General features: G+C 62.2%; 54 protein-coding genes, 1 other RNA gene and 2 pseudogenes (1 of these 57 only partly in view). 10 read left to right on the forward strand and 47 right to left on the reverse strand.

Translation table 11 applies throughout. The annotated features are described in order from the left end of the window. Nucleotides 1-633 precede the first annotated feature (633 nt). Complete coding sequence (locus HNP49_RS05675; RefSeq protein WP_184681409.1) at nt 634-861, forward strand: hypothetical protein; 228 nt, start codon at nt 634-636, stop codon at nt 859-861. Between the two features lie 171 nt (nt 862-1032). Here HNP49_RS05675 and HNP49_RS05680 read toward each other — a convergent pair whose 3' ends face one another. Then, nucleotides 1033-1758: an RNA methyltransferase gene (locus HNP49_RS05680; RefSeq protein ID WP_184681411.1), complete on the reverse strand. Its 726-nt coding sequence runs from the start codon at nt 1756-1758 to the stop codon at nt 1033-1035. Nucleotides 1759-1769: 11 nt separating this feature from the next. Further along, nucleotides 1770-3389: an NAD(P)/FAD-dependent oxidoreductase gene (locus HNP49_RS05685; RefSeq protein WP_184681412.1), complete on the reverse strand. Its 1620-nt coding sequence runs from the start codon at nt 3387-3389 to the stop codon at nt 1770-1772. 247 nt (nt 3390-3636) lie between these two features. Between HNP49_RS05685 and rlmE the strand changes: the two genes are divergently transcribed. Then, the gene (gene rlmE, locus HNP49_RS05690; RefSeq protein WP_184681413.1) at nt 3637-4257 is read left to right on the forward strand and encodes a 23S rRNA (uridine(2552)-2'-O)-methyltransferase RlmE; all 621 of its coding nucleotides are present in this window, start codon (nt 3637-3639) and stop codon (nt 4255-4257) included. Between the two features lie 31 nt (nt 4258-4288). On the opposite strand, the gene HNP49_RS05695 is transcribed toward rlmE, so the two are convergent. Next, nucleotides 4289-4789, reverse strand: a complete 501-nt coding sequence (locus HNP49_RS05695; RefSeq protein WP_184681414.1) for a hypothetical protein — start codon at nt 4787-4789, stop codon at nt 4289-4291. Between the two features lie 319 nt (nt 4790-5108). On the opposite strand from HNP49_RS05695, the gene HNP49_RS05700 reads away from it, so the two are divergent. After that, entirely contained in the window at nt 5109-5435 is a 327-nt protein-coding gene (locus tag HNP49_RS05700; RefSeq protein WP_184681415.1) for a hypothetical protein, read from the forward strand. Nucleotides 5436-5701: 266 nt separating this feature from the next. Here HNP49_RS05700 and HNP49_RS05705 read toward each other — a convergent pair whose 3' ends face one another. The 7 genes and pseudogenes from HNP49_RS05705 to HNP49_RS05735 all read right to left on the reverse strand — a co-directional run. Further along, nucleotides 5702-7537, reverse strand: a complete 1836-nt coding sequence (locus HNP49_RS05705; protein ID WP_184681416.1) for an amidohydrolase — start codon at nt 7535-7537, stop codon at nt 5702-5704. A gap of 150 nt (nt 7538-7687) precedes the next feature. Then, complete coding sequence (locus tag HNP49_RS05710) at nt 7688-8962, reverse strand: OmpP1/FadL family transporter (RefSeq protein ID WP_184682497.1); 1275 nt, start codon at nt 8960-8962, stop codon at nt 7688-7690. A 121-nt stretch (nt 8963-9083) separates the two neighbouring features. Next, entirely contained in the window at nt 9084-11072 is a 1989-nt protein-coding gene (locus HNP49_RS05715) for an amidohydrolase (protein ID WP_221445121.1), read from the reverse strand. A gap of 137 nt (nt 11073-11209) precedes the next feature. After that, entirely contained in the window at nt 11210-12310 is a 1101-nt protein-coding gene (locus tag HNP49_RS05720; protein WP_184681417.1) for an FUSC family protein, read from the reverse strand. Next, nucleotides 12303-13322, reverse strand: a complete 1020-nt coding sequence (gene mdtN, locus HNP49_RS05725; RefSeq protein WP_184681419.1) for a multidrug transporter subunit MdtN — start codon at nt 13320-13322, stop codon at nt 12303-12305. The genes HNP49_RS05720 and mdtN overlap by 8 nt, the downstream gene beginning before the upstream one ends. After that, on the reverse strand, nt 13319-13621 hold the full coding sequence (locus tag HNP49_RS05730; RefSeq protein WP_311772072.1) for a YtcA family lipoprotein: 303 nt from the start codon (nt 13619-13621) through the stop codon (nt 13319-13321). Before HNP49_RS05730 ends, mdtN begins: the two co-directional genes overlap by 4 nt. A gap of 420 nt (nt 13622-14041) precedes the next feature. Then, nucleotides 14042-14263: pseudogene (locus tag HNP49_RS05735) on the reverse strand (transposase); the annotation flags it as partial. Between the two features lie 260 nt (nt 14264-14523). Here HNP49_RS05735 and HNP49_RS05740 point away from each other — a divergent pair. Next, the gene (locus HNP49_RS05740) at nt 14524-15702 is read left to right on the forward strand and encodes a GGDEF domain-containing protein (protein WP_184681425.1); all 1179 of its coding nucleotides are present in this window, start codon (nt 14524-14526) and stop codon (nt 15700-15702) included. Nucleotides 15703-15904: 202 nt separating this feature from the next. Here the strand turns inward: HNP49_RS05740 and HNP49_RS05745 are convergent, their stop codons facing one another. The 12 genes from HNP49_RS05745 to dnaX all read right to left on the reverse strand — a co-directional run bounded on the left by HNP49_RS05745 (nt 15905) and on the right by dnaX (nt 27595). Further along, entirely contained in the window at nt 15905-16120 is a 216-nt protein-coding gene (locus HNP49_RS05745; protein ID WP_184681427.1) for a molybdopterin-binding protein, read from the reverse strand. A gap of 40 nt (nt 16121-16160) precedes the next feature. Next, entirely contained in the window at nt 16161-16961 is an 801-nt protein-coding gene (ssuB, locus tag HNP49_RS05750) for an aliphatic sulfonates ABC transporter ATP-binding protein (RefSeq protein WP_184681428.1), read from the reverse strand. Then, nucleotides 16958-17752 (reverse strand): aliphatic sulfonate ABC transporter permease SsuC, encoded by a 795-nt coding sequence (gene ssuC, locus HNP49_RS05755; RefSeq protein WP_184681430.1) that lies wholly within the window; start codon nt 17750-17752, stop codon nt 16958-16960. Before ssuC ends, ssuB begins: the two co-directional genes overlap by 4 nt. 145 nt (nt 17753-17897) lie before the next feature. Then, nucleotides 17898-19046: an FMNH2-dependent alkanesulfonate monooxygenase gene (ssuD, locus tag HNP49_RS05760; protein ID WP_184681432.1), complete on the reverse strand. Its 1149-nt coding sequence runs from the start codon at nt 19044-19046 to the stop codon at nt 17898-17900. 52 nt (nt 19047-19098) lie between these two features. Further along, nucleotides 19099-20073 carry a sulfonate ABC transporter substrate-binding protein gene (locus HNP49_RS05765; protein WP_184681434.1) on the reverse strand — a complete coding sequence of 325 codons (975 nt, stop codon included), beginning with the start codon at nt 20071-20073 and terminating at the stop codon, nt 19099-19101. 82 nt (nt 20074-20155) lie between these two features. Then, the gene (gene ssuE, locus HNP49_RS05770; protein WP_184681436.1) at nt 20156-20743 is read right to left on the reverse strand and encodes an NADPH-dependent FMN reductase; all 588 of its coding nucleotides are present in this window, start codon (nt 20741-20743) and stop codon (nt 20156-20158) included. A 10-nt stretch (nt 20744-20753) separates the two neighbouring features. Continuing rightward, on the reverse strand, nt 20754-21392 hold the full coding sequence (locus HNP49_RS05775; protein ID WP_184681438.1) for a peroxiredoxin: 639 nt from the start codon (nt 21390-21392) through the stop codon (nt 20754-20756). 53 nt (nt 21393-21445) lie between these two features. Continuing rightward, a complete protein-coding gene (locus HNP49_RS05780; protein WP_184681440.1) occupies nt 21446-22771 on the reverse strand; it encodes an OprD family porin in 1326 nt (441 codons plus the stop codon). A gap of 289 nt (nt 22772-23060) precedes the next feature. After that, complete coding sequence (locus tag HNP49_RS05785; RefSeq protein WP_184681442.1) at nt 23061-24209, reverse strand: acyl-CoA dehydrogenase family protein; 1149 nt, start codon at nt 24207-24209, stop codon at nt 23061-23063. Between the two features lie 175 nt (nt 24210-24384). After that, nucleotides 24385-24984 carry a recombination mediator RecR gene (gene recR, locus HNP49_RS05790; RefSeq protein ID WP_184681444.1) on the reverse strand — a complete coding sequence of 200 codons (600 nt, stop codon included), beginning with the start codon at nt 24982-24984 and terminating at the stop codon, nt 24385-24387. A gap of 224 nt (nt 24985-25208) precedes the next feature. After that, nucleotides 25209-25535, reverse strand: a complete 327-nt coding sequence (locus HNP49_RS05795; protein ID WP_184681446.1) for a YbaB/EbfC family nucleoid-associated protein — start codon at nt 25533-25535, stop codon at nt 25209-25211. A gap of 26 nt (nt 25536-25561) precedes the next feature. Then, a complete protein-coding gene (gene dnaX / locus HNP49_RS05800) occupies nt 25562-27595 on the reverse strand; it encodes a DNA polymerase III subunit gamma/tau (RefSeq protein ID WP_184681448.1) in 2034 nt (677 codons plus the stop codon). 161 nt (nt 27596-27756) lie between these two features. Between dnaX and HNP49_RS05805 the strand changes: the two genes are divergently transcribed. Beyond that, complete coding sequence (locus HNP49_RS05805) at nt 27757-28437, forward strand: ABC transporter substrate-binding protein (RefSeq protein WP_184681449.1); 681 nt, start codon at nt 27757-27759, stop codon at nt 28435-28437. A 70-nt stretch (nt 28438-28507) separates the two neighbouring features. Here HNP49_RS05805 and ffs read toward each other — a convergent pair. The 3 genes and pseudogenes from ffs to HNP49_RS18955 form a co-directional block, all read right to left on the reverse strand. Further along, nucleotides 28508-28604, reverse strand: an RNA gene (ffs, locus tag HNP49_RS05810) — signal recognition particle sRNA small type. A 92-nt stretch (nt 28605-28696) separates the two neighbouring features. Continuing rightward, nucleotides 28697-29485, reverse strand: coding sequence for a methyl-accepting chemotaxis protein (locus tag HNP49_RS18950; RefSeq protein WP_409372532.1), 789 nt, complete (start codon nt 29483-29485; stop codon nt 28697-28699). Nucleotides 29486-29554: 69 nt separating this feature from the next. Beyond that, nucleotides 29555-30331, reverse strand: a pseudogene (locus HNP49_RS18955) (MCP four helix bundle domain-containing protein); the annotation flags it as partial. Between the two features lie 167 nt (nt 30332-30498). Here HNP49_RS18955 and HNP49_RS05820 point away from each other — a divergent pair. Continuing rightward, nucleotides 30499-30780 (forward strand): HU family DNA-binding protein, encoded by a 282-nt coding sequence (locus HNP49_RS05820; RefSeq protein WP_184681453.1) that lies wholly within the window; start codon nt 30499-30501, stop codon nt 30778-30780. A 45-nt stretch (nt 30781-30825) separates the two neighbouring features. On the opposite strand, the gene ligA is transcribed toward HNP49_RS05820, so the two are convergent. From ligA to HNP49_RS05840, 4 genes are all read right to left on the reverse strand, one after another. Further along, a complete protein-coding gene (ligA, locus tag HNP49_RS05825; protein ID WP_184681455.1) occupies nt 30826-33195 on the reverse strand; it encodes an NAD-dependent DNA ligase LigA in 2370 nt (789 codons plus the stop codon). A gap of 68 nt (nt 33196-33263) precedes the next feature. After that, the gene (gene zipA / locus HNP49_RS05830) at nt 33264-34061 is read right to left on the reverse strand and encodes a cell division protein ZipA (protein ID WP_184681457.1); all 798 of its coding nucleotides are present in this window, start codon (nt 34059-34061) and stop codon (nt 33264-33266) included. A gap of 170 nt (nt 34062-34231) precedes the next feature. After that, the gene (gene smc, locus HNP49_RS05835) at nt 34232-37720 is read right to left on the reverse strand and encodes a chromosome segregation protein SMC (RefSeq protein WP_184681459.1); all 3489 of its coding nucleotides are present in this window, start codon (nt 37718-37720) and stop codon (nt 34232-34234) included. Between the two features lie 7 nt (nt 37721-37727). Beyond that, nucleotides 37728-38387, reverse strand: a complete 660-nt coding sequence (locus HNP49_RS05840; RefSeq protein WP_184681461.1) for a GntR family transcriptional regulator — start codon at nt 38385-38387, stop codon at nt 37728-37730. Between the two features lie 170 nt (nt 38388-38557). Between HNP49_RS05840 and HNP49_RS05845 the strand changes: the two genes are divergently transcribed. Further along, a complete protein-coding gene (locus HNP49_RS05845) occupies nt 38558-39694 on the forward strand; it encodes an alkane 1-monooxygenase (RefSeq protein WP_184681462.1) in 1137 nt (378 codons plus the stop codon). A gap of 113 nt (nt 39695-39807) precedes the next feature. Next, entirely contained in the window at nt 39808-40635 is an 828-nt protein-coding gene (locus HNP49_RS05850) for an ion transporter (protein ID WP_184681464.1), read from the forward strand. Nucleotides 40636-40690: 55 nt separating this feature from the next. Here the strand turns inward: HNP49_RS05850 and ccmI are convergent, their stop codons facing one another. From ccmI to ccmA, 9 genes are read right to left on the reverse strand one after another with little or no spacing between them, the layout of a single operon-like run. After that, entirely contained in the window at nt 40691-41893 is a 1203-nt protein-coding gene (ccmI, locus tag HNP49_RS05855) for a c-type cytochrome biogenesis protein CcmI (protein WP_184681466.1), read from the reverse strand. After that, nucleotides 41893-42375 carry a cytochrome c-type biogenesis protein gene (locus HNP49_RS05860; RefSeq protein WP_184681468.1) on the reverse strand — a complete coding sequence of 161 codons (483 nt, stop codon included), beginning with the start codon at nt 42373-42375 and terminating at the stop codon, nt 41893-41895. Before HNP49_RS05860 ends, ccmI begins: the two co-directional genes overlap by 1 nt. After that, the gene (locus HNP49_RS05865; protein ID WP_184681470.1) at nt 42372-42911 is read right to left on the reverse strand and encodes a DsbE family thiol:disulfide interchange protein; all 540 of its coding nucleotides are present in this window, start codon (nt 42909-42911) and stop codon (nt 42372-42374) included. Before HNP49_RS05865 ends, HNP49_RS05860 begins: the two co-directional genes overlap by 4 nt. Beyond that, nucleotides 42908-44881 carry a heme lyase CcmF/NrfE family subunit gene (locus HNP49_RS05870; protein WP_184682501.1) on the reverse strand — a complete coding sequence of 658 codons (1974 nt, stop codon included), beginning with the start codon at nt 44879-44881 and terminating at the stop codon, nt 42908-42910. The genes HNP49_RS05865 and HNP49_RS05870 overlap by 4 nt, the downstream gene beginning before the upstream one ends. Nucleotides 44882-44896: 15 nt before the next feature. After that, nucleotides 44897-45367, reverse strand: a complete 471-nt coding sequence (gene ccmE / locus HNP49_RS05875) for a cytochrome c maturation protein CcmE (RefSeq protein WP_184681472.1) — start codon at nt 45365-45367, stop codon at nt 44897-44899. Next, on the reverse strand, nt 45364-45540 hold the full coding sequence (gene ccmD, locus HNP49_RS05880) for a heme exporter protein CcmD (RefSeq protein WP_095939129.1): 177 nt from the start codon (nt 45538-45540) through the stop codon (nt 45364-45366). Before ccmD ends, ccmE begins: the two co-directional genes overlap by 4 nt. After that, on the reverse strand, nt 45540-46298 hold the full coding sequence (locus tag HNP49_RS05885; protein WP_184681474.1) for a heme ABC transporter permease: 759 nt from the start codon (nt 46296-46298) through the stop codon (nt 45540-45542). The genes ccmD and HNP49_RS05885 overlap by 1 nt, the downstream gene beginning before the upstream one ends. A 16-nt stretch (nt 46299-46314) precedes the next feature. After that, nucleotides 46315-46986, reverse strand: a complete 672-nt coding sequence (gene ccmB, locus HNP49_RS05890; RefSeq protein ID WP_184681476.1) for a heme exporter protein CcmB — start codon at nt 46984-46986, stop codon at nt 46315-46317. Continuing rightward, nucleotides 46983-47627, reverse strand: coding sequence for a cytochrome c biogenesis heme-transporting ATPase CcmA (ccmA, locus tag HNP49_RS05895; RefSeq protein WP_311772073.1), 645 nt, complete (start codon nt 47625-47627; stop codon nt 46983-46985). Before ccmA ends, ccmB begins: the two co-directional genes overlap by 4 nt. Before the next feature lie 172 nt (nt 47628-47799). Between ccmA and HNP49_RS05900 the strand changes: the two genes are divergently transcribed. Together HNP49_RS05900 and HNP49_RS05905 are read left to right on the forward strand one after the other, a co-directional pair. Further along, entirely contained in the window at nt 47800-49353 is a 1554-nt protein-coding gene (locus HNP49_RS05900) for a flagellar hook-length control protein FliK (protein ID WP_184681481.1), read from the forward strand. Continuing rightward, on the forward strand, nt 49350-49688 hold the full coding sequence (locus HNP49_RS05905) for an EscU/YscU/HrcU family type III secretion system export apparatus switch protein (RefSeq protein WP_184681483.1): 339 nt from the start codon (nt 49350-49352) through the stop codon (nt 49686-49688). The genes HNP49_RS05900 and HNP49_RS05905 overlap by 4 nt, the downstream gene beginning before the upstream one ends. Here the strand turns inward: HNP49_RS05905 and HNP49_RS05910 are convergent. From HNP49_RS05910 to HNP49_RS05950, 9 genes are all read right to left on the reverse strand, one after another. Next, entirely contained in the window at nt 49648-50109 is a 462-nt protein-coding gene (locus tag HNP49_RS05910) for a rhodanese-like domain-containing protein (RefSeq protein WP_184681485.1), read from the reverse strand. The genes HNP49_RS05905 and HNP49_RS05910 overlap by 41 nt on opposite strands. Nucleotides 50110-50227: 118 nt before the next feature. Then, the gene (locus HNP49_RS05915) at nt 50228-50626 is read right to left on the reverse strand and encodes a DUF2802 domain-containing protein (protein ID WP_184681488.1); all 399 of its coding nucleotides are present in this window, start codon (nt 50624-50626) and stop codon (nt 50228-50230) included. Further along, a complete protein-coding gene (locus HNP49_RS05920) occupies nt 50626-51105 on the reverse strand; it encodes a chemotaxis protein CheW (protein WP_095939137.1) in 480 nt (159 codons plus the stop codon). The genes HNP49_RS05915 and HNP49_RS05920 overlap by 1 nt, the downstream gene beginning before the upstream one ends. A 91-nt stretch (nt 51106-51196) precedes the next feature. Beyond that, entirely contained in the window at nt 51197-52099 is a 903-nt protein-coding gene (locus HNP49_RS05925; RefSeq protein WP_184681491.1) for a CheW domain-containing protein, read from the reverse strand. Nucleotides 52100-52184: 85 nt separating this feature from the next. Next, a complete protein-coding gene (locus HNP49_RS05930) occupies nt 52185-52973 on the reverse strand; it encodes a ParA family protein (protein ID WP_184681494.1) in 789 nt (262 codons plus the stop codon). A gap of 49 nt (nt 52974-53022) precedes the next feature. Further along, complete coding sequence (motD, locus tag HNP49_RS05935; protein WP_184681496.1) at nt 53023-53895, reverse strand: flagellar motor protein MotD; 873 nt, start codon at nt 53893-53895, stop codon at nt 53023-53025. Nucleotides 53896-53899: 4 nt separating this feature from the next. Continuing rightward, nucleotides 53900-54640, reverse strand: a complete 741-nt coding sequence (locus HNP49_RS05940; RefSeq protein WP_184681498.1) for a flagellar motor protein — start codon at nt 54638-54640, stop codon at nt 53900-53902. Continuing rightward, nucleotides 54640-55731 (reverse strand): chemotaxis response regulator protein-glutamate methylesterase, encoded by a 1092-nt coding sequence (locus HNP49_RS05945; RefSeq protein ID WP_184681500.1) that lies wholly within the window; start codon nt 55729-55731, stop codon nt 54640-54642. The genes HNP49_RS05940 and HNP49_RS05945 overlap by 1 nt, the downstream gene beginning before the upstream one ends. 39 nt (nt 55732-55770) lie before the next feature. Further along, nucleotides 55771-55950 carry the end of a chemotaxis protein CheA gene (locus HNP49_RS05950; RefSeq protein WP_184681501.1) on the reverse strand. The gene runs 2061 nt beyond the window's last position, so 180 of the gene's 2241 nt are visible here — the last part of the coding sequence; its start codon lies beyond the right edge, outside the window; the stop codon is at nt 55771-55773.

The raw sequence follows: 55950 nt of genomic DNA on the forward strand, positions 1-55950 counted from the left end.
CCCAGCCCTCTATCCCGCAGCCGCATATAGTGCCGCAGCCCACGGCCCAGCCGAAGCCTGTGGGCACTGCGTATCAGGTGCCGCCGCTGCCCCAGCCCTCTATCCCGCAGCCGCATATAGTGCCGCAGCCCACGGCCCAGCCGAAGCCTGTGGGCACTGCGTATCAGGTGCCGCCGCTGCCCCAGCCTTCTATCCCGCTGCCGCATATAGCGCCGCAGCCCACGCCCCAGCCGAAGCCTGTGGGCACGGCGTATCAGGTGCCGCCGCTGCCCCAGCCCTCTATCCCGCAGCCGCATATAGTGTCGCAGCCCACGGCCCAGCCGAAGCCTGTGAGCACTGCGTATCAGGTGCCGCCGCTGCCCCAGCCCTCTATCCCGCAACCGCATATAGCGCAGAAACCCACGGCCCAGCCGAAGCCTGTAGGCAGTGCGTATCAAGTGCCGCCGCTGCCCCAGCCCTCTATCCCGCAACCGCATATAGCGCAGAAACCTACGCCCCAGTCGAAGCCTGTGGGCAGTGCGTATCAAGTGCCGCCACTTGCGACCGGCACACAACGTCCGGTTATGCAGCTCACAGGCAGCAGCCAGCGCCCACACCCGACACCCGACACCGGGCCAGCAGCACACCGGACACATGCTGGTCACCCACCAGCCCTTGCCGGCAGTGCCCGGTGCTCTGGCGGGCACTGCAGAGGGGCAATACGGGCTGGAGATGATCGAACCCGGCATCGAGAACCACCGCGTAGAGGTCTACCGCAGCGGGGATGTCCGTGAAACCACCTACCACGACAACATCCCAGTCGATACAGGCGGTTTCAACCTGACGGTTATTGGTACCCGCAACCCCGACTATATGCACTGATCCCAGTTACCTGCTTGCACAAAAAAGCCCGGCCAATGCCGGGCTTTTTCTTCTGAGCCACTCAGACCAGCTCGTCGAGACACTCGGCGACTATCGCCTAGCGGCCAACGCTTGAACATTCAACGGTCGACTCGCAGGGCCTTGCACCCGGCAGAGGGGCAAGCTGAGCCCTTAGCGGTTCAGCTCGTAGGCGCACATATTGACCGTGGTGGCCAGGTTCAGCGACTCGATTGCGCCGCAGCCGGCAATGGTGAACGGCCGGGCGCCCAGTGCGTTGAGCTGTTCACGCGGCACACCGCGCGCCTCATTGCCAAACAGGTAGCAATCGAAGGCCTTGAAGCTGGCCGACTGCACCGGCTCGCCCTGCATATCCAGGCAGGCGATTCGCGCAAAGCGGGTGCCCAGGGACTCCAGCTCCACGTCCAGCTCCAGCGGCGCATGGAAGATGGCGCCCATGCTGGAGCGCACCACCTTGGGGTTGTACGGATCGACGCTGGCGGGGCTGAGCAGGCAGCGGAAACCGCCGAACCAGGCCAGGGTGCGCAGGATGGTGCCGAGGTTGCCCGGGTCCTGGATTTCATGCAGGTAAATGGCACGCTCGCCCGGGGCCGCCGCCGGCGGCGTCAGCGCCGCCATCGGCACCACGGCCAGGATGCCCTGCGGGGTCTGGGTGTCGGCGATCTGCGCCATCTGCCGGTCGCTGATCACCTGGGTCTTGAACGGGCTTTGCCAGTGTTCGTAGGCCGCGGTGACATACAGCTGGCTGGCGAGCAGCGCGGGGTTGTGCAGCGCCGCCTTCTGCAGCTCCAGCAGCAGATGCTCGCCCTCCACCAGAAAATGACCGAACTCGGCCCGGTACTTTTTCTGCTGCAGCTTCTTGATGTCGTCGAGTTTCATCGCGGAGGCCCTCAGTGGCTCTGCTCGGCCAGGATCGACTTGGCCAGCGCCTCGGCGACCTTGATGCCGTCCACGCCCGCCGAGAGGATGCCGCCGGCATAGCCGGCGCCCTCGCCGGCCGGGTACAGGCCCTTGAGGTTGAGGCTCTGCAGAGTCTCGTGGTCGCGGGTGATACGCACCGGCGAGCTGGTACGGGTTTCGATGCCGGTGAGCACCGCGTCATCGCGGTCGAAGCCGCGAATCTGCTTGCCGAACACCGGCAGCGCCTCGCGGATGGCCTCGATCGCGTAGTCCGGCAGCGAGGGCGCCAGGTCGCCCAGGCGTATGCCGGGCTTGTAGGAAGGTTCCACCTCGCCCAGTTCGCTCGACGGTACGCCGCGAATGAAGTCGCCGACCAGCTGCGCCGGCGCACAGTAATCGCTGCCACCCAGTTCATAGGCGCGCGACTCCAGACGTTCCTGCAGCTCCACGCCAGCCAGCGGGCCGCCGGGGAAATCCTGCTCCGGGTGGATGCCGACGACGATGCCGGAGTTGGCATTGCGCTCGTTGCGCGAGTACTGGCTCATGCCGTTGGTCACCACGCGGCCCGGCTCGGACGTAGCCGCGACCACGGTGCCGCCCGGGCACATGCAGAAGCTGTAGACCGCGCGGCCGTTCTTGGCGTGGTGCACCAGCTTGTAGTCGGCGGCGCCCAGCTCCGGATGGCCGGCGTACTTGCCCAGGCGGGCCTGGTCGATCAGGCCTTGCGGGTGCTCGATGCGGAAACCCACGGCAAACGGCTTGGCTTCGATGAACACGCCCTGGCGGTGCAGCATGCGGAAGGTGTCGCGCGAGCTGTGACCCAGCGCCAGCACCACATGGCGGCTGCGCAGGGTTTCGCCGCTGGCCAGCACCACACCCTCCAGCTGGCCGTCGTCGATCAGCAGGTCGGTGACCTTGCTTTCGAAACGCACCTCGCCGCCCAGGGCGATGATCTCCTCGCGCATGGCCGCCACCACGCCGGTGAGGCGGAAGGTGCCGATGTGCGGCTTGCTGACGTACATGATTTCTTCCGGCGCGCCGGCGCGGACGAACTCGTGCATCACCTTGCGCGCGTAGAACTTCGGGTCCTTGATCTGGCTGTAGAGCTTGCCGTCGGAGAACAGGCCGGCCCCACCCTCGCCGAACTGCACGTTGGACTCCGGGGTCAGGACCTTCTTGCGCCACAGGGCCCAGGTGTCCTTGGTGCGGCTGCGTACATCCTTGCCGCGCTCCAGCACGATCGGCTTGAAGCCCATCTGCGCCAGCAGCAGTGCGGCGAACAGGCCGCAGGGGCCGAAGCCGACGACCAGCGGCCGCTCGCTCAGTTCGGCCGGCGCCTGGCCGACCGGGTAGTAGCGGGTGTCCGGGGCCGGGCGGATATGCGGGTCTGCGCCAAGGCGCGCGAGGATGGCCGCCTCGTCGCGGGCCTGCAGATCGATGATGTAGATGAACAGGATGACGCTGTTCTTCTTGCGCGCATCGTAGCTGCGCTTGAAGACGGTGAAGTTCAGCAGGTCGGCATCGGCAATGCACAGGCGGCGGACGATGGCCTGACGCAACTCATCGGCGGAATGATCAAGAGGCAGGGACAGTTCGTTGATGCGAATCATGGCGGTAATCCTGGCCGGTGACTCCGGCAAAGGAAGCAACAAAAGGAGGGAGTAAGGCGCAATTGTACCCGCCGCCACCGCCCCCTGTCAGGCCCGGCCTGCGCGCCCTCTGGCAGGCGCAGGCATGCCCGTCCGCCCCGTGGATTTAACCTACGGCCTGTTATCGGCCTATAATCGCCGCCACTTTGCGGCCAACCGCCCTCTCACTGGCCGCTCCTCACTTTGATTTACCCGGGTCAGCCCTCTCATGAAACGCTCCAAAAGCAGCAGCCGCTGGCTGAATGAACACGTCAACGATCCCTACGTCAAACGGGCGCAGAAGGACGGTTTGCGTTCCCGCTCCAGCTACAAACTGATGGAGCTGAACGAGAAGGACAAGCTGATCCGCCCCGGCATGCTGGTCATGGACCTGGGCTCGGCGCCCGGCGGATGGTCGCAGGTGGCCGGCAAGCTGGTGGGTGAAAAGGGCCGCGTGCTGGCCACTGACATTCTGCCGATGGATGGCCTGGACAACGTCGACTTCATCCAAGGCGACTTCACCGACAATGCCGTGTTCCAGCAACTGCTCGACAAGCTCGACGGCAGGCAACCCGACCTGATCGTCTCCGACATCGCCCCCAATATCAGCGGCGTGGCCGCCGCCGACCAGGCCGCCTCGATGTACCTGGTCGAACTCACCCTCGACATGGTGCGCCAGGTGCTCAAGCCCGGCGGCAACTATGCGGTCAAGGTATTCCAGGGCGAAGGCTCGGACGAGTTCCTCAAGGATGTGCGCAGTTCCTTCGAGAAAGTCTTCATCCGCAAACCGGAAGCCTCCCGCCCGCGCTCGCGCGAGGTGTATCTGGTGGCCAAGGGCTTCAAGGGCTAAGCCCCCGCGGTCAACGGAGGCTGCGCGTCCGTCACTGGCCCCGGGTGTTGGCAGCAGCGCCCGCGTATTTCTGCTGCAGGATCGTCGAGGCTTCGTTGTACGCTGCCTGAAACGCCTCGCTGCTGACCCAGCGCACGGCCGCATCCTCGTCTTCGCCGTGGAAGATGCCGCGGTAGACGATCAGCAGGCCCATCATGAAGTCGAGGGCAGCCTCCTCGGCTTCCTCTGCGACCACCAGCTCCAGCACCGGGTACTGCAGAAAGATCAGGCACATCGCCAGCAGGCTGATGCCTTCCCCCACCTTCATCGCCTGAAACAGATCTTCGAAGTGCGCCGGGTCGAATCCGTTTTCTTCGATGTCCTGGAAATCGAAGGTGCTGAGATCGATTTCGACATCATCGAACGGCTCGTTGACCAGCGGGTTGGCCAGGAGAGGATGAATGACATTGGCCTTGGCAGGGCCTGGACGGCCCGGCCTGGCCTGGGCAGTGGCCCGCCTGGCGTTTCTGCGTGGTTTACCCGGTGAAGCCATGAGGAGGTTCCTTATGTTCGGCCGCCATGTGCATGGCTGGAGGAGTCGGGCACAAATTGTATTCAGTCCTGAGCGGGAGCGATGACCGGGGAAGCAGATTTTCCGTGTTAAAGGCCACAGCGAGAACCAGGCAAGCCCGACAACAAGCGGCCTTTGGCAGCAGGCAGGGACCTCATTCCATGCCGACGCAATTAGGTAAATCGCCATGAATTTCAAAAAATGAAATAGTCAAATAACAATCAGGGATATTCTTTCAAAAAGCTATTGTTGAGAGACTTTCCTCAACGCCGGAAACGGCACTCAACCTGAGGATCTCGTCATGCAAAACACTACTCGCCAAAACCGTTTCATCTCTGTCGTCCTGCTCGGCAGCCTGATCACCCTTGGCAGCGCTTCGTCCTACGCCGCCGACGGCAGTGACCGCCTGAAGCTCAAAGCCGCTCCAGTTGCCAGCAAACTGCAGCGTCTGGCCGAAGATGGCAGCGAGCGGTCGCGTCAGCGACAGCAACACAGCGACAGCCAGAGCCATGAAAATGTGCGACTGGCGGAAGACGGCAGCGAACGCAGTCACCTCCACTGGCTCAAGCGTCAACTGGATGTGGCTGAAGATGGTGCCGATCGTTTGCTGGCATCACGCAAAGCGTGACCCTTGCTCTCCTGCTGCCAGCCCCTGAGCGTACCTCGCTCGGGGGCTTCTTATTGAATGGCGCGCAGCTACGGCAAACAACTCCGTCTGCCCCCGACTTGATCGATAGCCATCAGAAGTCATAGGCAGAAACCGGCCGACTGCGGTCGTTCGTGAGAGGCGGCCACCTGCCAAAAGCAGCCATTGAGCGCAGCTACAAAATCTGGGGCGACTCAAACCGCAGCATACAGCCCGCCTATCAGGCGTCTTTCAGCGGGCGGCATATGTCAGTGATGAGCATGCACCAGTCCGGCGTGACCAAGCGCTCGGCTTGCGACGGCGAAACAGGCATCGGAAGCCGCACAGCTTTCCAGCGCCCCCCCTTGCGCCACGGCCTTATCGCGACGATAGACGCTCTTACCTTCCTTGATGGTCTCAAGCACCTTGATATCTGCAATCTTCAGTGGTTCAACGGTCAGCGGATTGGCATCAAGAACCACAAAGTCGGCTAGCTTGCCAACCTCCAGAGAGCCCTTCTCTTTTTCCTCGAAGTGCTGATAGGCCGACCAGAGGGTATGGGCTTTCAGCGCCACCAGAGGTGTAGTCCGATGCTCCGGGCCGAGCACCTGGCCACTGCGGGTCACGCGATTGACCGTGGATGAAATAACCCGCATCGCATCAGGCATCGCAACCGGTGCGTCATGGTGGGACGTGAAGATCATGTTGCGCTCGATCGCCCACCCGGTCGGGGAGATGTTGGTCGCACGATCTGCGCCCAGCACGGAGTCCCGATGCCAGTCCCCCCAGTAGAAGGTGTGCATCGGAAAGAACGACGGAATGATGCCCAGCGCCTTGAACTGCTCGACCTGGTCAAGGCGGGAAGTCTGCGCATGGATCGCAACCGGACGGCGATCCGCCATGCCGTATTTCTTTTCGGCCGCACGCACGGCATTGAGGTATTGATCGATGGCCGCATCGCCATTCACATGCGCCAGAACCTGCCAGTTGTTCTTGAACGCCTGATCGACGAAACCGTTGACCTGCTGATCAGTGAACGCCGAATAGCCGTGATAATCCGCCGGTTGCCCAGCCGGGACCTTGAAATAAGGCTTGGTGAGCCAGGCCGTCTTGCCCTGCGGCGAGCCGTCCAGCGTGAGCTTGATACCGCCAATGCGGAAGTGATCCGAATAGCTGCGTGACAGCCACGGAGCCTTCATCGCGTCGATGCCCACGGTGATGTCGGGATAGGCCACAACATCGATATCCAGCTTTCCGCTTTTGGCCACGGCTTCCATGGTGGCGACTGAATCAAGCGAGCCTTTGCCTTCCTGTGCGGTGGTATAGCCAAAGCTTTTGTACAGGCTGACACCAGCACTGAAGAGCGCCTTGTTGGCATCGGGACTGAGCTTGCTCATCAGGCCGAAGAGCTGGGCAAAAAAGGCATTCTCTTCCAGTACGCCATCCGGTTCCTGAGTGCCTTGCTTGCGACGAATGACGCCGCCTGGCGGGTTTTTCGTGTCCGCCTTGAGACCAAGGATCTCCAGCGCTTTGCTGTTCATTACGCCCAGATGACCCGACTGGTGCACGATCACCACGGGGAGTTCAGTCGATACCAGATCGAGATCGTCCCGGGTTGGATGGCGCTGCTCCTTGAGTTGGGCGTCGTCGTAACCGAAGCCAACAATCCAGCCGTATTTGCCCGTCAGCTTCAGATTCTGCTCGGTCCAGGCCTTCAGCGCGGCCTGCAATTCGGGGATGTTGTTCACGCCGCCGTCGGGGCGCGGCAACAGATTGGCAGAGACCGCCTGAAGGCCGGTGTTGAACACATGGCCATGCGGATCAATAAAGCCAGGCGCCAGTGTGCTGCCTGCCAGATCAGTAACCCGGGTGCTTTCGCCCTTCAGCTTCATCACTTCGTCGCGATAGCCGACCGCAAGGATGCGACCATCTTTGACCGCAATCGCCTCGGCTTCAGGCTGAAGCTCGTTGACGGTGACAATGTCCCCGCCTGTATAGATAGCGTCGGCGGTGATCTTCGCGCCGGACTCGGACTGCGCGTTGACAGCTTGTGTCACGGCGAGGGTCAGTAATGCACATCCAATCGATCTGGCTTTCAGCTTCATTTTGAAATCTCGTGCATCGTGATGAAAGTTAGGAGTTCAGCAGTTTTCGCCGGGTGTCGCCTGCGTGCTGTAATGCAGTGACGCCCCTCAGGCTGATAACTATTTAAATGCTGGCAGCGCAGCCTAAATACTTGCCTGTTTCAGGACTGCTCAAAAATGCCATGTGGCACCGCCGCCGATGATGTGCAGCAGACTGTTTTTGTATTCACCGGAAAGCGTTTGGCCAGACAGTTCTTTGCTTTGCTGCACAGGCATATCGCCCATCCAAACCAGGGTGTACGCCATGTGCAGATCCAGCCCAGCATCCACTTGATAATTGAAGCCAGTAGCCAGACGCCAGTTCTCGGCCATCGGGTTGTCCACGGTGCGGTGCTTATCCTCCACCGCCGAGCTGTCATAGGCCACGCCCATGTTCCAGCGCAGCTTGGGATTGAGCTGATGCTGCGCGCCGAGGGACAGGTGCCAGGTGTCTTGGTACTGGCGGTCGGCTACGGTGGATGTAGTGATCAAATTGCTGTCGATCTCAACGCCGATCCTGCCGAACTCGCTCCAGTCCTGCCAGCCGAGGCTGCCAAGCAGTTTCCAGTCGCCGTTCAACTGATGGGCCAGGCTGGCAGTCAGGGTCTGCGGCACGGTCATGTCGGCGTCAATTCTGTCAGATGTAAACTCACTCAAAGCCATTTCGAGCAGCGGATTACTGACATCATTCAGCTCCGGAGAATCAGAAAAATCCAAGTCCACAGCACTGGTGTACGCAAGTCCAAGTTTGGTTTGCGCGTTCAGTTGGTAGAGCAGACCGAGATTGGCACCTACCCCCCAATCGCTATCCCGGTACTCCAATTGACCATCCTGATCAGCATTGCCGACGCCCGGTAGATTGTTATTGATCGCCGAATCGCTCTTGAAAAATCCATACATGAAGCGTGGCCCCACACCGACGGTAAGGTCATTGGTCAGCTGATAGGCATAGCTCGGTTGCAATGAAATACCAATCACCGTGCTGTTCTGGGCAAAGTAACGGCCCTCCCAGTCATCGTCGTAATCGAGTGCCAGGCCGAAGTTGCCATACAGGGCAAAGCCGATGCTGGAACGATCATCCAGCTCATGGCTGATGAACAGGCTGCTACCTGGCAATGCCACCAGCGGATTGCCCCCTTCATTGCCGCTGTAGCTGTTGCTGCTGTCCCGGGAGAAGCCGAGGTCACCTAGAATCAGCTGGCCGTTGGCATTGATTTGAGTGCCCTGTAGTTCGGCCAGACCGGCAGGGTTGGTCATTTGCACGCTGGGGTCAGTTGCAAGGGCGGCCGCACCGGCGTTGGCCAGCCCCATCCCTTCCTGGCCTGCCTCATACAGGCTGATACCACCCGCCATACTGGCCAGGGGAAACAGCAGCGCAGAGCAGGCAAATAATGAGCGTGAAAACATCAAGGAGCCTCTAGATCGGCAGGTGTTATTCAAGAAGTCGGGATCATAGCGGCGAGTAACTGTTGTGCAGCTGGGCATTAGCCCAGCCTCTTATCGAAGAAAACGAGCGGTAACGCAGCATTTACTGCGTCAGCCCATTACCCGTCACAAAGGATGGCGACACCTGGGCCATACGCATCATCCCGAGGGTGCCATGGTTGTTGCAGCTCTCAGCCTCGGCCTTCAGTTTGGCCAGTGCCTGCGCATCCAGCGGCACCAGAGCCGCCAGGGCGGCACGCTGCTCATCGTTCAACTCCAACCCCGGCTTGGCCGCTGCATACTGACGCACCTCAAGCCCGGGCTGCTGCTGGATATCGCTGACCGGCTGCACGCGGCCACCGAGCACGGTGCCCCACACCTTGATGTCCTTCAGGGCCATGGGCTCAACGCTGTAGGGGTCCGCCTCCAGCACGGTAAAGTCGGCGAACTTGCCGGCCTGGATGCTGCCAATGCGCTCTTCCTCACCGAGTGTGTAGGCCGCATCGATGGTGATCATCTTCAGCGCCTGCTCGACCGTCACTCGCTCATCCGGGGCCAGCACCTTGCCGCTCAGGCCAATCCGGTTGGCCGCGATCCAGGCCCACTCCAGTGGCCGCGGTGGCCCCATGGGGGTATCGGAGTGCAGGCTGACCACGTTGCCGGCATCCAGCAGGGTCTTCAGCCGGGCGGCGGTATGGGCACGGTCGGTTCCGAGCATCGGCGCGTTGTACTCACCGCGGTAATGCACATAGTAGGGATTGACCGAGGCCACGCCGCCCAGTGCCTTGAGCCGGCGGGCCATTTCCGGGGTGGTCAGGCCGAAGTGCTCGACCGTGAAACGGTGATCGAAGCGCGGGTACTGCGCTTGCATCGCCGCCAGGGCATCGAGCGTGGACTGATTGCCCGCGTTGCCGTTGCTATGGATATGCACCTGCATGCCTGCCTTCCACCACGGCAGCATGTTGCGCACGATTTCTTCACCCGGCTGCTGGATGTAAACGCCTTTGCGGCCATCAATGTAGCCAGGCTGATCGACCATCATGCCCAGGCCAATGAAGGAGTCATCGCTGAAGAATTTAACCCCCTTGAACATCAGGGTGTCGGTGGACTTGGCCTCCAGTGATTTGACGAACTCGACGGCCTCGGCCTTTTTCGCCGCCATCACCGTTGCACCGTCGCTCACGGTCACCAGTCGCGTGCGCGTCTGCGGGTCATTGAAGACCTTGTCCAGCAGTACCTGCTCCAGCTCCAGGTTGAAGGTGCCCATCACCAGTTCCGACTGAGTGGTGATGCCGCCCTTGAGGCTCAGATCGAGCATCGAGCGCACTCGGGGAATCGAGCTCTCCAGTTTCAGGTAAGGCGCCAACACTTTTTGCATCACCATCAGGCCCGCGGTGACACCAAGAAACTGGCCATTGAGCTTGCCGTCCGGACCGGCCTGCACACCGTTGACCTTGAGCGCCGCATCGGTGATCTGCTGCTTTTTCAGCAGAGCACTATTGGCGTAGATGAAGTGCCCGGAAGCATCCCAGACGATAATCGGCTGGGTGCTGGAGATGCTGTCCAGCACCTGCTTGTCCAGGTGCCGGCCACCCATGGCCACCACATCCCAGCCCCAGACCAGCACGGTCTCGTTCGGGTCTTTGGCCTCGGCAACGTACTGTTTGATCAGCTTGAGCGCATCCTCGGCATCCTTCACCCCGGGAAAATCCGGGCCATAGGGCTGCGCAGTAGGAATGGCGGAAACCAGCGGCAGGTTGAGTTCAATGCCACCGAGCAGAGGATGGCCATGGGCCTCAACGAAACCAGGCAACACCACCTTGTCTGCCAGGCTCTTGTCCAGCTGGTAGGTCTTGCCCGCCAGCCAGGGCTCCAGATCCTGCAAATCACGCCCCACCGAGAGAATCTTGCCATCCTGCACCGCTACTGTGGTGGCCTGCGGCCAGCCCGGGTCCATGGTGATGAACTTCTTGGCAACAAAGACGGTTATCGGTGTTGCTGCAGTGTCAGCCGCGCTGGCAGAGAGCGTGACAGGCATGGCGACCAGAGCGCCGGCAATCGCCCGAGCAATCCTTGAAACAATGCGACTCATAACCCCTTCCTCCTGATAGGCAGGATCTGCCGGCAAGGGCTGATCCTTGTCATAGTGCGGCTCGGCCAAGCGCAATGAGACCCGCTAAAGTTGGCTAACGGTATCTCAGGTCAGGCAATAAATACATGACACTTTGGTCAATTTCCGACGTCTCCGCCGATCTGATTAGCTCCACTCTCTGGCCAGATGAAGGTTTGCACAACCGCGCTTACCAGTGCTCCCAGTAAGATACCAATCAATCGATCGCGTATTACCGGCAGATCAGTGCTAGGACCAAATGACTCCAACAGTGCAAGGGCATAACAGAAAGCAATTTGAATACCTGCATAGGCAATGCGCTCTGAGCCAGCAGCAATCCAGGCACCCAAAGCGAGCACAGGTAGGCTCATAAGCAATAAACCCACGATACTCTCTAGTCTTGGCATGACGAAAACCATACATGCCAGTGCGAGTGCGCTTCCCACAATGCAGCCGCTCACTCGCAAAAGAATTTTGTGTTGGACAGCTGCCAAACTGGGCATGGCAACGATCAGGCAAGTAAGCATGGCTGTATGAATTCCAGGCCAATCCAGCCCGTTGTACAGCAAGTAGCAGAGCATTGCGGCCAGCCATGCTTTGAGTGCAAAGCGTGGATACGCAGAATTGGTCAGAGCATCAGCGGCGAGCAGGGTCGAATCGCTATTTGATGGTTCAGAAGGAAGCGCAGGCTTCCGAGGGTGAATGACCTCGCTGACCAGTAAGGCAACTACAACTGCGTAGCAACCTGCCACCCATGCCCATAAGCAAGCACGTAGCAGTAGCTCTGGAGTTGGCACTAAATCTACCAAGCTCTGCACATACAGGGTGATTAGGGCAATACAGAAAAATATTGGCCCAAGTCGAGTCGCCCTCATCAGGAAAGCGCATACAAGAAAAACAAGACTGGCCCCAATAATGCGTAGAAGCGGTAGATCATAGGTAAAGCGTAATAGCAGGATTGCAGTGGCGACACCCAATGTGACGCCCAATAACATCAGAACTCCGACCAGGCGAGTCATCGCTAGAGTTGGCTGATTAGCATAGAAAACCATCACCAGAGACAGCGCTAGTAGTGGTACCTGAAGAGACATGGAGATAAGAATAATCAAACTGCACGAGAGCAAGTGACGTGCAACGAGAGCTCCTCTCCCCGGGGTAGGCTGAAGCTCTCGCTGCAGCAAGTGAAACAGCTGAGTTGGATATGCGCTTTGCTCACTCATCAGCGTTAACAGTTTCAATCTGCGCGACTGCGGAAGCTCCCAGGCGGAACAGTTCTGGATCAGCGTTATCCACCCTAATACGTACCGGGAAGCGTTGAGCAACTCGAACCCAGTTAATTGATCGTGCAACCTTGGGAAGCCCGGCTACCTCACTTCCTCCATCATCAGGAAACACACCGTAACCCACCGAGTCGACAATGCCACTAAAGCGACGACTCGTATCACTCATCAGATATACCCGGCTCCGGGATCCGGGGCGAATCCCGGCTAGCTCCGTCTCACGAAAGTTAGCCACTACATACCACTGCCGACTATCGATCATGGTGAATAGGGGACGACCTGCGGCAGCGTACTGTCCGTTAGCGCGCTTTAGTCCGACAATCCGCCCGTCAAATGGCGCGCGAACTACTGAATGCTCGACGCTTAGCTGTGCGCCCGAGATTTTAGCTTCCAGGACTGCCCGCTTCGCCACTAGAGCATCGACCCCGCTCACTGCAGCTTCTGCTTGACTGGCACGAAGCAATGCCGCATCCAAATCAGCGCGAGCGCTGACGTCGGCGGTGCGAGCCTGCTCGAGGCGCTCTGCGGAAACATACCCTTTAGCCTTAAGAGGCAACAGTCGTCGCAGACTATCAGCCGCTTGTATAGACGCTGCTCTGGCGCTAGCCACACTCGCTCGACTGGCCTTGGCGTTAAATTCCTGCGCATCCACTTGGCGCTGGGTCAGTTCAATCTCTTTATTGAGTGCTACCAACGAGGCGCTAGCCTGGCGCAGGGCATCTTCATAAGCGCGAGCATCGATTCGAAATAGCACTTCGCCTTCTCTCACCTGCTGGTTCTCGCGCACAGCCAGCTCAATGATTCGACCGCTGACCTCAGGAGTGATCTCTACAGTATCGGCGTAAACATAGGCATCGTCAGTACGAGGTACCTGATCCAGATACCAGACCACAATAAGCAGCAGACTCAGGGTCAATATTGTTAACAAGAGGAGAGAGAGGCGCCGACTCATGAGGCACCCCGTACAATTGGCCCGAAAAACAACAGCCAACAAACTAGAGAAAACGTGGAGAATAGCAGCGGATAGGTTATAACCGCAGGAGCCAGCCAACTTGCACCGCTTGATACTCTATGCACTACTGCTGTCAGTATTAAGGCTGCCACTGCGCAAAACAGCCAGTCCGGGAAATAAGCTCCAAGCAGGTTTAGCGATGGTGAGTAAGAGCATGCCGATATAGCGCAAGTTAACCCAATAAAAGCACATTTCGCGCTATGTTTAACGAGTGGATGCATCCTATTCCCCTGGAGCATTCTGTTTTCCGCAGACCGTTTCGTTTAAGTCAGGCAGCCATGGCCTTGGCTGCTTGATGATGGAAGCTTGCCTCAACCAGGCAGCCACGACCACTGTGACAAGCGTTGCTGGCGGCCTTACTAAAATCTGCAAGGGATGAACAAGCCGCATTTCTATACCCAAACTAACGTCCTTGCATAGTCTACGTCCCATCTCTGCGCTATAGCGGCGACGGTAATGAGACGAGGCACAATACGGTCACGCGGGGTCTGGTTGCGATCCGACCTTGGTTGAGAGTGCAGCACTGGCGCAAGTGCGGACGAACTGGAGCGCTCAACGCTCACTCAAGCCGCGGGTCTTCATGTGGCGCACCAGATCTCGACGGAGGGGGCACTCATCACACACTCTCGCAAGATCTCTCAGGTGACCTCAACCGCCAGCATCGACTCAGCGAGCATATTCTTCAGACAGGAGTTTTCGCTTTTAAGCTCCTTCAACTGCTTGGCATCCGACACGCTCATCCGACCGAACTTGCTGCGCCAGTGAAGGTAGTATCTGGCATCAGAGAAACCGTGCCGACTGCACAACTCTTTGATCCGCAGCTCTGCCTCGGCTTCGTTCAGATAACCAATGATTTGCTCTTCTGTGAAACGCTTCTTCATGTCCAATCTCCTGGTTACTGGGATTGGATTCCAAAGCTGAGCTCTGTGGAACGAAGCCGGGCCGCCTATTTTTTGGCGTCAAAGACTGGTCTAAATACCAAGGCGACACTATGATCCCGAGCACACACAAAACATCCAGCAGACCTTAAAGCGCTCGCCAAGAACCCTGGACTCGCAGCAGGGCCAGCCAATGGCATAAAGCACTGACAAAGCTGGGGATTTCAATATGTATTGGTACTACTAGCCCTTTTGGCAGCCTCATGGACATCATTCCGATTTACAACCCTAAAACACTTCTTGCGCTCACCAGCCTGCTAACGGTTGCAATGGCAAGCGTCCTCCAGTTGATGTCACTAGCGACCATTCAACGGATTGCTGGTATCAGCTATTGGGCATCCGGCGCGCTGCTGGCTGCGATCGCAAGTTCCCTCATCGTTTTGCGAGACGCGGCCCCAGCTTGGCTCACATTTACATCCGCGAATACGACGGTAATGCTGGCGTACAGCTGCTTTTGGATCGGTAGCGCCAAGTACTTCGGACAGCCGATCAACCTCAAACCATGGGCTGTTTTTTTCGCAACAACCTGGCTTATACAGGCCTACTTCACCTATGGACTGGAAAGCTTGCGCGGACGCTATATAAGCACCACAGGCTTTATCTTCGTCGCCAGTCTTATGCACGCCATGGTATTCGCTCGTGAAATTTATCGAGGTCATACCGTTAATAAGCAGCTCCGTATTGGCACCATCTTCACAGGCTCTTGCATCGTATTTTCAACCTTAATCTTCGGTGCGCGATGGGTGCATGCTGTTGTCCTACCTCAAGACGGGCACGGGATACTGGACACATCATTACCGCAAGTACTGTATCTAGGCGCCTATAGCTTCGGGCTACTGATAATGAGCATCGGCTTTTTATTGCTCGTGTCGGAGAAGATTCGCCGCAACTTCGAAGATTTGGCCATGACTGATGCACTTACAGGTGTTAGCAGTCGGCGCGCGGTTATTGAGGCCGCTCATGATCTTTTTCAACGCAGCCGACGTAACGAACGCCCGTTTGCTCTGATGATGCTTGATCTCGACCATTTCAAGTCGGTCAACGACAAATACGGCCATCAAATCGGCGATCAAGTACTGCAGGCTTTTTGTCGCCGTATAGAAGTAGTACTTCGCAGTTCGGATCTACTCGGCCGGCTTGGTGGGGAGGAATTTGTTGTGCTGATGCCGGATACGAATCTGGGGCAGGCAAAGGAACTTGCGGAGCGGTTGTTAAAGACCTCCTCTGCCGTCAGTGATCCACAGCTGCCAGTACTAACAGCAAGTATCGGAATTTCTGAGTGGCGCCAACACGACAGATCGCTGGATGAATTGTTAGGTCGTGCTGATCGCGCACTCTATGCAGCCAAGACTGAGGGGCGTAATCGAGCGGTGGCAGACTAAGCGCACATGCGCCAGCCTGATAGAGCATCAAACGCCTAGCCGACACTCTGGTCCACGTTCAAAAGTATTCCGCGAGTCGCCCGCGGCTATACACGGCCAACACAATTAGCGTTCCCCCGGCATCAACGCAGCATTGGCGCAAGCCAAACCCCAAGCAGGAAAAGCCCGGCGACAACCGGGCTGATGTCCGTTCAGCCAGCATTTACAACTTGGCGATCGATACCTCGGTGGATTTGACGAAGGCGATCACTTCGCTGCCCACGCCCAGCTCCAGCTCGCGCACGGAACGGGTGGTGATCACCGAAGTGACGATGCCGCCGGCGGTCTGCACGTCGATTTCCGACAGTACGTCGCCGGTGACGATTTCCTTGATGGTGCCTTTGAACTGGTTACGGACGTTGATGGCTTTGATGGTCATGGTCTTGCTCCTTGGATCATGGGTAGGGATGAGGTTTTGCTTAAAGCGCCCAGCGCAATTGCGTGGGCAGGGGTGAAACAGGTTCCGGCTGAGGGGGCAGTTCGGGCAGCGCCAGCACGCGGTTGAGCACCTCGGCCTCCAGCGCAGCCAGCTGCGCCGAGCCACGCGGGCGCGGACGCGGTAGCTCGACGGCCAGGTCCAGGCCGATGCGACCCTCCTCAATCAGGATGACCCGGTCAGCCACCGCCACGGCCTCGGCCACGTCGTGGGTCACCAGCAGCACGGTGAAGCCATGCTGTTGCCACAGGCGCTCGATCAGTTGCTGCATCTCGATGCGGGTCAGCGCATCCAGCGCGCCCAGCGGCTCATCGAGCAGCAGCAGGTGCGGCCGGTGGATCAGTGCCCGGGCCAGGGCCACGCGCTGCTTCTGCCCGCCGGACAGGGCCGCCGGCCAGTCGTTGGCGCGCTCGGCCAGGCCGACGGCCGCCAGCGCCTCCCGTGCCTGGCCACGCCAGTTGCCCGCCAGGCCCAGGCCGACGTTGTCGATGACCCGTTTCCAGGGCAGCAGGCGCGCGTCCTGGAACATCAGCCGGGTATCTTCCCGCGCCGCGCTGAACGAACCCTTGCCAGCCAGCAATTGCCCGGCGCTGGGTTGATCCAGCCCGGCCAGCAGGCGCAGCAGCGTGCTCTTGCCGCAGCCGCTGCGGCCCACCACGGCGACGAACTGGCCAGCCGGAATCTGCAGGTCAATGCCCTTGAGCACCTCCCGTGAACCGAAGGCCTTGCGGATGCCTTCGATCGCGAGGGGAATGCCCTGGCGAATGCTGTGCAACGCAGTCATTGCGCACCAGCCTTGGTCTGGTAGGCCGGGTGCCAGCGCAGCCACACACGTTCAAGGCCACGGGCGGCGACATCCGCCAGCTTGCCGAGCACCGCGTAGAGCAGGATGGCCAGCACCACCACGTCGGTCTGCAGGAACTCGCGGGCATTCATCGCGAGGTAGCCGATGCCGGCGCTGGCGGAAATGGTTTCCGCGACGATCAGGGTCAGCCACATGAAACCGAGGGCAAAGCGCACGCCCACCAGAATCGACGGCAGCGCGCCGGGCAGTATCACCTGACGGAACAGGCCGAAACCCGACAGGCCATAGCTGCGCGCCATCTCAACCAGCGCCGGATCGACGTTGCGGATGCCGTGATAGGTGTTGAGGTAGATGGGGAACAGCGTGCCGAGGGCGACCAGAAAGATCTTCGCGCTCTCGTCGATGCCGAACCACAGGATCACCAGCGGGATCAGCGCCAGGTGCGGCACGTTGCGGATCATCTGCACCGAGCTGTCGAGCAGGCGTTCGCCCCAGGTCGACAGGCCGGTGATAAAGCCAAGCAGCAGACCCAATCCGCCGCCAATGGCAAAGCCGATGGCCGCACGCTGACCGCTGATGGCCAGATGGGTCCAGATTTCACCGCTGGCCAGTAGCGCCCAGCCCGCCTCCAGCACCGCGCTGGGCGCCGGCAGGATGCGCGTGGACAGCCAACCGGCGGCCACCGCGCCCTGCCAGAACGCCAGCAGCGCCAGCGGCAGCGCCCAGGGCGCGAGACGCAGGCCGATTCTGTGTAGCTTGTGCGTTGACATGACAACGCTCCTTTCTGTCATTACGTGCTTAACAAGTGCCCTCACCCCAACCCTCTCCCGCAGGGAGAGGGAGAGGTCCGCGCAGAGTGCAATCAGTGCCTCGAACATCCCCTCTCCCCCTGGGAGAGGGATAGGGTGAGGGGCCTCAACGCTGTGCCGCGGCCTTGGGCAGGATGTCGCTGGAGATCATCTCGCCGAAGGGGCTGACATAGCCGCGCGACGCGGGTCGCTCCGGCTGGGCGATGTCCAGGTGCGGGAACAGCAGTTCGGCGACCCGGTACGACTCTTCCAGGTGCGGATAGCCGGAGAAGATGAAGGTGTCGATGCCCAGTGCCGCGTACTCCCTGACCCGCTCGGCCACGGTCGGGCCGTCACCGACCAGCGCGGTGCCGGCACCGCCACGCACCAGGCCGACGCCGGCCCAGAGGTTGGGGCTGACTTCCAGCTTGTCCTTGCGCCCGCCATGCAGCGCCGCCATGCGCTGCTGGCCCACCGAGTCGAAACGCGCCAGCGACGCCTGGGCACGGGCGATGGTGTCGTCATCCAGATGGGTGATCAGGCGCTCGGCCGCGGCCCAGGCCTCTTCCGTGGTCTCGCGCACGATCACGTGCAGGCGGATACCGAATCGCACCGTGCGACCGAGTTTCGCGGCCTTCTCGCGGACCTCGGCAATCTTCTCGGCGACCGCCGCCGGCGGCTCGCCCCAGGTCAGGTACATCTCCACCTGCTCGGCGGCCAGGTCATGGGCAGCAGCCGAGGAACCGCCGAAATACAGCGGCGGACGCGGCTGCTGGATCGGCGGGTAAAGCAACTTGGCGCCCTTGACCTGAATGTGCGTGCCGTCATAGTCCACCGTCTCGCCTTCCAGCACGCGACGCCAGATGCGGGTGAACTCCACCGAGGCTTCGTAGCGCTCCTCGTGGGACAGGTTCAGGCCATCACCGGCCAGTTCGTCCGGATCGCCACCGGTCACCAGGTTGAACAGTGCGCGACCGCCGGACAGCCGGTCCAGCGTCGCCGCCTGACGCGCCGCCACGGTGGGAGAAATGATCCCCGGGCGCAGGGCGACGAGGAACTTGAGGCGCTGCGTCACCGGAATCAGCGAAGCCGCCACCAGCCAGGAATCCTCGCAGGAACGGCCGGTGGGAATCAGTACACCGCCAAATCCCAGCCGGTCGGCGGCCTGGGCGATCTGGGTGAGGTAGCCGTGGTCGACGGCGCGGGCCCCTTCGGCGGTGCCCAGGTACTTGCCATCACCATGGGTGGGCAGGAACCAGAAAATATTCAGGCTCATGGAGTAGTCTCCTTAAAGGATGCCCCTCCCCCGACGGGAGAGGGGCTGAGGCTTACTGCTGCGCGACCTTGGCCAGCGCTCCAACTGGCGGAGTCCAGATCACGTCCTTGATGCTCAGCTTTTTCGGGATCAGCCTGAGCTCGGTGAAGGTGTCGGCGATCTTCTGCTGCGCCTGCACCACGGCCGGGGTCAGCGGCTGGGCACCATAGCCCTGGCGCTTGACGGCCACCCTGGTGATCTCCGGCGACAGGCCGAGCAGTGGCGCCACCTGAGCCGTTACCGCATCCGGGTCGGCCTTGGAGTCCTCACCCACGCCACGCACTTCCTCGATCAGGATGTTGATCACCTGCGGGTGCTTCTGCGCATAAGGCCGGGTGGCCAGGTAGAACTGGTGGTTGTCGACCAGCCCTTCGCCATTGCGCAGGCTGCGGGCCTGCAGTTGCTGCTCGGCGGCGGCCAGGAACGGGTCCCAGATCACCCAGGCATCCACGCTGCCGCGCTCGAAAGCCGCGCGCGCATCGGCTGGCGGCAGGTAGACCGGGGTGACGTCGCTGATCGACAGACCGGCATCTTCCAGCGCCCGCACCAGCAGGTAGTGGACGTTGGAGCCCTTGTTCAGGGCGACCTTCTTGCCCTTGAGGTCGGCAACCGAGCTCAGCGACGAACCCTTGGGCACCAGAATCGCCTCGCTGGTCGGTGCCGGCGGCTCGTAGGCCACATAGAGCAGATCGGCCCCGGCCGCCTGGGCGAACACCGGCGGCGTCTCGCCGGTGACACCGAAGTCCACCGAGCCGACGTTGAGCCCTTCGAGCAGCTGCGGGCCGCCGGGGAACTCGGTCCAGGTGACCTTGACGCCCTGCTCGGCCAGGCGTTTTTCCAGGGTGCCCTTGGCCTTGAGCAGGACCAGGGTGCCGTATTTCTGATAGCCGATCCGCAGTTCTTCGGCCTGGGCTTGCGTGATGGCGCCGAATGAAATGGCCGCGGCAAACAGGGCGACCAGACTCCGACGCAAGGTAATGGTGCGCATGGCGCTCTCCTTTGCGATTGCTATGAGGGGTTGGCTACCTGCTCGCCCGTTGTCGGGCCAGTGAGGGAGGATGAAGCCTGTGTCAGATACTCCAACGGGCGTTGACCAGCCGGTCGTTGAGTTCGTGAGGCTCCAGCGGTTTTGGCCGCCGGGCCAGGGCCGTGAAAAAGTGATCCAGGCTGCTGTCGAGACGCTCTGCCAGCGCTGGGTCCAGATCCACTCCCTCGGCGCGGTAGGCGATCTGCTTGTCTTCGGCGAACACGCCCTGAAGCATTTCCTGGGCCTTGAGCGATGCCAGCACCGGCTTCAGCGCATAGTCCACCGCCAGCATGTGAGCGCTGCTGCCGCCGGTGGCAATCGGCAGCACCACCTTGTGCTGCAAGGCACGCTCGGGCAGCAGGTCGAGCAGGGTTTTCAGCGCTCCGGAAAACGACGCCTTGTACACCGGCGTCGCCACCAGAAGACCATCAGCCCGCTCCACCTGCTCGCTGAAGGCGCGCACCGCCGGGCTGTCGAAGCGCGCGTGAAGCAGGTCCTCGGCCGGGAAATCGCGGACCTGGAACCCGTTCACCGCAACCCCGCGCACCTCCAGCCAGCGCTGGGCATAGGCCAGCAGCGCGGCCGAACGCGAGGTGAGACTGGGGCTGCCGCCGATAGAAACCACAAGCATGGTCGGCTCCCTAGCGGTTGGGCTGCGGGGTCAGGCGCAGATAAGGCTTCACCGCGCGGTAGCCCCTGGGGAAGCGCTGCTTGATCTCGTCTTCATCCTTGAGCGACGGCACGATCACCACCTCGTCACCGTCCTGCCAGTTGGCCGGAGTGGCGACCTTGTGGCTGTCGGTCAGTTGCAGCGAATCGATCACCCGCAGGATCTCGTGAAAATTGCGCCCGGTGCTGGCCGGGTAGGTAATGATCAGCCGTACCTTCTTGTTCGGATCGATGATGAACAGCGAACGCACCGTGAGGGTGTCGTTGGCATTCGGGTGGATCAGGTCGTACAGATCGGAAACCTTGCGGTCGGCATCGGCCAGAATCGGGAAGTTGACCTGGGTGTTCTGCGTTTCGTTGATGTCGTCGATCCAGCGCAGGTGCGAATCCACCGGGTCCACAGACAGTGCGATGGCCTTGACGCCACGTATGGCGAACTCGTCGCGCAGCTTGGCGGTCAGGCCCAGCTCGGTGGTGCACACCGGGGTGAAGTCGGCCGGGTGGGAGAAAAGAATTCCCCAGCTGTCGCCCAGCCACTCGTGGAAACGGATACGACCCTCGCTGGAGTCCTGTTCGAAGTCGGGGGCGATGTCGCCCAGTCGAATGCTCATGTGGTGCCTCCTCGGGCTGGTGGTGCGGAGCGCTCGGGCGCTCCGCGAAAGGTTCAGAGCAGCGGCAGGCTGTAGCTGATGATCAGGCGGTTCTCGTCCTGGTCGGCGGCGGCATTGCCACGCAGGCTGGCGTTACGCCAGGAGAAGCCCAGGCCCTTGAGCGGACCGTCCTGCAGGGCGTAGTCGAGGCGGAAATCGCGCTCCCACTCCTTCTGCTCGCCACCGGCCGCCTGGATGTTGTCGCCCGACAGGTAGGTGGCCACGGCCTTCAGCCCCGGCACGCCGACCTTGCTGAAGTCGTAGGCGTACTCGGCCAGCCAGGTGCGCTCACCGGAGGACAGGAACTTGCCGATCTGGCGGTCGGTGATCAGGTAGGCGGTGGCACCATCCCCCTGATTGAGGAACGGGAAGGCGCTGTCACCCTCGACCTGCTGGTAGCCGGCGCTCAGCGCATGACTGCCCAGGGTGTAGGTGAACAGAGCGCTCCAGGTGTCGTTATCAACCTCGCCACGGTTGGCATCGCCGGCTTCCCAGTAGCCGCTGCTCTTGTAGCCTTCGGCACGACCGGCGGCGTTGCCGTTCTTGCCGTCGGAGCTGCTGTGGAAATAGCGCAGGTCGGACTTCAAGGCGCCCGGTCCAATCGCCCAGTTGTGGGTCAGGCCGAGGAAGTGCTGCTGGTAGAAGTCTTCCAGATTGCCGTAGTAGTACTGCGCTAGCAGGTCCTTGCCGATCTTGTAGTCACCACCGGCAAAGCGGAACTGGTTGCTGAACTGGCCGGTCTTGGCATTGTTGGCGCCGCCAATCGACAGGCCTTCGTTGCTGCTGGAGCTGCGGCCCTTGGCGTGTTCCAGCTGGCCGCCGATCAGGGTCAGGTTGTCGATTTCGCTGGAGGTGATCTGGCCGCCCTCGAAGGTCTGCGGCAGCAGGCGACCGTCGTTGAAGGTCACCACCGGCAGCTTCGGCTGCAGCGTGCCGAGACGGGCTTCGGTCTTGGACAGGCGTACCTTGCCGGTCAGGCCCAGGCTGCTGAACTGATCTTCGGCACGGCCGTCGCTGTCGGTAGGGAATACAGTGCCGGAGTACTTGTTCGAGTCCGGGTTGTAGTGGCGGCCCTTGCCCGAATCGAGCTTCACGCCCAGCAGGCCCAGCGCATCCACACCGACACCGACGGTGCCTTCGGTATAGCCAGAGGTGTAATTGAACTGAAAGCCCTGCCCCCATTCTTCCTGGGTGTTGGCGTCCTGGTTGCGGGTGTCTTGATTGATGTAGAAATTGCGCAGGCCAAGGGTGGCCTTGCTGTCTTCGACGAAGCCGGCAGCGCCAGCCTGTTGGGCGATAAGGCCGAGGGCGATGGCCAGCGGCAGGGATTGGTAGTTCATGCGTCAAGCTCCAGATGCAGTCGGGTGTGCGTGTTGGCACTGCAGTGGGGCTCGATCGTGCCGGCGTCTGTGCGCGGCTGATGGTGAGATGAGCCCCATTCTATGGGCTCGGTGCGGTGGTCCGCTGTCGGCTTGGAGCTGACTCTAGGGGAAAGCTTAAATTCCTCAAAAGAATTATTAATTATTTTTTTATAACCAAATTAAAAAATCAATTTAACTGATTCGCAGACAACAAAACGCCGGAGGATGCTGCTGCATCCTCCGGCGCTTGGATCAGCGAATAGCGGGCTTACAACCCAAGCTGCTTGCTGATGATCTCGTTCATCACTTCGCGCGTGCCGCCGCCGATGGACAGGATACGGTTGTCGCGGTACAGCCGTTCGACCAACGACTCGCGCATGAAACCCATGCCGCCGAGAATCTGCGTGGCGTCGTAGGTAATGCGGTCGGAAACATCGGTGGCGAAGTTCTTGGCCATGGAGATTTCCTTTATCACGCTCTTGCCGGCAGCCATCTTCGCGGCCTGGCGATAGGTAAACTCGCGGGACACTTCCAGCTGCGTAGCCATCTCGGCCAGGCGATGTTTGAGGACCTGGAACTTGCCGATCGGCTTACCGAAGGCATCGCGCTCCTTGGCCCAGCGGGTGGCCTCCTCCAGCGCCAACTGCGAGGTCATGTTGGCCATGATCGCCAGCGACAGGCGCTCGCTCTGGAAGTTGGCCATGATGCAGGCAAAGCCCATGTTTTCCACGCCGATAAGGTTCTCCACCGGTACCAGGCAGTTGTCGAAGAACAGCTCGGCGGTATCCGACGCCCACCAGCCCATCTTCTTCAACGAGCGGCCCACGGTGAAGCCCGGCGTGCCCTTCTCGATGAGCAGCAGGCTGACGCCGCCAAAGCCGTCGCCACCGGTACGTACCGCCACGGTGTAGTAATCGGCGCGCACACCGCTGGTGATGAAGGTCTTGCTGCCGCTGACGCGGTAGAAATCCCCCTCCTTCACGGCACGGGTCTTGAGGTTGGCCACATCCGAACCACCGCTGGGCTCAGTCACGGCCAGAGCCATGATCTTCTCGCCGGCCAGTACCTCGGGCACCACCCGGTCACGCACGGCCGGCTTGGCCCACTTCAGGACCGGCGGCAGGCCGATGTCCAGCGAGCCAAGCCCCGCCACCAGACCACCCGAGCCACAGCGCATCAGCTCTTCGCTGGCCGCCACCTTGGCAAAGATATCGCCCTCGTGGCTGCCACCAAACTGCTCGGGGTAGCCGATACCGAGGATGCCGGCAGCACCCGCCGTACGATACAGCTCGCGGGGAAACTCCTCGGCCTCTTCCCAGTCGGCCACATGCGGCAGGATCTCGCGCTCGACGAAGCGGCGCACGGAATCGCGCACCATCTGGTGATCCTGATTGAAGTATTCCTGAAAGGCAGACATGAGCGGCTCCGGTAGCGGTTTAGGCGACCATACCTAGCGCTTGCTTGGTTTGCAAGGTGACACTCCAGCCATCGCTCACGGCACTTCCGTCACGCCCACCGTACGTCGCGCACAGGCCAGCGACGCGCACAAGGCACGGGCCAAATAAAGAAGGATCAGGAAAAGCTGGCGAGCGTTACTCGACCATCGGCCGACGCCCTGCAAGGGCATGGGCCAGGGTGCCACCATCAACCAGTTCCAGCTCACCGCCCAGCGGCACGCCGTGGGCGATCCGGGTCAGGCTGAGGCCCTTACCGAGCAGCATCTGCGCGATGTAGTGCGCGGTTGCCTCACCTTCCACCGTCGGGTTGGTGGCCAGGATGATCTCGCTGAAACTGCCCGCCGCAATGCGCGCGAGCAACTCCGGAATGCCGATGGCTTCCGGCCCGAGGCCATCAAGCGGCGACAGGTGCCCCTTGAGCACAAAATAGCGCCCACGGTAGCCGGTCTGCTCGACGGCAAACACGTCCAGCGGACCTTCAACCACGCACAACAGCGAATCGTCACGGCGTGGATCGGCACACTGCGGGCAGAGGTGATCCTCACTGAGAGTCCGGCACTGGGAACAGTGCCCTACCCCTTCCATTGCCGCCGTCAGCGCCTGAGCCAGACGCAAACCACCACTGCGATCGCGCTCAAGCATCTGCAACGCCATGCGCTGCGCCGTCTTCTGCCCGACACCGGGAAGGATGCGCAGTGAATCGATCAGTTGGCGAATCAGCGGGCTGAAGCTCATGGGCGGGTACTCGTGAACGGAGTGAAGCGATCAATCGTGCAGCGCGGCCATACGGCAGCCGAATCTACCAGGTCTGGACGGCATAGCACTGAGCAAGGTGCGTTCAGGCGATGTGCAGGGCTAGGCGCGAGAAGGCGTGGGCACCGGAGTTTACTGGCTGTAAATGAGGATGCCCGCGCCTTTGAGCAACGACGCCCTGTGCGTCGCCTGGGCGCGCCGGATTATCAGAAGGGCATTTTGAAGCCGGGCGGCAGCTGCATCCCTGCTCCAAAGCCGGCCATTTTTTCCTGGCTGGCCTGTTCGATCTTGCGCACGGCATCGTTCACCGCCGCGGCGATCAGGTCTTCAAGGATGTCCTTGTCTTCCTGCAGCAGGCTGTCGTCCAGGCTCACGCGCTTGACGTCGTGACGACCGGTCATCACCACCTTGACCAGGCCGGCACCGGACTCGCCAGTGGTCTCGGCGTTGGCGAGCTCTTCCTGCATCTTCTGCATGCGTTCCTGCATCTGCTGCGCCTGCTTCATCAGGCCGGCCATGCCACCTTTCATCATGTGTGCGTTCCTCTCGAAATGGGCGCTCAGATGCGCTCCAGCGGTTCAATGGAGTCGGCGCGCACGCTGGCGCCGAAGTGTTCAATCAGATGGCGCACAACCGGGTCGTTGGCGATCGACTCCTCGGCCAGGCGCTGTCGCTCGGCACGCTTGCGCGCCGCAGCCTGGGCCGGGGTTTCCTGCTCGGGCTTGATCACCTCGATGCGCAGGTTGAGGGTGCGCCCCAGAGCCTGATTCAGTGCATCGTTCAAACGCCGCTGCTGGGTCGCGTTGAACAGCGCGCTCTGACCTGGATCCAGGTGCAGTAACCAGTTGTCGCCCTCGGCTTCGATCAGCGAACAGTTGGCGCCGATGCTGCCGGTCATGCCGGACAAGCCCAGACGCGGGAACAGTTCCAGCCACTCGGCCGCCAGACCACTGGCCGGCTGCGCGGCAGGCAGCGGCTCGGGTTCAGCCGGCACCTGCTCCTGCTCGTCGGCGAAGCTGTAGTCATAGGCCTCGGCGTCGGTTTCGTAATAGTCGTACTCACCCGCCGGCGGCTCGTCGTCATCGTCTGCGACCGTGGCAACAGCGGCCTCGGCCGGTATCGGCGACGCTACCTCGACCGGAACACTCACGGGTGCAACCGGAATCGGCGGAGATGGCTCGGCCGCTACAGTGACAGAAGCGACAGGCGCCTCTTCCCAGGGCAGATCCACAGCTGCGGCGGGCGTGCTCACGACCGGCTCGGCGGCCGCTGGCTCCGCGGGTACGGGCACCGCCACAGATGCAGGTGCAGGTGCAGGTGCAGGTGCAGGTGCAGGTGCAGGTGCAGGTGCAGGATTCAGTGTGGGCGTGCTCGGGGCTGCCGCAACAACCGGCGCAGTCAGGCTGACGCCGGCCACCGGGTTGGGTCTGGAATCAGCTGTGGCCGGGCTGATTCCCAGGTTCTTTAGTGGCTGTTCCTTTAGCGGCGAGTTCGGTGCCCCATCGGCGTCCGCCGGTCGGAACGCCAGCATGCGCAACAGCACCATCTCGAAGCCGCTACGCGGATCGGGCGCCAGCGGCAGGTCGCGCCGGCCGATCAGCCCCATCTGGTAGTAGAACTGCACATCCTCGCCAGGTAAGGCCTGTGCCAGCGCCAGCACCTTGTCGCGGTCACCCTGGCCGTTATCCACCGCCTCGGGCAGCGCCTGGGCAATGGCCACGCGGTGCAGCACATTGAGCATCTCGGCCAGCACGCCAGCCCAGTCGGGCCCCTGCTCGGCCAGGTGGCGTACACCTTCGAGCAAGGCCCGCGCATCGCCTTCGAGCAGTGCCTGCAGCACACCATAGACCTGACCATGATCCAGGGTGCCAAGCATGGCACGCACATCGGCGGCCAGCACCTTGCCTTCGCCAAAGGCGATGGCCTGGTCGGTCAGGCTCATGGCATCGCGCATCGACCCATCGGCGGCGCGACCCAGCAGCCAGAGGGCATCTTCCTCGAACGGTACGTTCTCGGCAGTCAGCACGTGATTGAGGTGTTCAACCACTCGCTCCGGCGGCATGTTCTTCAGCGAGAACTGCAGGCAGCGCGAAAGCACGGTGACCGGCAGCTTCTGCGGATCGGTGGTGGCCAGCAGGAACTTGACGTGGGGCGGCGGCTCTTCCAGGGTCTTGAGCAGCGCGTTGAACGAGCTGGTCGAGAGCATGTGCACTTCGTCGATCAGGTAAACCTTGAAGCGTCCGCGACTCGGCGAATACTGCACGTTATCGAGCAGCTCACGGGTATCCTCGACCTTGGTGCGACTGGCGGCGTCCACTTCGATCAGGTCGACGAAGCGCCCCTCATCGATCTCCCGGCATACCGAGCAGGTGCCACAGGGAGTAGAGCTGATGCCGGTCTCGCAGTTCAGGCACTTGGCCAGAATGCGCGCGATGGTGGTCTTGCCCACACCCCGGGTACCGGTGAACAGGTAGGCATGGTGCAGGCGCTGGCTGTCCAGCGCGTTGATCAGGGCCTTGAGCACATGGGTCTGGCCGACCATTTCGCGGAACGAGCGCGGACGCCATTTACGTGCAAGAACCTGATAACTCATTAAATTTCATCACAGCCAGTGGCAAGGTGGGCTAATCCTAGCGGAGCAGCCTGTAAATTGCACTCAAACCAGCCACCCAGGGACACTTCCGGATGTCACGTCACAGCGGCCCCCAAATCGCTTGCTTGTGCCTCATGACGGCCTGCCTCGTGCAGCCCGGCATGGCCAGCACTGCGCCGCTTCGAAGCGCCATCCTGGAAAGCTGGATCATGCCGCTGGCTGACATGACCAATGGGGCGCCCGAACGTGGACTGATCCCGGACCTCTATCGCCTGATTGCGGCTGAAAGCCAGACGCCCATCGAGCTGATAAGCATCCCCCGCGCCCGGATCGATATGGCGCTGGACAAAGCCCAGGTGGACATACTCTGCTACGCCTCGCCCAACTGGCTGCATGCGCCCTATCACTTCATCTGGAGCCTGCCCTTCATGACCCAACGCGACCTGCTGGTCGGTCGCGAGCGTTATCCAGGCTTCGACGGCATAGAGAGTCTTTCCGGCACGCAACTGGGCACGGTGCTGGGTTATCGCTATCCCTCTCTAAAAGAGCTGCTCGGCAGCGGGAAACTGCAACGAGTGGATAGCCGCAGCCAGCATCAGGTACTGGAAATGCTGCGCGCACAGCGACTCGACTATGGCGTCAGCAACGAACTGTCACTGCACTGGTTCAATCGCCAGTCACCGGCAAAACCCCCGCTGATTGCCCTGGAAGCCATTCAGGAAGAGTCCATCGCCTGCCTGGTACGGGACGACCCGCAAGTGCCTGCACAAAGAGTCCTCAGGGCCATGGTCCGACTGCAACAACGCGGTGAATTCAACAGACTGCTGCAACGCTATCGCTGAAGAAGCGCAGGCAACGAGCGCCAGGAGCGAGAGCTGAAAAAGAGGGAGAGTTTCAGAAACTGGAGGTGAGCCCTGCCAGCCACACCCCGGCACACGATGTCACCGCTGCGGCTGCTCCCTTCCGGGCCTGACCGGGTTCACGGCTGATCGTTGCGAGGGGACCGACAGGACCCACCATAACGCCACTCGCCATTGCAGCGAGCGGCGCCATTGTAACGGCTTGCGAAGAACTTACAACCGCCTCAAGCACTTATGTTGCTTAGACGCGGAAACGCGCCACCAGCTTGGCCAGGCGCCCGGCGGTGGCCGATAGCTGCTGACTGGAATCCACGCCCTGGGCCGAAGTCTGCGCCGAGCGATCGGACAGGTCGCGGATATCGGTGATATTGCGGGTGATCTCCTCGGTCACGCTGCTCTGCTGCTCACAGGCCGCCGCGATATGCGCGGCCATCTCGTTGATCGAATCGACACCCTGAGCCGCCTGGGCCAGAGTCGACTCCACCGAAGCCGCACGTTCGACGCTTTCCTGAGCCCGCCCGGAACCGCCCTGCATGACCTTGACCGCATTCTGCGCGCCACTCTGCAGGCGCTCGATCATCTCCTGAATGTCCTTGGTCGACTCCTGTGTACGCGCGGCAAGGGCCCGCACCTCGTCAGCAACCACGGCAAATCCGCGCCCCTGTTCGCCGGCGCGTGCCGCCTCGATAGCAGCATTCAGCGCCAGCAGATTGGTCTGCTCGGCAATGCCCTTGATCACCGCCAGCACCGCGCCGATGTTGTTGGTTTCCTGCTCCAGGCTGCCGATCACCTCAGAAGCTCGTTCCACCTCAGCTGCCAGGGCACGCATCGAGGCGATGTTGTCAGTCACCACGCGAGCGCTCTCACGCGACAGTTTCTCCGCGTCCTGCGACGCCTGCGAAGCTTGCTGAGCGCTACGGGCCACCTCATGAATGGCCGCACTCATCTGCGCCGCCGCCGTCGATACCTGATCGACCGAGGCATGTTCCTGACGAATCAGCGCACTATTTTCATCGGCCATGCTGGCCATCACCCCGGCCGACGCCGCGACATCGGCGGTGGTATCACGCACTTCACGTATCAAGCCCTGCAGGCGTTCGAGAAAACGATTGAGGGCATCGCTCAACTGCCCCAGTTCGTCGCTGCCGCGCACATCGATGCGCGCGGTCAGGTCGCCATCACCCTCGGCAATATCACGCACCCGCTCCAGCATGCGATCCAGCGGACGCGTGACAAACAACGGGAAGGCCACCACCAGCACCACGCAGAGAAGCAGCCCCAGAACGATAGCCACACTCTGTTGCCAGATACGCTCGGAAGCGATATCGACAGCCTGCTGGCCGGCATTTTCGGCAATCTCACCGACCAACCCTGAGAGCTGATCGAGTGCCTCGCGCGCCACGCTGAACTGGTCATAGCTGCGGCCCATGGTCAGCGCCTGCGCCGCCGCACGATCAGAGGTCGCCATGGCCACGACCTCATTCGAGGTTTTCTGCCACTGATCGAACTGGCGCTCGAAATCGCTGAAGCGCTGAGTGAGCTCAGACTGGTTTTCCATCTTCGCCGCATTGGCGACACGCTCGCGTGCCTGCTGCAGGTTCTCGCTGTGTTCGGCACGGATAGCCTGCTGGATCTGCGGGTCATCGGCCAGAATCAGGCTCCGCTCGGCCAGAAAGGCCTGGTACATGTCCCGATCGGCATCCAGCAGCAGCACGGCCGCCGGCATGTGCTGCTTGGCCAGATCGGTAGCCACCCCCCGCAGTTCGCCAGCGCCACGGATGCCGAGCATGCCGATCAACAGCAGCAGCAACGCGAGAATAATGATCGGCAAAGCAAGCTTCTTGCGAAACCCCAGGTTGGAAAGCAACTGCAACATGACAGGACACCTGCGTGGCGGAAGACGGGCTACACCCTCTCAGCATAGTTCGCCAAACGGCAGATGCCGGCCTGCGACAAGAATGCGCTGGCTTCGGCACCGGCTGAGTGATGAAATGCCTGCCACGCGCCGCCCGGCGCCTCGCCACTGAACAAGGATCTCCGACCATGGCCCTGACCAAAGACCAACTGATTGGCGACATCGCCGAAGCCACCGACCTGGAAAAAAGCAGCGTTCGCAACGTGCTCGAGCAACTCAGCCAGATCGTGGCCGACGCGCTGGATAACGACAGTGAGATCACTCTGCCAGGCATCGGTAAGCTGAAGGTCAGCGAGCGTCCGGCACGCACCGGACGCAACCCGCAGACGGGCAAGGCGATCGAGATTGCCGCCAAGAAAGTGATCAAGCTGGTACCGGCCAAGGCCCTGAGCGACAGCCTGAACGGCTAAGCCAGAAAGCATCCCGACAAGGCCGCCATCAGGCGGCCTTGTCGTTTACAGGACGATGCCGTAACCCGCCAGGCGTTCGACAAAGGCCGCTTCATCGAGCACCGCGATGCCCAGCTCGCCGGCCTTGGCCAGTTTGGAACCGGCTCCGGGGCCGGCCACCACGCAATGGGTCTTGGCCGATACCGAACCGGCTACCTTGGCCCCCAGACTTTCCAGCTGCTGCTTGGCCTGGTCGCGACTCATCAGCTCCAGGGTACCGGTCAGCACCCAGGTCTGCCCGGCCAGCGGCAGGCCTTCGGCCTGCTTCTTCTCGCTGCCCCAGTGCATGCCGAAATCGCGCAACTGCTGCTCGATGGCCTCGGCGCGGGCCACATTGGCCGGGTTGGCGAAGTAGTCGCGCAGGGACTGTTTGGCCTTCTCGCTCAGGCCCTTCATGACCGACAACTCCAGCCAGTCCTGACTGAGTGCAACCACCGCCTGCAGGCTGCCGGCCTTGTCCGCCAGGTTCTTCGCACCGGTAGCGGCAATACCGGCAATGTTCAGCTTGTCGATCAGCTCGGCCAGGCTGGCGCAGGCGGAAAACTCGGCATGCAACTCACCCTCGTCTTGCAGCTGCAGGCCGCGCTCAAGCAACTGGGCGATGACGGTGCGGTTGTGCTCGTCCTCGAAGAAGCTGTGAATTTCATGGGCCACTTCCAGGCCGACATCCGGCAGCCAGGTCAGCACTTCCGGCAGCGCCGCCTGAACTCGTGCCAGCGAGCCGAGGGCACGGGCCAGCAACTTGGCGGTTTCCTCGCCCACATCCGGGATACCCAGCGCATAGATGAAGCGCGCCAGCGCCGGCTGCCGGCTCGACTCAATAGCAGCCAGCAGATTGCGCGTGGACAGGTCGGCAAAGCCGTCCAGCACCACCACCTGCTCGTAACGCAGGGTGTACAGGTCCGCCGGCGAATGCACCAGACCGACATCGACCAGTTGCTCGACGATCTTGTCGCCCAGCCCCTCGATATCCAGAGCACGGCGCGACACGAAATGAATGATCGCCTGCTTCAGCTGAGCCTCGCAGGACAGACGCCCGACGCAGCGGTAAACCGCGCCTTCACTGATGGTCTCGCGGCCCTTGGCGCGCTTGACCAACTGGGTGCGCTCGACGTGCGAGCCGCATACCGGGCAGCTCTGTGGAATGGCAACCGGTCGCGCATCGGCCGGGCGGCGCTCGGCCACCACAGCCATGACCTGAGGGATCACGTCGCCGGCACGGCGGATGATCACCGTATCGCCCACCATCAGTCCCAGCCGCGCCACTTCATCCATGTTGTGCAAGGTGGCGTTGGACACGGTTACGCCGGCCACCTGCACCGGCTTCAGGCGGGCCACCGGCGTGACGGCGCCGGTACGGCCAACCTGGAACTCCACATCGAGCAGCTCGGTCAGCTCCTCCATGGCCGGAAACTTGTGGGCAATTGCCCAACGCGGCTCGCGGGCGCGGAAGCCCAGCTCGCGCTGATAGCCCAGGTCATTGACCTTGAACACCACACCATCGATCTCATACGCCAGCGCCTGGCGACGCGCGCCGATGTCACGGTAATATGCCAGGCATTCCTCGACCCCATGGGCCAGGCGCAGCTCCTTGCTGATCGGCAGGCCCCACTGTTTCAGCGCCTGAATCACCGCCACCTGGGTCGACGGCAACTCGCCCACCACCTGGCCCACACCATAGCAGCAGAACTCCAGCGGCCGACTGGCAGTCACCTTGGCATCCAGCTGGCGCAGGCTGCCGGCAGCGGCGTTACGTGGGTTGGCAAAGGGTTTGCCGCCGCTGGCCAGCTGACGGGCATTCAACGCATCGAAGCCGGCCTTGGCCATGAAGACTTCACCGCGCACCTCCAGCACGGCCGGCCAGCCACTGCCCTGCAGCTTCAGCGGCACATTGCGGATAGTCCGCACGTTGCTGCTGATGTCTTCACCCGTGCTGCCATCGCCACGGGTAGCGCCGCGCATAAGCACGCCATCGACGTACAGCAGGCTGACCGCCAGACCATCGAGCTTGGGTTCGCAGCAGTAGTCGATCTCCGCACCACCGCCAAACAGATCACCCGCCGGCAGGTCCAGGCCCTCGCGCACACGGCGGTCGAAATCCAGCAGATCGTCTTCGGCAAAGGCGTTGCCGAGGCTGAGCATGGGCACCTCGTGCTGCACCTCGGCAAAGGCAGTGAGCGGCGTGCCGCTGACCCGCTGGGTCGGCGAGTCGGTCGTCACCAGTTGCGGATTGGCCGCCTCCAGCGCCTTCAGCTCATTGAACAGGCGGTCGTATTCGGCATCGGGAATACTGGGCTCGTCCAGCACGTAATAGCGGTGATTGTGCTGTTCCAGTTCGGCGCGTAGTTGCAGGATGCGCGCGGCGCTATCGGTCATGGCAGTGATCTCGCAAAACGACAAGAGCAGCCGAGGCTGCTCTTGGGGGTAACGGACGCTGGCTCAACTCAGCGTTTGTGGGTCAGCTTACGCCGCTCATGGTCGGCGATGCGCTGACGGTAGTGTTCGATGGTCTGCGCCGTCATCACGCTGCGCTGCTCATCCTTGAGTTCACCATTGAGCTCGCTGGACAGCTTGCGCGCTGCCGCCACCATCAGGTCGAAAGCCTGCTTGGGATGACGCGGGCCCGGCAGGCCGAGGAAGAAGCTGACCGCACGGGTACTGAACAGGTCGATGTCGTCCAGATCGAAGGTGCCCGGCTTGACGCCATTGGCCATTGAGAACAGCACCTCGCCGTTGCCAGCCATGCTTTCGTGGCGGTGGAAGATATCCATCTCGCCGAAGCGCAGGCCACTTTCCAGAATATTCTGCAGCAGGGCCGGGCCCTTGAAACCGTCCGGATCACGGGCGATAACGTTGATCACCAGCACTTCGTCGACCGGAGCCTGCTCGCGCGGCGGCTCGGACCTGGCCTCATCGGTCACAGGGTTGAGCAGGGTCGGCACCGGCTCCTCGAGGCTCAGGTCGCCCTGATGCGGCTCGTTGCGTTTCTTGCCACCCTCGGTGGCAGTCATCGAGGGCAGATCATGCTCGTCCAGTTGCGGCTCGGCATGCTTATCCTTGACCCGAACGGGACTCAACAGATTGGGATCGACATCCTCGTCGGGCAGATTGCCGAAACTGTTGTCCAGGCGAAACTTGAGTTTGCCCTTGTTGCCACTCATGCGGCGCCAGCCATCGAACAGAATGCCGGCAATGACGATGATGCCGATGACAATCAGCCACTCGCGCAGACCGATATCCATGTGAATCTGTTTCCCCTAGTCAAAAATACGCTGAACAAGGGCATCCCGCCCCCCACACGTGTCGCCAAATCCCTGTTCTCTCAGGCGTTTTCCACGATAAATAGATTTGCGCAATAAGCTAGCACGCCACCCCCCCGCTTAGGAACCTTTGCCGGCCTTCCGATGTGGCTTTAGGCCTCCACCATCGCCACCGCTTCCTCGACATTGACCGTGACCAGGCGCGAACAGCCGGGCTCATGCATGGTCACGCCCATCAACTGGTCGGCCATTTCCATGGCGATCTTGTTGTGGGTGATGTAGATGAACTGCACGGTGGCCGACATTTCCTTGACCAGGCGCGCGTAGCGACCGACGTTGGCATCGTCCAGCGGCGCGTCCACTTCGTCGAGCATGCAGAACGGCGCCGGATTGAGCTTGAAGATGGCAAACACCAGCGCCAGCGCGGTGAGTGCCTTCTCGCCGCCGGAAAGCAGGTGAATGGTGCTGTTCTTCTTGCCTGGCGGGCGCGCCATGATCGCCACACCGGTATCGAGCAGGTCTTCGCCAGTCAGCTCCAGGTAGGCGTGACCACCCCCGAACACTTTGGGGAACAGCGCCTGCAGACCCGCGTTGATCTGGTCGAAGGTGTCCTTGAAGCGGTTGCGGGTTTCCTTGTCGATCTTGCGGATGACGTTTTCCAGGGTATCGAGGGCCTCGACCAGGTCATCGTTCTGCGCGTCCAGGTAACGTTTGCGCTCGGACTGCTGCTGGTATTCGTCGATGGCCGCCAGGTTGATTGCACCCAGACGGGCAATGCGCCCGGCCAGCTGTTCCAGCTGCTGTTCCCAGACGTTCTCGCTGGCCTCCGCCGGCAGGCTGGCCAGCACGCCGTGCAGGTCATAGCCATCCTCGGCCAACTGGTCGGCCAGGGCCTTGCGCCGCACATTGAGGGCCTGCCAGTCCATGCGCTGCTGTTCCAACTGGCCACGCAACAGTTGTGCCTGTTGCTCGGCCTGGCTGCGGCGCTTCTCGGCATCACGCAGTTCGCGGTCGGCATCTTCCAGGGCCAGACGCGCCAGCTTGAGCTCTTCCTCGACGCTCATGCGCCGTTCCAGCAGTTCTTCGAGCTTGATACGCAGCTCTTCGAGTGGCGCCTCGCCCTCCTCCAGATTGAGGCTGAGCTGTTCCCGACGCTCGATGGCGCGCTCGAACTGCAGCTCAAGGCGCTCCAACGCCTGACGGGTGGATTCGTGCTGGGCGCGGATCGAGCCCAGGCGCACGGCCAACTGATGGGCATGATCCTTGTGCTGGCGTGCCTCCTGGCGGACACGATCGAGGCGCTCACGCAACTGATCACGGGTAGCCAGCAGCAACTCGCGCTGTTCGGTATCACTGGCCATGGCATCCAGCGCATCCTGCAGGGTCAGTCGTGCCTCGCCCAGCTGCTCATGCTCCAGCGCCCGCTGCTCGTCCAGCTCGGCCAGTTCTTCCTGCAGGCGGCGACGACGCAGGGTCAACTGCTCGACCTTGGCCTGCTGCGCGGACAGCTGCGCCTTCAGTTCGCCATGACGACGAGCTTCATCCTGCAGACGACGACGCTGCTCCTCGCGCTGCTGCTCCTGCTGCTGCTGGCGGCTGCGCAGGCTCTGCAGGCGCTCATCCAGTTCGACCAGGGCCATTTCCCGCTCATCACGTTCGGCCTGCAGACGCTCAAGTTCCTGACCACGGGCCAGCACGCCGCTCTCGGCTGCACTGGCGCGGCGCACCCGCAGAAAATGCCGGCCTACCCAGTAGCCGTCGCGGCTGATCAGGCTATCGCCCTCGGCCAGTTGGCCGCGCTGGGTCAGCGCTTCCTCCAAGGTCTCGACGGGACGCACCCGCCCCAGCCAGGGGCTCAGATCCAGATTGGCCTCAACCTTGTCCAGCAGACTGCCAGCCACCCGGGCACCGTGGCCCGGCGCACTGACCAGACGCAACTCGCCCTGATCGAAGCCTTTGAGGTCGAGGCCGCTGAAATCGTCCAGCAGTACCGCCTGCAGATCGGCGCCGAGGACGGTTTCCACCGCCAGCTCCCAGCCACTTTCTACCCGCAGCCCTTCGGCCAGACGTGGCCGGCTGGCCAGCTGCTGCTCACGCAGCCACTCGGCGGCGCCCTTGCCGGGATTGAGCGCGGCCTGCTGCAGGGCTTCCAAGGAGGCAATGCGGCCATTCAGGCGCTGCAACTCGCCCTGCGCCTGCTGCTGGGCCTGCTGGGCCTGCTGCAGCTCTTCGCGCAGGCTGTGCAGGCGCTCGGCCTGCTGCTCTTCGGCCTGCTGCAGTTCTTCCAGGGTCAGCTCGCCGCAGGCCAGCTGTTCGCTGAGTTCGAGAATCGCCGCATCCTGCGGGTCGGCCGCCAGCTGCGCCTGCTCGTCCTGCAGGCGTCGCTCGCGCTCCTGCACCCGCTCCAGCGCCTGTTCCAGCTGCTGGATGCGCGACTGCTGCACCTCGGCCTGCCGCCGCGGTTCGGCGCTGCGCTGGTTGAAGCCATCCCACTGCTCCTGCCAGGCGTGCATGGCGCCTTCGGCCTCTTCCAGCTGGGCACTGGCTTCCTCGGCTGCCGCGGCGCTCATTTCCTGCTCGGGAGCGAGCATGTCCAGCTCTTCGCCGAGGGTCGCCAGCAGCGTGCGGTCATGACCCAGGTGCGATTCGGTTTCCAGACGCGCGCGTTCGGCCTCGCGCAGATCGTCCTGCAGCTGACGCAGGCGCTGCTGACCATGCTGAATGCTCTGCTCGACACGGGCGATATCACCGCCCACCGAGTAGAAGCGCCCCTGCACCTGATTGAAACGTTCGGACAGCTCGTGATGGCCGTCGCGCAGGCGCTCGATGCTGGCATCGGCACTGCGCTGCTCGGCCACCAGCGCCTCGAAGGCCACTTCCTGATCGCCGATCACCGCCTCGCGGCTGCCGACCTGCTGGTTCAGCGCCTGCCACTTGAGCGCGGCCAGCTGGGCCTTGAGCTGGCGCTCCTCGGCCTTGTATTCCTGGTACTTCTCGGCTGCCTGGGCCTGACGGTGCAGGCGTTCGAGCTGGCGCTCCAGCTCCTCGCGCAGATCGGTCAGGCGCGCCAGGTTCTCGTGGGTACGACGGATACGGCTCTCGGTCTCGCGGCGGCGCTCCTTGTACTTGGAGATGCCGGCCGCTTCCTCGATGAAATTGCGCAGATCCTCGGGCTTGGCCTCGATCAGCTTGCTGATCATGCCCTGTTCGATGATCGAGTAGCTGCGCGGACCGAGGCCGGTGCCGAGGAAGATGTCGGTGATGTCCCGGCGACGGCACTTGGTGCCGTTGAGAAAATAGGTGTTCTGTCCGTCGCGGGTCACCCGGCGGCGGATGGAGATTTCGGCAAAGGCCGCGTACTCGCCCACCAGCGAGTTGTCGCTGTTGTCGAAGATCAGCTCGATGGAGGCCTGGGTCACCGGCTTGCGGGTGTTGGAGCCGTTGAAGATGACGTCGGTCATCGACTCGCCGCGCAGGTTTTTCGCCGAGCTTTCGCCCATCACCCAGCGCACGGCGTCGATGATATTGGACTTGCCGCAACCGTTGGGCCCGACCACCGCCGCCATATTGCTGGGAAAATTGACCGTGGTCGGATCGACGAAGGACTTGAAGCCCGCCAGCCTGATGCACTTGAGGCGCATACCGACCTCAGCGCTCGGCCAGTGCCATCAGCACCAGCGCACTGTTGTGCTCGCCATAGGCGTTCAGCACATCGCGCACCGCCACCTCGTCACGGGCAATCACGGCCTGCAGCAGGCTGGCGAAGGTGTTGACGAACTGCGCCATCTCGCCCTTACGCCGCTCCAGCGCCAGGTGATAGGTGCGACTGATGGCCGGCAGCAGGTTCTCCAGGGTTTCCTGCAGGTACAGGTTGTTGGCGAACGGGAAGGACGCGCGCATCACATCGAAACTGCTCTCGACGAAGGCATTGATGTCCTCGCGCTGCATGTTCTCCACCAGACGCTGCTGGATGGCGAGAAACGGCTGCAGGTCGCTCTCCTGCTGCCAGCCACGGGCGACGGCCAGGCCCAGCTTGATGTACAGGTAGATCACCAGTTCGTAAAGGCTGGTCACATGCTGCGGGGTCAGCTCGGACACCTGAGCGCCACGGCGCGGCAGGATGTTTATCAGGTGGCGCCGCTCCAGAATCAGCAGGGCCTCGCGTACCGAGCCGCGGCTGACATTCAGCGCCTGGGTCACCTTGATCTCCTGAATGCGCTCACGTTCCTTGAGCTCGCCGCGGATGATGCGCTCGGCCAGGTGTTGGGCGATCTGTTCGGCGAGGCTGTCCGGTGCCTTGAAGGTCATGCTGTTCCTTACTGGAGGGGCCTTCTGGAGTGGCGCGCAGTTTATCACAGGGCCCTCTTCGACCAAGCCTGGCGACCGCCCATCGAAGGTTTGCACGAACCCAATGGTTATTTGTAGGATTGTCGGACAATCTAACAATCCCTATAACAAGAAACTGGAGACCTGCCACCATGTTCGAACGCCTGCCTTCCAACTGGATGCTTGCCCTGAAGAGCATCGGCTACTGGTTCTGGGTGATCCCGGTCGCCCTGCTGCCCCTGAGCTACAAGCTCTCACTGAACAGCGCCAACCCTGATGCCTGGGCCTTCCTCGTGCCACTGGTGATCTTCGGCCTGATTCCAATTCTGGATGCCATCATCGGCCGCGATCCGGCCAACCCGGACGAGGTGCAACAGGTCCCCGCCATGGAACAGCAGTCGTACTACCGCTGGCTGACGCTGGCCAGCGTCGCCGGCCTGCTCGGCATGCTCCTCTGGTCAGGCTGGATTCTGGCCAGCTACAGCGCCTGGAGCTGGGTCGGCCAACTGGGCTGGGTGCTCTCGGTGGGCATCATCATGGGTGGCATCGGCATCACCGTCGCCCATGAACTGGTGCACAAGGACTCCGCCCTGGAGCAGAATGCCGGCGGCCTGCTGCTCGCAGCCGTCTGCTACGCGGGCTTCAAGGTCGAGCACGTACGCGGCCACCATGTACATGTATCGACCCCGGAAGACGCTTCCTCGTCCCGCTACGGCCAGAGCCTCTACAGCTTCCTGCCGCACGCCTACAAGCACAACTTCCTCAACGCCTGGAAGCTGGAGGCCGAACGCCTCAAGCGCAAAGGCCTGAGCCCGCTGTCGAGGCACAATGAACTGATCTGGTGGTATGCCCTGAGTGGCGTTTTCCTGCTGGGTTTCACCGTCGCCTTTGGCTGGCTCGGCGCGCTGTTCTTCCTTGGCCAGAGCTTCGTGGCATTCACCCTGCTGGAGATCGTCAACTACCTGGAGCACTACGGCCTGCACCGGCGCAAGCTGGACAACGGCCGCTACGAGCGGACCAATCCCAACCACTCGTGGAACAGCAACTACCTGCTGACCAACCTGTTTCTCTTCCACCTGCAACGCCATTCCGACCACCACGCCTACGCCAAGCGCCGCTACCAGGTGCTGCGCCACTACGACGAGAGCCCGCAACTGCCCAATGGCTATGCAGGCATGGTGGTGCTGGCCCTGATTCCGCCGCTGTGGTTTGCCGTGATGAACCCACGTGTCCGCGCCTACTACGCCGGCGAGGAGCATCAGCTCAAGGCCGGGCAGCAAGCCATCTGAAGCTCACTTGATGCCGATCAATTGCGCCTGGCTACGGCCAGGCGCAATCACATAGGCAATCCGGCAAGGCCGGGGTTAGTCTTGTCCGATGTCCCGCTGACCGACACCCGACCATGACTGACCTGCCACTGCGTGAACGTCTCTACAAGATCATTTTCGAATTCGACAGCCCTGCCGGCAGGCGCTTCGATACCTGGCTGTTCGTCCTTATCCTCGCCAGCCTGGCGGTGGTGCTGGTCGACAGCGTGGAAAGCTACCGGCAGCGCTTTGGCACCGCTCTCACCCTGCTGGAATGGGGGTTCACCCTGTTCTTCGCCGTCGAGTACCTGACCCGCCTGTACTGCTCACCCAAGCGGCTGCGCTACGCCTTCAGCTTTTTCGGTCTGATTGATCTGCTGGCGGTACTGCCCAGCCTGCTGGCGCTGTTCTTCCCGGCCTCGCAATACCTGATGGTGGTACGCATCCTGCGCCTGTTGCGCATCTTCCGTGTGCTCAAGCTGCGCCAGTATCTGATCCAGGCCAACTTCCTGCTCACGGCGCTGCGCAGCAGCCGGCAGAAGATCACCGTGTTCCTCGTCAGCATCGCCAGCATGGTGGTGGTGTTCGGTGCCGTGATGTACGTGATCGAAGGCCCGGCCAATGGCTTTACCAGCATTCCCCAGAGTATCTACTGGGCCATCGTCACCCTGACCACCGTCGGCTTTGGCGACATCACCCCCAAGACGCCACTCGGCCAGGCCGTTGCCAGCCTGGTGATGATCACCGGTTACGCGGTGATCGCCGTGCCCACCGGCATCTTCACCGCCGAACTGAGCAACGCCATGCGCAGCGATGGCGTGCTCAAGCAGCCCTGCCCGTGCTGCCCGAAAGCCGAACACGAGGCCAACGCCAGTTTCTGCAGCCGCTGCGGCAGCGCCCTGTTTACGCGACCGTCGATCTGACACCGCATAGAAAAGCCCGCCAGTTGGCGGGCTTTTTACTGAAGGATGGTGATGGTTAGCGCTGATCGGCTTCGCTGATACGCACGGACTGTTGCTCGGTGCTCTGACTGGAAACCCCGGCACTGCGCCCGATCCATTCGCCAGCCGTGGCATTGCCGGCACGCGACACCCGCGCCACCAGCTGCACCTGGGGGAATTTCGACAGCTTCAGCTGCGGCATCATCGCATCGCTGTCACTCAGGCTCACCTCGACCGGCAGATCGGCGACCGTCAGGCGCTTGACCGCCAGCGGCATGGGCGGGCCGGACAGGGCACGGGCAAAGACGAACACCGCATCACCCGGTTGCACCTTGTCCTTGAGCGCGGCATCCAGCTCGACCCTGACCTTCAGGCTGGCCGCTGCCGGCGCCGGGGCTGCCTCCACGACTGGTGCCGCATCACCCAGCTGCTGACGGGCGCGGGCGATACCACTCTGGATGGCTTCGCGCGATGGGTCTTCGGCCGGCAATGCCGCCACCAGACGTTCCCAGTAACGCACCGCATCGGCATAGCGCCCGGCTTCGTAACCGGCAATACCGAGCAGCCCCAGGCTGGTCACTTCTTCCGGATCGGCCTGCAATGCCTCATCGGTCAGTTGCTGCAGACTCTCGCTCCACTGCTTGTTCTGGGCGAAATACTGCGCCTGCGCCCACTGCCCCAGCAGTGCCGGTTCACGGCCGGCAAGCCGGACCGCTTCGGCAAACGCCTTGGCGGCATCAGCAGCACGTTCCTGCGCCATGTAGGTACGACCGAGGAAATACCAGCCTTCCGGGTCTTCCGGGCGGCTCTTGACGCTCTGCTCCAGACGCTCGGTCATCTCCGACATGCTGCGCGGCGCCATCTGCGCCAGCTCGCGCGTCTGGTTCACCTGCTCCAGGCCACCCCAGTGCAGGTACAGGCCCAGGCCGAGCACCGGTACCAGCAGCGCCGACGCCAGTGGCAGCCACTGACCCAGGCGGCGCTGCACCGCCTCTTCACGCTCGGCATCGGCCAGCAGCTCACGGGCCGCTTCGGCCTGGCCGGCGGCCAACTGCTCAGCGGTCAGGGTGCCGGCGGCCTGCTGCGCCTGCAGCTCAGCCACACGCTCCTGATAAAGAGCCACGTTCAGTGCAGTGCGATCCTCTTCGGCCTGGGCCTTGCGACCACGCAGCAGAGGAACCAACAGAAAGGACATCGCCACCAACAACAACAGGCCGGCGGGCAACCAGAAATCGATCATCACTTCTTATCCAGCAGTTGGTTATCCAGCAGTTGCGCCAGGCGCTCGCGCTCCTCGGCAGACAGTCCAGTGGTAGCGGCACTGGCCGCGCCGCGGCGGCGACGCCAGACGATCACGCCCAGGGTCAGCACGCCAAGGCCCAGCAGTCCCGCCGGGCCGTACCAGAGCAGCAGGGTCTTGCTCGACAACGGCGGGTTGTAGAGGACGAAGTCGCCATAGCGATCAACCAGAAATTCGACGATCTGGGCATTGCTCTTACCCTCGGCGAACATGCGGTAGATCTCGCGGCGCAGGTCCATGGCGATCGGCGCATTGGAGTCGGCGATGTTCTGGTTCTGGCACTTGGGGCAGCGCAGTTCCTCGGTGAGCTGGCGGAAACGCTGACGCTCGCCTTCGTCCTTGAACTCGTAGGTATCGATGGCCGCCAACGCAACGCCGCTGAGGCTGAGGCCCAGCAGCAGGCCACAGAGCAGTTTCTTCACGGCTGCACCTCGTCGAGCAGTGCCTGATAGCGTGGCGCGAGTTCCTCGCGCCACACGCGCTCGTCGATGGCGCCGACATACTTGTGACGAATCACGCCCTCGGCATCGATCAGGAAGGTTTCCGGCGCACCGTAGACGCCCAGGTTGACGCCCAGCGAGCCATCGGCATCCATCACATTGATTGTGTAGGGATCACGGTAATTGGTGAGCCACTGACGGGCCGCCGCGGCATCATCCTTGTAGTTGACGCCATGGATAACCACACCCTGCTGCGCCAGACGATTGAGCATCTGGTGCTCGGCCTTGCAGGTCGGGCACCAGGTGGCCCAGACATTGACCAGCGCCGGGCGCCCCTTGAGGTCATTCTGGGTCAGGGTCCGCTGGGCATCCTTGAGATCCGGCAGGCTGAAGGCCGGCAACGGCTTGTCGATCAGGGCCGAGGGCAACTCGGACGGGTCGAGAAACAGGCCGCGATAGAGAAACACCGCCATGCCGAGAAACACCAGCAATGGCAGCAGCAGGATTGCCCGTTTCATGCAGAAGCTCCATTGAGCGCCAATGCTTCGCGCACGCGCGTTTTCACCTTGACCCGGTAGCGCCGGTCGCACGCCGCCAGCACGCCACCCAGGCCCATCATCAGGCCACCCAGCCAGATCCAGCGCACATAGGCCTTGACGTTCAGACGCACAGCCCAGGCGCCCTGCTCCAGCGGTTCACCCAGCGCGACATACAGATCGCGGGTGAAACCGGCATCGATGCCGGCTTCGGTCATGGGCATGCGCTGTACGGTGTACAGACGCTTCTCCGGGTGCAGCACGGCGATTTCCTCACTGCCCTGTAGCACGCGCACGGTGGCCCGGTCGGAGGTGTAGTTCGGCCCTTCGTGATGCTCGGCACCCTCGAAGACAAAGCGATAGCCGGCCAGCTCAGCCGAATCACCCGGTTCCATGCGCAGGTCGCGCTCGGCACTGAAGTGGCTGACCAGCACGATGCCGATGGCGCACACGGCAATGCCGGCGTGGGCCAGTTGCATGCCCCAGTAACTGGACGAAAGACTGCGCAGCCCCTTGAGCAGGCCCTTGTGGCGGGTCTTGTCGAGAAGGTCGCGTACACCGGCCAGCACCACCCAGGCGGCCAGCAGGAACACCGCGAGCACAGCCCAGTTGAATTCTCCAAACAGCAGGCTGGCGACTACCGCCAGCGCCACGCTGGCCAGCAGCACCGGTGCCAGCATACCCATCAGCCACTTAACGGGGGTGTCCTTCCAGCGCACCAGCAGACCGATCGCCAGCACGGCCATCAGCAGCGCCATCAGCGGCAGGAACAGGGCATTGAAATACGGCGGGCCGACCGACAACTTGGCGCCGGAAAGCGCATCGAGGATAAGCGGGTAGAGGGTGCCCAGCAGGATCATCGCCGCGGTCACCACCAGTACCAGATTGTTGACCAGCAGCCAGGTTTCCCGCGACCACAGGGCAAAACCGACATTGCTCTTGACCACCGGCGCGCGCAGGGCGAACAAAGTCAGTGAGCCACCGACCACTACCAACAGGAAGCCCAGAATGAACACCCCCCGCTCCGGGTCGGCGGCGAAGGCGTGCACCGAGGTCAGCACGCCGGAGCGGACCAGGAAGGTACCCAGCAGACTCAGGGAGAAGGCGGCGATCGCCAGCAGCACGGTCCAGTTCTTGAACACGCCGCGTTTCTCGGTCACCGCCAGCGAGTGGATCAGCGCCGTGCCCACCAGCCAGGGCATGAACGAGGCATTTTCCACCGGGTCCCAGAACCACCAGCCGCCCCAGCCCAGCTCGTAATAGGCCCACCAGGAGCCGAGGGCAATACCGATGCCGAGGAAGGCCCAGGCAATGATGGTCCACGGCCGCGACCAGCGCGCCCAGGCCGCATCCAGACGCCCGCCCAGCAGCGCGGCGATGGCGAAGGCAAAGGCCACGGAGAAGCCGACATAGCCCATGTAGAGCATCGGCGGATGGACGATCAGGCCAAAGTCCTGCAGCAGCGGGTTGAGGTCGCGGCCGTCAGCCGGGGTATCCGGCAGCAGGCGGGCAAAGGGGTTGGAGGTGATGATCAAAAACAGCAGAAAGCCGACGCTGATCATGCCCATGATCGACAGCACACGGGCCAACATCGGCTCCGGCAACTGCCGGGAGAACACCGACACGGCGAAGGTCCAGCCACCGAGAATCAGCGCCCACAGCAGCAGCGAACCCTCGTGGGCACCCCACACCGCGCTGAGCTTGAACATCCATGGCAACGCCGTGTTGGAGTTGCTGGCGACATAGGCGACCGAGAAGTCATCGACCAGAAAGGCCTGACTCAGGCAGACGAAGGAGAACGCCAGCATGGCGAACTGGCCCCAGGCCGCCGGCACACCCAGGCTCATCCACTGACGATCGCCGCGCCAGGCGCCGATCAGCGGCAGGGTCGACTGCACCAGGGCAAAACACAGGGCGAGAATCAGCGCCAGGTGGCCGAGTTCCGGCACCAGAGTGGGGTTCATCACTTACTCTCCCTTGGCCGCGGCGGCCGGTTGGCCATTGGCGTCCAACTGACCGCTTTCCTTCAGGGCCTTGGTCACTTCCGGCGGCATGTAGTTCTCATCGTGCTTGGCCAGCACTTCATCGGCGACCAGCACGCCGTCGGCATTCAGCTTGCCAAGAGCGACGATGCCCTGCTCCTCGCGGAACAGATCAGGCAGGATGCCGCGATAGCGAATGGTCACGTTCTTGGCGAAGTCGGTGACGACGAACTCGACATCCAGCGAGTCGGCCGAACGCTTGATCGAGCCCTTGGCCACCATGCCACCGGCACGGATGCGCGTGTTCTGGGGCGCCTCGCCATTGGCGATCTGAGTCGGGGTGTAGAACAGGTTGATGTTCTCCTGCAGCGCACTGAGCGCCAGCGCCACCGCCGCGCCCACGCCGACCAGAATGGCCAGGACGATATACAGGCGCTTCTTGCGTACCGGATTCACTTCGCTTCCTCCCGGCGCAGACGGCGCGCCTCGTCTTGCAGGTAACGGCGCCGGGCCAGAATCGGCAGCACCACATTCAACGCCAGCACCAGCAGGCTGATGCCGTAGGCCGACCAGACATAAGGACCATGGTTACCCATGGCCAGAAATTCGCCGAACGAAGCAAAACTCATCACTTGCTCCCCGCCTTGACCAGACCTGCGACTTCATCCTTGACCCAGCGTGCCCGCGCCTCGCGGCGCAGCACTTCCAGGCGCATGCGCATCAGCAGCACGGCGCCGAAAAAGCAGTAGAAACCCAGCACCATGATCAGCAGCGGCAGCCACATCTCGGCATTCATGCTGGCCTTGCCGGTAATCTTGAAGGTGGCCGGCTGGTGCAGGGTGTTCCACCACTCCACCGACTTCTGGATGATCGGGATGTTCACCGCGCCCACCAGTGCGAGCACCGCGCAGGCCTTGGCCGCGCTGTCGCGGTTACTGATGGCATTACCCAGGGCGATGATGCCGAAGTAGAGGAACAGCAGAATCAGCATCGAGGTCAGCCGGGCGTCCCAGATCCACCAGGTACCCCAGGTCGGCTTGCCCCAGATGGCCCCGGTGACCAGCGCGATGAAGCACATCCAGGCGCCAATGGGCGCCGCCTGCTGCAGGGCCACGTCGGCCAGCTTCATCTTCCAGATCAGGCCGACCGCACCGGCAATGGCCATCATCAGGTAGCAGGACTGAGCGAGAAACGCCGCCGGTACGTGGATATAGATGATCCGGTAACTGTTGCCCTGATATTTCTCGGGCGGCGCATAGGCCAGCCCCCACACCAGGCCAACGGCCAGCAGCAGCACAGCCGCCACGGCCAACCAGGGCAGCCAGCGGCCGCTCATCTCATAGAACCACTTGGGCGAACCCCACTTGTGAAACCACGTCCAATTCATCTGGGACTTCACTCTTCTATTCGGCCAGGCTGATTTTCAGCCCGGCAGCAATCGCAAAAGGTGTCAGGGTAGCGGTCAACGCCGCCAGGCTGGCCAGCCACAGCAGTTGCCCGGTAGCCGGCAGTCCCTGAAGGGAGGCCTGCAAGGCGCCCGTGCCGAGAATCAGCACCGGGATGTACAGCGGCAGAATCAGCAACGCCAGGAGCAGGCCACCGCGTTTGAGCCCTACCGTCAGTGCCGCGCCGACTGCACCCAGCAGGCTCAGCACCGGCGTTCCCAGCAGCAGCGACAGCAGTAGCACCGGTAGGCAACGCCCCGGCAACCCCAGCATCAGGGCCAGCAGCGGCGCCAGCAGCACCAGCGCCAATCCGGAGAACAGCCAGTGTGCCAGTACCTTGGCCAATACCAGCAGTGGCAGGGGTTGCGGCGAAAGGACGCACTGTTCCAGCGAACCGTCCTCGAAATCACTGCGAAACAGGCCGTCCAGTGACAGCAGTACGGCCAACAGCGCCGCTACCCAGATCAGCCCAGGCGACAGGGTCTGCAGCAGCTGGCTTTCAGGGCCAACCGCCAGCGGAAACAGGGCGATGACAATGGCAAAAAACACCAGCGGGTTGGCCAGTTCAGCCGGTCGCCGGCACAGCAGGCGTGCTTCTCGGGCCAGCAGCAGGGTAAAGAAGTTGCTCATGCGGCCCACTGCCCTAGGTCAAGTTCACGGTAGCTGACCGGTTTGTGCCCCAGGCTGTGGTGGGTGGTGAAGACCACCGAACCGCCCTGCTCGCAATGGCGCGCCAGATGCTGTTCCAGCTGGGCGACCCCTTGCTTGTCGAGCGCGGTGAACGGCTCATCCAGCACCCACAGAGGTGGCGCCGGCAGATACAGGCGGGCCAGCGCCACACGGCGTTGCTGGCCGGCGGACAGGCGGTGACAGGCAACATCCTCATAGCCGCGCAGGCCAACAGCGGCCAGAGCCTGCCAGATGGCATCGCGCTCGACCGGCTGATGCAGGGCGCACAGCCAGGCCAGGTTCTCCTCGGCAGTCAGCAGGCCCTTGACCCCCGGCGCATGACCAATCCACAGCAGGTTGCGGGTCAATTCATGGCGCTGACGCGCCAGCGGCTCGCCGAACAGGCGCAGCTCGCCACTGCTGGGCTCCATCAACCCGGAAATCAGACGCAGCAGGCTGGTCTTGCCACTGCCGTTGGGGCCGACTATCTGCAGCATGTCGCCTTCGGTCAGGCTGAATGCCAGGCCCTCGAACAGCATGCGCCAATCACGCTCACAGGCGAGTGCCACGGCTTCGAGAAGAGGACGACAGGTAGCTGGCACGGCGTTTTGCACTCAAGTCGGATGGGGCACGGCCGCTATACTGAAGCCGCACTCAGGGTGCCGCTCTAGCGCGGTCGAACCAGACAGACCGCTGGCGGCCTATGCTCGGGGCGCGATTATACACAGCGCACTTGTACCGCCGAAGCCGGCATTTTCAACAGGTTGTAACCCGATGACCTCCGAGATCGGCGCCACCCGCCCCTTGCCACCGACCAGTAGCCGCCCGCCCCCCAGCGCTGCGGCCGAACTGGCGATCAAGCTGCTGCAACCCCTGCAGGGCTTGCTGGCCAGCGGCGAACAGGTGCAGGCGGAAGTCATCGCCCTGCGCGAGCAGCAGCAAAGCTTCCAGGTACTGCTGAAGATGACCCTGGCCAATGGCCGCCAGGCCACCCTGCCCGCCACCAGCAACCAGCCTTTGCCCGAAGGTACGCGCCTGACCCTCACCGCCGTCTCCGAACAACGTCTGGCCGCCACCCTGCAGGCTGGACTGGACACGGCACTGACCCGTTTGAACAGCCAGGCCGCGCCGGCCGGCAGCCTAGTTCAGGCCCGGGTGGTTAGCAGCGAGTGGCAGGCCACTGCCAAGAGCGGCCAAAATCTCTATCGGGTGCTGGCCAACCTGCTCACCGGACAACTGGCCGGTCAGCAGATCAAGCTCGACAGCCCGCAACCACTGCCCATTGGCAGCCTGCTCAGCGCACGGGTGATCGACAGCCAGACCCTGCAGTTCCTGCCACCCAGCGCCCAGCTCGACAGCCTGGAAATCCAGCAGCAACTCCATCAGCAACAAAGCCGGCAGAGCTCGCTGGAGGCGCTGCTGAAACCTCTGAGCGATCTGATCTCCGGCAACAAGCTGACGCCGGAACTGCAAAAAACTGCCAGCCAGCTGCTCAATCAGTTGCCCGACTTCAAACAGCTGCAGAGCCCGGAGCAATTGAGCAAAGCCATGGCCGGGAGCGGCAGCTTTTTCGAAGCGCACCTGCTAAGCCCTAATGCCCAGCAGAGCCTGCCCCAGGACCTGAAAGGCAACCTGCTGCGCCTAATCGCTCAACTGCTGCCGCAATTGCCGGCGGGATCGCCTCTAAGCAGCCCGCTGGGCGCCAATCTCAGCGCCAGCCTGCTGACCCAGGCCCTACCCAGCCTGCTGCGCGGCATGCTGAGTGGCGTAACCCCTGGTAAAGCCAGCCCCGCTGGTTTTCCGCTACCGGCCAGGCTACTGACGCAAGGCAACGAGGACGCCGACCTGGAAGCATTGCTCAAGCTTGCCGCCGCAGCCGTCTCCCGCCTGCAGACGCACCAGCTGTCCAGCCTTGGACAAAGCCAGACGCTGGCCGATGGCACCCAGCTGACCACCTGGCAGATGGAAATTCCGCTACGCCAGGCCGAGGGTTTCACCAGCCTGCAAGTGAAGATCGAACAGGAACAGAGCCCGGCACAACAGAAGAACGGTCAACCCCAGACACTCTGGCGGATTGATCTGGCCTTCAACCTGGAACCCCTGGGCGCCCTGCAGGTACAGGCACAACTGCTGCGCGGCTGCTTCAGCAGCCAGCTATGGGCCGAACGCGCCAGTACCGCACAGCTGGCCTGCGCCGAACTGCCCTGGCTGCGTGAGCGCATCAGCGCAGCCGGTTTCAGTGTGGGCGAACTGGGATGCCAGCAAGGCATGCCGCCACAAGGGCCGCGAACTCAACTGCAGCAACGCTGGATCGACGAGAAAGCATGAGCAAGCATCCCAACCGCCAGGCCATTGCCCTGCAATATGACGGCAGCAACGCCCCCAGCCTGACCGCCAAGGGCGATGACGAACTGGCCGAGGCGATCCTCGCCCTGGCCCGCGAGCATGAAGTACCAATCTACGAGAATGCCGATCTGGTCAAACTGCTGGCCCGCCTGGAGCTGGGCGATGCCATTCCCGAAGCCCTGTACCGCTGCATTGCCGAGATCATCGCCTTCGCCTGGCACCTCAGGGGCAAATGCCCGCCAGGCTTCACTCCCGCCGAAAGCGGCGAAAAAGATGTCACTCCAGACCTGCCACGGCTGGCGCCGCCAACGTCCTGAAAGCCACCTGTTCGCCTTTCAGACCACGACCCTGCGGCATGTCCAGCAACTGCCAGGCAAAGAAACCCTCGCGGTAGTAATAGACCTGCGTATAGCCCCAGCCGACCAGCATCTGCGCAGCCAGCGCACTGCGCGGGCACACCTCGCTGTCGCAGTAGACCACCAGTGGCACCTGACGCGGCCAGGCCTGATTGCCCATTTCGGCAAAGTTGCCCGCCAGGTCCAGATGCACGGCGCCCCAGACATGCCCCCAGGACCATTGGCGGGTCGGCCGCACATCGACAAACACCGCTCCCAGCTCATGTAGACGCTTGGCCTGCGCACTATTGACCGTCATCGCGCCCGTCACCTCGACAGGCGCCTCGGCGGCGTGCAACGAACTCATTACCAGCACCAGCAATAACCCACAGAAGCGCAGCATGATCCAGCCCTCCCTGCCTCTGTTTTGAGCTTAGGCAAGGCGTCAGGCGGGGCTTGGAACCATTAGCAGGAGGACAACGCCTGTTAAGAGCGCGCAGCACTATTAACGACGATAGAGATCACGCTTTGCGTGCTTGATGCAGTCGGCTGACCAATTCAGCCTCGGCCTTGGTCAGGCCGCAGGAATGCGTCAGATCATCGACGCTGGCACCCATGCCGACCAGCCGGGCGGCCTGGGTGAAGGATAACGAAGTAGGATCGCGCTGTTCGATCTGACTGAGCTTGTCCGGCAGCGGCGCCACCACACGACGCAGCTCGTGCAGTTCTTCGCCCATGCGGATGCTGCCGGTCAGGTAAGCATCCAGACGCCGGGACAGCTCTTTCAGGCGCTGATCATAGGCCGCAGCCCGCTCGGCCTGCAGCGTCGCCTGCTCACGCAGGCGCCCTGCCAGCCACACGCAGGCGCCGATCAGACCGACACAGGTCAGCCCCAGCAGGCCCAACGCCATCTCGATCATCAGATGCCGTCCAGCTCAGACCACTCTTCTTCGCTCATCATCTTGTCCAGCTCGACCAGAATGAGCAGCTCGCCATTCTTATTGCAGACGCCCTGAATGAACTTGGCAGACTCGTCGTTGCCCACGTTCGGCGCGGTCTCCACCTCGGACTGCCGCAGGTAGACCACTTCGGCCACACTATCGACCAGAATGCCGACCACCTGCTTGTCCGCCTCGATGATCACGATGCGGGTGTTGTCGGTTACCGGTGCCGGCATCAGACCAAAGCGCTGACGGGTATCGATCACCGTGACCACATTGCCACGCAGGTTGATGATGCCCAGCACGTAGCTGGGCGCACCCGGCACCGGCGCAATCTCGGTGTAGCGCAGCACTTCCTGCACCTGCATCACGTTGATGCCATAGGTTTCGTTATCCAGTCGGAACGTCACCCACTGCAGAATCGGATCTTCGGAACCTTGTGCAGAAGACTTTTTCATTGTTCCCTCGCCTCGTCAAAACCACCAATGGCGGCAAATACGGGTCTACCCGCTTGTTATCACTATAGAAGCCCAATTCTGATTGGGCTCGTCAAACCTTTGTCTTGCGCCGGTCGCTGGCCGTAATCAACTCGGCTAAAGCCGAGACATCCAACAACGCACACATGTGCTCGATGACCGTGCCCGCCAGCCAGGGGCGCTGAGTTCGCAGGATGCGCCACTTGACCTCGCGCGGATCGAGGCGGATCGAACGGCTGACCTGATGCACCGCCAGTCCCCACTCGCATCCCTCGATGGAAATCACATACTGCAGGCCTTCACGGCACTCGTCACGATAGCGCTCCGGCATCACCCAGCGCGCCGTATCGATGACCTTGAGGTTGCCACTCTGGCCCGGCAGGATACCGAGAAACCAGTCCGGCTGACCAAACAGGGGCGTCAATTCCTGGCCCGCCAGCGGGTAGATGGTACCCAGGCAAATCAGAGGCACTGCCAGGGTCAGGCCTGCCACATCGAACAGCAGGCACTCGAAAGACTCATCCGCCCAGTTCGGTCGCTCCACCCAGGGAGCACTGGCTGCCGGCACTGCCTCCTCGACAACGGCAACCACCGGCGCTGGAGGCTCAACCACGGGCTCGATCACCGCAGGCACAGCCTCAGCCACGACCAGTGGCTCAACCACCGGCAGTAGGCTGGGCAACAGCGAGGGCAAACCAAGCTCGCTTTTCAGCGGCGCCACCAGACGCTCCGTCAGAGGAACTACTTGTGCCGACGGTTGTGGCTGACGGCGCGCATCGCGCACCTCCTCTTCCAGCACCGCCGCGGCAAAATCATCCAGAGCCGCATCATCAGCACCAGTAGAAACAGGCGCGACCGTTTCAACCACAAAGGCCTCGGTAGCTTCCAGCTCGCTGGCAGCATCCTGCAACAACGCATCCAGATAGCTCTGCAGAGCCAGCTGGGAGCGGGTATTGAGGCGCTGGGGACGATTCATCGAGACAACCTTTTGGCGATGGCTGTGCAACCTATCGGCTGCAGGCATCGGCAACTTGAGGGCAAGAGCGCAACAATGCAGGCCATCACGCCACCTGAGTAGTCGGCTGATGACTGAGCAAATGCTTGAGCAAGGCCCGGTAGGCAATTACCCCGCGGCTGTTGCCATCGAACTGCGACGGCGTCAGCCCGGCCCGACTGGCATCGCGCAGACGCGTGTCGACCGGCACATAGGCCTGCCACAGCTGCTCGGGATAGGTGTTGCGCAACAGACGCAGGGTCGTCATCGACGCCTGGGTGCGGCGGTCAAACAGGGTCGGCACTATGGTGTAGGGTAAGGCCTGCTTGCGCGAGCGGTTGATCATGGTCAGGGTATTGGTCATCCGTTCCAGGCCCTTGACCGCCAGAAACTCGGTCTGCACCGGGATCACCAGCTGCTGACTGGCCGCCAGCGCGTTGACCATCAGCACGCCCAGCAGGGGCGGACTGTCGATAATGGCGTGATCGAACTGGTTCCACAGTTGCGCCAGGCTTTTGGCGATAACCAGCCCCAGGCCGTTCTGACCGGGTGACTGGCGCTCCAGAGTTGCCAATGCGGTGCTGGATGGCAACAAGGCTATGCGCTCGTCACTGGTGGGCAGCAGCAGGCGCTGCGGCAGACCGCGCGGCACATTGCCCTGCTGCAGAAAGAGGTCGTAGGTACTGTGCTCCAGGGCATCCGGATCGTGGCCGAAGTAGCTGGTCATCGAACCATGGGGGTCAAGATCGACTACCACCACGCGCTTGCCGGCATCGGCCAACAGGCCCGCCAAGGCAATCGACGTGGTGGTCTTGCCGACACCACCTTTCTGATTCGCAACAGCCCACACTCTCATGGTCATGATCCTCTCGGCGGCGGCCTGGTTTGCCGAGACACTCGGCCAGTCAATTGGCCGGAGGCAAAGAATTGACGGCGCCCTCAGGCTGCGCCGGTAGTTGGGGTGTTTCTGCAGGTTGCGTGCCAGCCCGCTGCAATGCGGCATCCGGCTTGGCATGGGCGCTGCCCACACCACTCACGCTACGGCGTATTTCCAGATTACGCGAAACCACCAGCACCACACGTCGATTACGCCCACGCCCCTCGGCACTGTCATTCTCGGCAATCGGCTGGAACTCGCCATACCCTACCGCCGCCATGCGCCCGGGCCTCACGCCATCCAACGCCAACATTCTGACAATGCTCGCTGCCCGCGCCGTCGACAACTCCCAGTTGCTCGGATAAGGACCGGCACTGATCGGGACGTTATCGGTAAACCCCTCAACGTGAATCGGGTTCTCGTAGGGCGCAAGGATGGCCGCAATCTTCTCGATAATGGCAAAGGCCCCCTCGCTGGGCACCGCATCGCCACTGGAGAACAGCAAGCTGGAGTTCAGCTCGATCTCAACCCATAGCTCGTTGCCGCGCACGGTCAACTGATTGGACTTGATCAGATCACCGAATGACTGGCGCACACTCAAGGCAATCTGGTTCAGCGAGTCGGTAGCGCCGGTGCTCTCCTCGCCTTCCGGGGCGGCATCCAGATCGGGCGAGAGCGTACGAGGGGCTTCTTCGCCAATGGCAATGGGCTTGGTCGAGCGCTCCGGCTGATTGAACACGCCGACCAAGGTATCGGACAGGACCTTGTACTTGCCCTCGTTGACCGAGGAGATGGAATACATCACGACAAAGAAAGCAAACAGCAGGGTAATGAAGTCGGCATAAGACACCAGCCAACGCTCATGATTCTCATGCTCTTCGTGACGCCGACGCCGACTCACCGCCCTACTCCACGAAGCCTTGCAGCTTCATCTCGATGGCGCGCGGATTTTCCCCTTCGGCGATGGACAGGATGCCTTCGAGCAGCATCTCGCGGTAACGCGAATGTTGCAGCACCAAGGTCTTGAGCTTATTGCCTATCGGTAGCAACAGCAGGTTGGCGAAGCTCACCCCGTAGATGGTGGCCACAAAGGCCACCGCGATGCCACTGCCAAGCTGACTGGGATCGGCCAGGTTGCCCATGACATGAATCAGCCCCATCACCGCGCCGATGATGCCAATGGTCGGCGCATAGCCGCCCATGCTTTCGAACATCTTGGCCGCCTGCAGATCACGACTTTCCTGGGTATACAGATCGACTTCGAGAATGCTGCGAATGGCCTCTGGCTCGGCACCGTCGACCAGCAGCTGCAGACCCTTGCGCGCGTAGGGGTCAGCCTCGCCATCGGCAATCGACTCCAGCCCGAGCAGGCCTTCCTTGCGCGCCTTCATGCTCCAGGTCACCACCTGATTGATACCACCGAGCATGTCGATAGCCGGAGGCAGGATGATCCAGCGCAAAATCACCGCCGCCCGTTTCAGGGCCGGCAATGGCGTTTGCAGAAATGCGGCGCCCAGCGTGCCACCGATCACGATCAGTGCTGCTGGGCCGTTGAGCAGAGCTCCCGCGTGACCACCTTCGAGATAATTCCCACCGATAATGGCAATGAACGCCAGAATGACGCCGATGAGACTCAGTACATCCATCAGTTACAGGCCTCGGCCAGATGGCGACCGATATCGTCGAGAGGGTACACAGCATCGGCCAGGTTGGCTTTGACCACGGCCATCGGCATGCCATAGATCACACAACTGGCCTCATCCTGCGCCCAGACCTGACTGCCAGCATCCTTGAGCATCCGGGCACCGTCGCGGCCATCTGCCCCCATGCCCGTCAGCACCACGGCCAGCACCTTGTCAGCATAAGCCTTGGCTGCCGAACCAAAGGTGATGTCGACGCAGGGCTTGTAGTTGAGACGCTCATCGCCCGGCAGAATTTTGATCTGTCCACGACCATCGATCATCATCTGCTTGCCACCTGGTGCCAGCAACGCCACGCCGGGACGCAGCAGGTCTCCATCTTCCGCTTCCTTGACGCTGATCCGGCACAGGCTGTTCAAACGTTCGGCAAATGCCTTGGTGAAGGCCGCCGGCATATGCTGAATCAGCACGATCGGCGCCGGGAAATTGGCCGGCAACTGGGTCAGGACACGCTGCAGTGCCACCGGCCCCCCCGTGGAAGTGCCAATCGCCACCAGCCGATACGCTTTGCGCCGTACTGGCGCCGAAGTAGGCGTAATAGCGGGCGCTCGCGGCGCTGGTGCTGGCGCCACTGAGGCTGAGGTCGGGGCGGATACGGGCGCGGCGGCAGGCGACGGGCTGAAACTCGTGCTGCGACGGTTGCTGCGGGCGATGGAAAGAATCTTTTCGCACAACAATTGCTTGACCTTGGCCGGGTTGCGCGAGATGTCCTCGAAGTTCTTCGGCAGAAAGTCGACGGCACCGGCATCCAGCGCGTCCAGGGTCACCCGCGCGCCCTCATGGGTCAGCGAGGAAAACATCAGAACCGGAGTCGGGCAACGCTGCATGATGTTACGTACGGCCGTGATGCCATCCATCATTGGCATCTCGTAGTCCATGGTAATCACGTCCGGCTTGAGCGCCATCGCCTGATCGATCGCCTCGCGGCCATTGGTGGCAGTGCCTATCACCTCGATGCCACTGTCGGACGAGAGGATTTCCGAAACGCGGCGGCGAAAGAAGCCCGAATCGTCCACCACCAGCACTTTTACTGCCATACAGACTCCTCATCGCCAGCCAACAGTGGCTGGCGCTTTTCAACCACGCCGCGCGTAGCGTTTCAGCATGCTGGGTACATCGAGAATCAGGGCAATACGGCCATCGCCGGTGATGGTCGCCCCCGCCATGCCGGGCGTACCTTGCAGTTTCTTGCCCAACGGTTTGATCACCACTTCTTCCTGGCCTACCAACTGGTCGACCACAAAGCCGATGCGCTG

It is taken from the genome of Pseudomonas fluvialis (assembly GCF_014207935.1).
In the GTDB taxonomy this organism is placed as follows: Bacteria; Pseudomonadota; Gammaproteobacteria; order Pseudomonadales; family Pseudomonadaceae; genus Aquipseudomonas; species Aquipseudomonas fluvialis_A.

What these genes read in the sequence shown, in the direction of transcription:
- HNP49_RS05785 (WP_184681442.1), bottom strand. Translation starts at nt 24,209, where the DNA reads ATGTCTGCCTTTCAGGAATACTTCAATCAGGATCACCAGATGGTGCGC.
- HNP49_RS05885 (WP_184681474.1), bottom strand. Translation starts at nt 46,298, where the DNA reads ATGAATTGGACGTGGTTTCACAAGTGGGGTTCGCCCAAGTGGTTCTAT.
- ssuC (WP_184681430.1), bottom strand. Translation starts at nt 17,752, where the DNA reads ATGTCAACGCACAAGCTACACAGAATCGGCCTGCGTCTCGCGCCCTGG.
- rlmE (WP_184681413.1), top strand. Translation starts at nt 3,637, where the DNA reads ATGAAACGCTCCAAAAGCAGCAGCCGCTGGCTGAATGAACACGTCAAC.
- HNP49_RS05925 (WP_184681491.1), bottom strand. Translation starts at nt 52,099, where the DNA reads ATGAATCGTCCCCAGCGCCTCAATACCCGCTCCCAGCTGGCTCTGCAG.
- HNP49_RS05945 (WP_184681500.1), bottom strand. Translation starts at nt 55,731, where the DNA reads ATGGCAGTAAAAGTGCTGGTGGTGGACGATTCGGGCTTCTTTCGCCGC.
- HNP49_RS05730 (WP_311772072.1), bottom strand. Translation starts at nt 13,621, where the DNA reads ATGCTCCAGGGGAATAGGATGCATCCACTCGTTAAACATAGCGCGAAA.
- HNP49_RS05900 (WP_184681481.1), top strand. Translation starts at nt 47,800, where the DNA reads ATGACCTCCGAGATCGGCGCCACCCGCCCCTTGCCACCGACCAGTAGC.
- HNP49_RS05695 (WP_184681414.1), bottom strand. Translation starts at nt 4,789, where the DNA reads ATGGCTTCACCGGGTAAACCACGCAGAAACGCCAGGCGGGCCACTGCC.
- mdtN (WP_184681419.1), bottom strand. Translation starts at nt 13,322, where the DNA reads ATGAGTCGGCGCCTCTCTCTCCTCTTGTTAACAATATTGACCCTGAGT.
- HNP49_RS05910 (WP_184681485.1), bottom strand. Translation starts at nt 50,109, where the DNA reads ATGCTGCGCTTCTGTGGGTTATTGCTGGTGCTGGTAATGAGTTCGTTG.
- ligA (WP_184681455.1), bottom strand. Translation starts at nt 33,195, where the DNA reads ATGACCGATAGCGCCGCGCGCATCCTGCAACTACGCGCCGAACTGGAA.
- HNP49_RS05745 (WP_184681427.1), bottom strand. Translation starts at nt 16,120, where the DNA reads ATGACCATCAAAGCCATCAACGTCCGTAACCAGTTCAAAGGCACCATC.
- ccmB (WP_184681476.1), bottom strand. Translation starts at nt 46,986, where the DNA reads ATGAGCAACTTCTTTACCCTGCTGCTGGCCCGAGAAGCACGCCTGCTG.
- HNP49_RS05940 (WP_184681498.1), bottom strand. Translation starts at nt 54,640, where the DNA reads ATGGATGTACTGAGTCTCATCGGCGTCATTCTGGCGTTCATTGCCATT.
- HNP49_RS05680 (WP_184681411.1), bottom strand. Translation starts at nt 1,758, where the DNA reads ATGAAACTCGACGACATCAAGAAGCTGCAGCAGAAAAAGTACCGGGCC.
- dnaX (WP_184681448.1), bottom strand. Translation starts at nt 27,595, where the DNA reads ATGAGTTATCAGGTTCTTGCACGTAAATGGCGTCCGCGCTCGTTCCGC.
- ccmD (WP_095939129.1), bottom strand. Translation starts at nt 45,540, where the DNA reads ATGAGTTTTGCTTCGTTCGGCGAATTTCTGGCCATGGGTAACCATGGT.
- HNP49_RS05740 (WP_184681425.1), top strand. Translation starts at nt 14,524, where the DNA reads ATGGACATCATTCCGATTTACAACCCTAAAACACTTCTTGCGCTCACC.
- HNP49_RS05915 (WP_184681488.1), bottom strand. Translation starts at nt 50,626, where the DNA reads ATGATCGAGATGGCGTTGGGCCTGCTGGGGCTGACCTGTGTCGGTCTG.
- zipA (WP_184681457.1), bottom strand. Translation starts at nt 34,061, where the DNA reads ATGGATATCGGTCTGCGCGAGTGGCTGATTGTCATCGGCATCATCGTC.
- HNP49_RS05795 (WP_184681446.1), bottom strand. Translation starts at nt 25,535, where the DNA reads ATGATGAAAGGTGGCATGGCCGGCCTGATGAAGCAGGCGCAGCAGATG.
- HNP49_RS05705 (WP_184681416.1), bottom strand. Translation starts at nt 7,537, where the DNA reads ATGAAGCTGAAAGCCAGATCGATTGGATGTGCATTACTGACCCTCGCC.
- smc (WP_184681459.1), bottom strand. Translation starts at nt 37,720, where the DNA reads ATGCGCCTCAAGTGCATCAGGCTGGCGGGCTTCAAGTCCTTCGTCGAT.
- HNP49_RS05685 (WP_184681412.1), bottom strand. Translation starts at nt 3,389, where the DNA reads ATGATTCGCATCAACGAACTGTCCCTGCCTCTTGATCATTCCGCCGAT.
- ssuB (WP_184681428.1), bottom strand. Translation starts at nt 16,961, where the DNA reads ATGACTGCGTTGCACAGCATTCGCCAGGGCATTCCCCTCGCGATCGAA.
- HNP49_RS05710 (WP_184682497.1), bottom strand. Translation starts at nt 8,962, where the DNA reads ATGTTTTCACGCTCATTATTTGCCTGCTCTGCGCTGCTGTTTCCCCTG.
- HNP49_RS05845 (WP_184681462.1), top strand. Translation starts at nt 38,558, where the DNA reads ATGTTCGAACGCCTGCCTTCCAACTGGATGCTTGCCCTGAAGAGCATC.
- ccmI (WP_184681466.1), bottom strand. Translation starts at nt 41,893, where the DNA reads ATGATCGATTTCTGGTTGCCCGCCGGCCTGTTGTTGTTGGTGGCGATG.
- HNP49_RS05780 (WP_184681440.1), bottom strand. Translation starts at nt 22,771, where the DNA reads ATGAACTACCAATCCCTGCCGCTGGCCATCGCCCTCGGCCTTATCGCC.
- HNP49_RS05775 (WP_184681438.1), bottom strand. Translation starts at nt 21,392, where the DNA reads ATGAGCATTCGACTGGGCGACATCGCCCCCGACTTCGAACAGGACTCC.
- HNP49_RS18950 (WP_409372532.1), bottom strand. Translation starts at nt 29,485, where the DNA reads ATGGCCAGCATGGCCGATGAAAATAGTGCGCTGATTCGTCAGGAACAT.
- HNP49_RS05905 (WP_184681483.1), top strand. Translation starts at nt 49,350, where the DNA reads ATGAGCAAGCATCCCAACCGCCAGGCCATTGCCCTGCAATATGACGGC.
- HNP49_RS05930 (WP_184681494.1), bottom strand. Translation starts at nt 52,973, where the DNA reads ATGAGAGTGTGGGCTGTTGCGAATCAGAAAGGTGGTGTCGGCAAGACC.
- HNP49_RS05715 (WP_221445121.1), bottom strand. Translation starts at nt 11,072, where the DNA reads ATGAGTCGCATTGTTTCAAGGATTGCTCGGGCGATTGCCGGCGCTCTG.
- ssuE (WP_184681436.1), bottom strand. Translation starts at nt 20,743, where the DNA reads ATGCTTGTGGTTTCTATCGGCGGCAGCCCCAGTCTCACCTCGCGTTCG.
- HNP49_RS05865 (WP_184681470.1), bottom strand. Translation starts at nt 42,911, where the DNA reads ATGAAACGGGCAATCCTGCTGCTGCCATTGCTGGTGTTTCTCGGCATG.
- HNP49_RS05840 (WP_184681461.1), bottom strand. Translation starts at nt 38,387, where the DNA reads ATGACCTTCAAGGCACCGGACAGCCTCGCCGAACAGATCGCCCAACAC.
- recR (WP_184681444.1), bottom strand. Translation starts at nt 24,984, where the DNA reads ATGAGCTTCAGCCCGCTGATTCGCCAACTGATCGATTCACTGCGCATC.
- HNP49_RS05700 (WP_184681415.1), top strand. Translation starts at nt 5,109, where the DNA reads ATGCAAAACACTACTCGCCAAAACCGTTTCATCTCTGTCGTCCTGCTC.
- ssuD (WP_184681432.1), bottom strand. Translation starts at nt 19,046, where the DNA reads ATGAGCCTGAATATTTTCTGGTTCCTGCCCACCCATGGTGATGGCAAG.
- HNP49_RS05675 (WP_184681409.1), top strand. Translation starts at nt 634, where the DNA reads ATGCTGGTCACCCACCAGCCCTTGCCGGCAGTGCCCGGTGCTCTGGCG.
- HNP49_RS05720 (WP_184681417.1), bottom strand. Translation starts at nt 12,310, where the DNA reads ATGAGTGAGCAAAGCGCATATCCAACTCAGCTGTTTCACTTGCTGCAG.
- HNP49_RS05805 (WP_184681449.1), top strand. Translation starts at nt 27,757, where the DNA reads ATGGCCAGCACTGCGCCGCTTCGAAGCGCCATCCTGGAAAGCTGGATC.
- HNP49_RS05920 (WP_095939137.1), bottom strand. Translation starts at nt 51,105, where the DNA reads ATGAAAAAGTCTTCTGCACAAGGTTCCGAAGATCCGATTCTGCAGTGG.
- HNP49_RS05765 (WP_184681434.1), bottom strand. Translation starts at nt 20,073, where the DNA reads ATGCGCACCATTACCTTGCGTCGGAGTCTGGTCGCCCTGTTTGCCGCG.
- HNP49_RS05850 (WP_184681464.1), top strand. Translation starts at nt 39,808, where the DNA reads ATGACTGACCTGCCACTGCGTGAACGTCTCTACAAGATCATTTTCGAA.
- HNP49_RS05820 (WP_184681453.1), top strand. Translation starts at nt 30,499, where the DNA reads ATGGCCCTGACCAAAGACCAACTGATTGGCGACATCGCCGAAGCCACC.